The organism is Kocuria tytonis, from assembly GCF_003226895.2.
In the GTDB taxonomy this organism is placed as follows: Bacteria; Actinomycetota; Actinomycetes; order Actinomycetales; family Micrococcaceae; genus Kocuria; species Kocuria tytonis.
Map to the genome: position 1 here is coordinate 115,343 of NZ_PNJG02000004.1, position 57,343 is coordinate 172,685.

Consider the following 57,343-nt stretch of genomic DNA (forward strand, 5'->3'; position numbering starts at 1 on the left):
TCCGCGAGGAGCTCGGCTCCGTGGCGGAGTCCTCCCCCGTGGTGGGCGACCTCCGCGGCCGCGGCGCGATGATCGCCCTCGAGTTCGTGAAGCCCGGCACCACGGAGCCCCACCCGGACGCCGCCAAGCAGATCGCCGCGCGCTGCCTCGAGCAGGGCGTCGCGATCCTCACGTGCGGCACGTACGGCAACATCGTGCGCCTGCTCCCGCCGCTGGTCATCGACATGGACCTGCTGCGCGACGCCCTCGGCGTGTTCGCCGCGGCCATCCAGGAGGTCGTCGCCTGAGCCTGGGGATCTGACGCCTCGTGCACCCTGACGGGCGGCCACCGGTTCTCCGGTGGCCGCCCGTTTGTATCCCGCTCGCCTGCCCGGCACGACAACGCCGCCCCGCTGCCCTGGTCTGCCTCGTCACCCAGCATCCGGTCCGGCGCCGTCCCGCCGCACTCGGTTCCGGTCCGCGGCAACGGCGCGGATGCGCCCGCGCACCGCACAGCGCATGGCGCACGGCGCCGCCACCCGTGCCTCTTCTGTGGTAGAAATCACCTAACCGCAGCCACTGCCGCCACCCCTCCTGCGGACGAAAGGACCAGTCATGAGTACCGGCAAAGCACCACACGGCCTGGTACCGACCCGCAGCTCTGCCGCCCCCGCAGCAGGCAGTGGCTCCCCCGAGGTCATCCACAAGGCGCTGCGCTCCCGCCACGTCACGATGATCACGCTGGGCGGGATCATCGGCGCCAGCCTGTTCGTGGGCTCGGGCAACGTGATCCGCATGGTGGGTCCGGCGGCGGTGGTCTCCTACCTGCTGGGCGGGCTGCTCGTGTTCCTGGCCATGCGCATGCTCGGGGAGATGGCGGCCTCCCGGCCCGCCGTCGGCTCCTTCATGGAGTACGCCCGCGTGAGCCTGGGCGATTGGGCCGGGTACTTCGTCGGCTGGCTCTACTGGTACTTCTGGGTGGGTGTGATCGCGTTCGAGGCCGTGGTGGGCGGATCGCTGCTCGCGGGCTGGTTCCCAGCCATACCCGTGTGGCTGAGCTCCGTGCTCCTGCTGCTGATCTTCACGGGCACCAACCTGATCTCCGTGCGTTCGTTCGGGGAAGTGGAGTTCTGGCTCGCGAGCGTCAAGGTGGCGGTGATCGTCGCGTTCCTCGCCGTGGGAACCCTGTTTGCGTTCGGGCTGTGGCCCGGCGCCGACTTCTCGATCCCCAACCTGTGGCAGCACGGCGGTTTCGCACCCCAGGGTGGCTGGGCCGTGATCTCGGGCGTGGCCGTGGTGATCTTCTCCTACTTCGGCACGGAGATCGCAGTGATGGCCGCTGCGGAGTCCGAGGACCCCGCCAAGGGCATCCGCCAGGCCACCGTGGCCGTGGTGTGGCGCATCCTGATCTTCTTCGTGGGGTCGATCCTGCTGATCGTGACCATCGTGCCGTGGAACGAGCTGCCGGACCCGGACCAGCAGGCACCGTTCGCGCACGTATTCGACCGATTCGGTGTGCCCGGCGCGGAGATGATCATGAGCATCGTGATTTTCACCGCGGTGTGCTCCGTGTTGAACTCCGGACTGTATTCCGCAGCGCGTATGTTCTCCGCTCTCGCGGTCGAAGGGCTGGCCCCGCGTATCGTGGCACGGAAGTCCAAGAACGGCGTGCCCGTGGTGGCCGTGCTTGTCTCTACCCTGGGCGGCTATGCTGCGGTGTTCGTGAACTTCCTGGCCCCGGAGTCCGGGATCTTCGACTTCATCATGAACTCGGCGGGTCTCGTGGCCCTGTTCGTGTACGTGTTCGTGGCCCTCACCCAGATGAAGCTGCGCTCGCAGATGGGCCCTGAGGAACGCGCGAATCTCCAGCTCAAGATGTGGCTGCACCCCTGGCTCGGAATCTTCGTGATGCTGGCGGTCGCGGGGATCGTGGTCGTCATGCTGGTTTCGGACGACGCGAGCCGCACCCAGGTGTGGACGAGCCTCGTGGCCGTCGCCGTGCTCGCCGTGTTCTGGCCGCTCGTGCACCGCAACCTGCGACGCCGCCGGACCGCCGAAGCCTCGGCTCCCGCCACGACGCCCACGGCCTGATCCACCGTTCACCGACCGCGCGCGAGAGGATCCCGTGGAGCACTTCCCCACCCTGACCGAGACCGTGGCGGCACTGCGCCGCGGTGAGACCACGAGTGAAGCCCTGACCTCCGCGGCACTGGATCGCATTGATGCCCTGAACGAGCACATCGGGGCGTTCGTGCACGTCGCGCATGAGGCCGCTCTGGCCTCGGCGCGCGACGCGGATCGGCGGCTGCGCGGGAGCACGGGTGATTCGACCGTGCCTGCCCTGCTGGGCGTCCCCCAGTCGCTCAAGGACGGGCACGACGTCGCCGGGATGCCCACCTCGTGGGGCTCGCTGACCGCGCGCGGGGAGGACGGAAGCATCCCGCGGTCAGAACGCTCGGACGAGCTCGCCGCCACCCTGCAAAACAGCGGCGCCGTGATGCTCGGGAAGACCCAGGTGCCCGAGTTCCTGCTCAACTGCTATTCCGAGAACCGCCTGTACCCTCCGGCGCGCAACCCCTTTGCCCTGCACTGCTCGGCCGGAGGTTCCTCCGGGGGCCAGGCCGCCGCGGTGGCCGCGGGCATCCTCCCCGCGGCCATCGGCTCGGACGGCGGCGGTTCCGTGCGGATTCCCGCTGCGGCGGGCGGGCTCATCGGGCTCAAACCGAACCGGGGGCGGGTGCCCAGCAGCGATGCGCTGTCGAATGTCGGGCAGCTGGGGGTCAACGGACCCATTGCCCGTACGGCGGCGGACGCCGCCCTGCTCATGGATGTGCTGTGCGGCACCCCGGGCCACGAACGGATCGACCGGCCCGTGGTGGCCGTGCCGGAACCCTCGTTCTCGCGAGTCGTGGAACGCGCCCTGCAGGGCGACGCGCCGTGGGGTCATCGCCCCCTGCGCATCGGCGTGAGCACGGCCTCGCCCTTCGACGCCGCGTACGAGATCACGGTGTCCCCGGAGGCGCGGGCCGCGCTGGACGAGGGGATCCGCGGTCTCGAGGCGCTGGGCCACACGGTGGAGGACGCCGATCTCCACTACGATCCCGCGTACCCCGAGGCCTTCTCCCGGCTGTGGACCACCGCCATGGGCCAGCTGCCGCTCGACGGCGCCGAGCACCTGCTCACCGGGCTCGCCCGCTCGTTCCGCGAGCGCGCACTCTCCCGCAGTGCGGTGGAGCTCGCAGACGCGTTCGCCGTGCTGCGCGGCATCGAGGCGGACCTGATCGGCCAGTATTCCCGTTTCGACATGATTCTCACCCCGGCTCTCGCCATGCCCCCGCGGCCCGTGGGCTGGTACCACGAGGGCTTCGACATCGCGGATCCGGCGGGCGCGGACCAGGACTACATGCGGCAGTGCCAGTACACGCCGTGGACCTCGGTGGTGAACGTGATCGGGCTGCCCGCCATCACGGTGCCCACCACGTGGCGCACCCCCGGGTCCGGGGACTACCCCGGGCCGGTTCCCATGGGCGTGCAGCTGGTGGGGCGCGCGTCCTCGGAGGCGCAGCTGCTCGCGCTGGCCGCCCAGCTGGACCCGCCCACGACGCCGCACGCGTACCTCGTCGCCTGAGCGCCCCTCCGCGCACGGCGCCGCCCGCGCGCGGGAGGTGGCCGTGCGGCGTCGTCGTCCGCCGCGGCGGGGGCGGGGCCCGAAACCGTGCGGCACACGGCCTGACGGGAGGGGCATTCGGGACTAGGTTGGTGCCATGACCAACCGTGCGGGCACCGTTGCCCAACCCAGTGACCTCGTGGACATCGACCAGCTCCTGGCGGCCTACACCGAGCGGGTGCCGGACGCCGGGAACCCGGACCAGCGCGTGGTGTTCGGGACCTCCGGGCACCGTGGTTCCTCGCTGAAGACCTCGTTCAATGAGCACCACATCGCGGCGATCACGCAGGCGATCGTGGAGTACCGCGCCGGGCAGGGCATCACCGGACCGCTGTTCATGGGCAGGGACACCCACGCGCTGTCCGGGCCCGCACAGGACACCGCCCTGCAGGTGCTGGCCGCGAACGGCGTGCGCACCCTGCTGGACTCGCGGGACGGCTACACGCCCACCCCGGCGCTGTCCCACGCGATCCTCGCCCACAACGCCTCGCAGCCCGAGGACCGCGCGGACGGGATCGTGATCACCCCGTCCCACAACCCGCCCACGGACGGTGGCTTCAAGTACAACCCCCCGCACGGTGGCCCCGCGGACACGGACGCCACCGGGTGGATCGCGGACCGCGCCAACGAGCTCATCGAGGCGGGCCTGGAGGGCGTGCGGCGCGTGCCCCTGGAGGAGGCGAAGGCCGCCGAAACCACCGGGACGTTCGACTTCCTGGACGGCTACGTCTCGGCGCTGCCCGAGATCATCGACCTGGAGGCCATCAGGGCCGCCGGCGTGCACATCGGCGCCGACCCCATGGGCTCGGCGTCGGTGGCGTACTGGGAGGAGATCCGAGAGCGCTTCGGGCTGAACCTGGAGGTGGTGAACTCCACCGTGGACCCGCAGTGGGCCTTCATGACCCTGGACTGGGACGAGAAGATCCGCATGGACTGCTCCTCCCCCTCGGCCATGGCATCGTTGATCGGGGCCCGGGACAGGTACGACATCGCCACGGGAAACGACGCGGACAGCGACCGCCACGGCATCGTCACCCCGGACGCGGGGCTCATGAACCCCAACCACTACCTCGCGGTGGCCATCGACCACCTCTACCGCACCCGGGACAGCTGGCGCGCGGATGCCGGGGTGGGCAAGACCCTGGTGTCCTCCTCGATCATCGACCGCGTGGCCGAGTCCCTGGGCCGCCGCCTGGACGAGGTCCCCGTGGGCTTCAAGTGGTTCGTGCCCGGCCTGCTGGACGGCTCCACCGGCTTCGGCGGGGAGGAGTCCGCGGGTGCCTCGTTCCTGCGCCGGGACGGTTCGGTGTGGACCACGGACAAGGACGGCATCATCCTGGCGCTGCTCGCCGCGGAGATCCTCGCGACCACCGGCAAGACCCCGTCCCAGCGCTACCGGGAGCTCACGGAGCAGTTCGGGGATCCCGTGTACCAGCGCATCGACGCCCCGGCGAACCGCGAGCAGAAGGCGGCACTGAAGAAGCTCTCCGCCGAGCAGGTCACCGCGGACACCCTGGCCGGTGAGCCCATCACCGCCAAGCTCACGGAGGCACCCGGCAACGGTGCGGCGATCGGCGGGCTCAAGGTCACCACCGAGAACGCCTGGTTCGCGGCCCGCCCCTCCGGCACGGAGGACGTGTACAAGATCTACGCGGAGTCCTTCAAGGGCGAGGAGCACCTGAAGCAGGTGCAGCGGGAGGCCAAGGCGCTCGTGGACTCCGTGATCGGCTGAGGTGGCACCTCCTCCCGCACCGGGCGGGTGCGGGAGGAGGTGTTGACCGCTGATAAGTATGCGTATTCAATGAGGGGCGACCCTCGCGGCACCGTGGCAGACCCCTCGCCCCGGGGGCACATCACCGAAGGATGACACCCCCGCATGAGGTCCACCCCCGCCCGCCCGGATTCCACGAATCTTCTGGGCCCCTCCAGCATGTTGCAGTCCGAGCCCTGGGAGCGTTTCCAGACCGATCTGGGGCGCAGCACCCACAGGCTCCACGGGCCCGGGTGGGATGCCCTGGTGGTGGAGGAGCGATCCCGTGCCGGCAGGATCTGGTACGCGCCCTACGGTCCCGTGCTGGAGCATCCGGCGGCGCTCACGGACGCTCTCGAGGCCCTGCGGGAGGCCGCCCGCGCCGAGTCCGTGGGGTGGTTGCGGGTGGAGCCGCAGCTGCCCGCCCCGGCGCAGACGCCTTTCAGGAACGCGGTGCAGCGCCAGAACGCCACGGCGGCCTCCCTGGTGGCCCTGCTCCGGGCGCACGGCGCCCGCCCCGCTCCGCGTGACATCCAGCCCGCCCACACCCGCTGGGTGGATCTCACCCGCCCGCCCGAGGCGATCCTCAAGGCCATGACGGGCACCAACCGCAACCTCTGGCGGCGGCACCGGGACAAGGGCCTCACCCTCTCGTCCAGTTCGCACCCCAGCGCCGCGGACGCCGTGATCGAGCTGCTGCACCGCACCGCGGGGCGCAAGGGGTTCACGGCCCAGACCTCCGAGTACCTGCGCACCGCGGCCCGCTCCCTGGGGCCCTCCGGCAGCTGCACGGCGTACTTGAGCTCCGTGGACGGCACGGTGGTCAGCGCCCTGCTCACCTACGACTCCCCCACCACGCGGATCTTCGCGCACTCCGGCATGGACGCGGCGGTGCGCAAGCTGCGGCCCAACCAGCCGCTGATCGCCCAGGCGCTGCTCGACGCCGCGGCGCAGGGCCAGTCCGTCGGCGACCTCTTCGGCATCGCGCCCCTGAGCCGGCCCGATCACCCGTGGACGGGGTTCAGCGCGTTCAAGCGCTCCTTCGGGGGCGCGGACGTGGCACTGGGCGGCACGTGGGACGTGCCCGTCAGCCGCGCCCGCTACGCGGCGTACCGGGGAATGCGCCGCGCTCGGGACGGAGCGGTCCAGCTCCGCGCCCGGGCGCGCACGGCGGTGTCCGAGGCCAGGAGCTCCCGGAGCTCGGACTAGCCCACCGGGTTCTGCGCGTCCCAGGCCCGGGTGTAGAAGTCCGAGGACAGCGAGTCCAGCAGGTCCCGGTAGTCCTCCGGTGCCATGGCCTGGGCGGAGCCCTCGGGGGGTGTCGGCCGGCGCACGGACACGCCGAGGCCCGCGGCGCCGTCGCGCACGGAGAGACCGGCGGCCTCGAGGAGCGTGGGGTACATGTTCAGCTGGTCCGCGCCGGAGCGCAGGGGCTCCCGGGGCGAGCCCCCCGGGATCCACACACGGTTGAAGATGGTGCGGTGGGGGTTGTCGTCCAGCTGCTCGTGGAAGGCGTCCCCCGCGCTCATGTGCTTGAGGTGGTCGCCCATGATCACCACGGAGGTGTCCTCCAGGTAGCCCCGGGACCTCATGTGGTCCACGAATCCGGCCACCTGGGACATGGAGCACGCGAACACGGACGTGACCTGGTTCTGGGTGTCCACGTCGCAGGAGTCGTAGACGTGGACGGGTTCGTGGGTGTCCAGCGTCAGCATGGACAGGTTGAAGGGCTGCCCCGTGCGCTCGGAGTCCGCGTGCAGCCGGTCGATCTCGTCCTTGGCGTGGGACATCAGGCGCTCGTCGCTCAGGCCCCAGTCGCCGCGGAAGTTCTTCTCGGGCTCACCCGCGGCCCGCCAGTCCGCCAGCCCCTTGTCCTCGGTGTAGCCGTGGCTGCGCAGGAACGTGCCCTTGCCCGCGAAGGAGGAGTTGGCGCCGCCCAGGAACACGTTCTTGTAGCCGTGGTCCTGCAGGACATCCCCCAGGCATGTGACCCCGCCCAGGTACTGGTCCATGCCCACGCCGATGTCGGAGGCGCCCATGCCCGCGCCCGATCCCTTGAGCGGGATGCCGCACTGGGTGGACGCCATCCCGGCCATGGTCCACCCGCCGCCCTCGTACTGCTGGAAGTCGGCCACGCTGCGCCAGCCCTGGGAGGGCGGTGTCGCGTTCTCAAGTGGGGCGAACGCGTTCTTCTCGAAGAGCTGGTCGTCCGCCAGGGTGGCCTCACCGGACTCGAGGTAGATGACGACGAGGTTGAGCTTGTGCGCGTCGGCCGTGACGGTGGGGCGGACGTACTGGGCCCCGATGTCGTGGGGGGACTTCGCGGCCTGCACGTACTGCCGCAGGCCCACGGCCGAGGCGAAGCTCGCGGTGCCCGTGACGACCACCGCGGCCACCGCCAGCGCAGAGGCCGAACGCAGTGCCACCCGCGCGGAGCGGCCGCGCCGCTCCGCCCGGGAGCTGCGGCCCCACCTGTGGCGGACCACGGCGATGAGCGCGGTGACGAGAACGGGCAGGACCCCGATCACCAGCACGGCCACCCACACGATGGACCCGCCCCCGCCGTCCGTCTGCACGGACACCAGGTTCATGAGCATCTGCCCCACGGAGATGGGGCCCCAGTAGTGCCTGATCACCGCGGCGGCCGCGAGAAGCACGAGCCCCAGCCAGATCAGCGCGTAGGCGACGCCCCGCCCCGCCCACAGGCCCACGGTTCTGCTCATGCGGAGAAAACGCTCAGACATGTTCCTGACCCCGTGTTCCCGAATAGTTCTGCGTGGGCCCGCACCGCTTGTCGCTGCTGCCGCACCGCTCCCTCTGTCAATGTGGATTCAAGCGTAGGACATTCCCCGCTTGCCGTTCGTTAACCTTCGCGACATCACAGGGGCGCGGCACACCGGTCCGCGCCGAGGCCGCGCACCCGGGATGGAGTGGTCCTGCGGGGCGGTGGAGCCGGACGGCTCAGCCCGGGTGGTCCTGCAGACGCACCCACACCGCCTCGGCCACGAGGATGTCCAGGTCCACGACGTCGTCCCCCGAGGACTGCCGTGCGGCACCCGGGTCCGTGGGCACCCGCTCGGCCGTGGCACCGGTGCCCGACGGCGCCTGGGGTGCCTCCGCGCGCACGCGCACCTTCGCGGCGTCGGACGGGTCCGGGAGCACACTCACCCGCGATCCCGGGCCGATCCCCGCGCGGGACAGCCGCCGAAGGGTCCGGGGGTTCTCGTCCGAGACCCGCGTGACGCGCACCCGGGCCGGCCCGACCACGTCCGCCAGGGGGACCGCCGGCGCCGGGGTGATGACCCCGTCCCGGGTGGGAATCACGTCCCCGTGCGGGTCCGTGCCGGGATGGCCGAGCTTGGCGTCCACACGGTCGATGAATCGGTCGGTGACGGCATGCTCGAGGACCTCTGCCTCGTCGTGGATCTCGTCCCACGCGTAGCCCAGCTCGGTGGCCAGGAACATCTCCAGGATCCGGTGCCGGCGCACCATGTGCACCGCCACGTCACGTCCCTCGGCGGTCAGCTCCACGACCCCGTATGCGGGCCGGGTCACCAGGCCCTGTGCGGTGAGCTTCTTCAGCGCCTCGGACACGGTGGAGGCCGCCAGACCCATCCGCGCGGCCAGCGACGTGGTGGTCACCCGCTCCGGCTCCCACTCGCCCAGCCGCCAGATGGTCTTCAGGTAGTCCTGGGTGGCCGGGCTCAGCTCTGCGGGGTGCACGGGTTCAGGGTAGCGGGGTAGTGCAGATCCCGGAGGACTGCCGCGGGCGGATCGCAGCGGGAGGGGCCCAGAATGCTGTGCAGCGGTTGTGGTTGGGGCGCGCAACCCCGCCAAGCTGCTCGGGGCCTCAAAAACACGGAACGCAACGGAGAACAGAAGGGCACGGCCGCTCTGTTTTACCCCAGGGAACTCGTCAGCGGCGCCGGCTCTGCAGCTGCTTCAGCAGGGTGGCCATGAGGTCCTGCTCCTGCAGGCTCGGATCCTCGGCCTGTGTGTACTCCTGGCCCGTCATGCCGTCCCCCTGCCGGCGGTTCTGCGGCGGTTCGAGACCCTCAATCAGGATGGCCTCCATGGTGGCCACCACCAGGTCGGTCCCGAAGTTGGACCCTGCGGCACCGAGCACTCCTGTGCTCAGCACGGGGCGCAGCCCAAACCAGGAGAACCTGTCCCAGCGACCGGACAGCCGGTCCTTGGTGTGCTCCGCCAGGCGCGCTCCAAGTCGGGGGCTGGAGACCCGACCGGTGTAGATAGTTCGTGCTCCGTCGTGGAGCAGGTACACACCGATCTGCTGTGCGAAGTCGATTGCCTTCTCGTCCTGGGACTGCCGCCCCAGCACCCGGACAGCGGTGGAGCTGACGGACCAGTCCACCAGGTCACGGCGCCAGAACATGCCAAAAGCCGTGATGAGACCCGCGTCGTCGTGGTGCGCGTCTGGAGCGCCCGCCTGGGTCTGCTCGTCCTCCGGATCCGCACGGTTCGGGTCCGCGTCCCGCACCGGCCTCGCCTGGGCCCCCGTCTTTCGGGCGGTACCAGGGCGGGGCCTTCCGGGGGCACCTCCCGGCTCTTCGTATGCCGAGCGCAACGCGGCCAGCGGCACGGCCTCGGAGTCGCGCTGCACGTACCAGAAGGACCACCCATTAGTCGCTCCGCCCCGCCGCACCGCTTTGGCTGCAGCGGACGGCGTGCGGTAGGACGATTCGTCGTACAGGACGGATCCGTCTGCGGTGAGCGACGCTCTCGCGGGCCAGGTGGGCGACCTCGATTCAAGCTGCTCGCCCGGAAACAGCAGCTCGTGCTCGATGAGATCTTTCAGGCTGGTCATGTGTTCACTCTCCTACCGTGGGCTGAATCGTTGTCTTCACCGTGACCGTCGCGCCCGGTGCGCGGCTGCCAGCGACCGGCAACCCTGGACAGGACCGCTGGCACGGTGGTGGCCCGGTCTCACGCCGTCCCCGGCAGCCCCTTCACGATCTCCATGGTCCGCACGCTCACCGTGGTCACCCGCTTGATCAGGTCCACGATGTAGCGGGGGTTCTCGTGCTCCAGCGCCCAGTCGTTGGGATCGTTCACGATGCCCGACGCCTTGTCCGTCTTCACCCGGTACCGGTCCAGCAGCCACTCCAGCCCGGAGCGCGAGCCCAGCATGTACTCGTGGGCCGCGTCCGGGATGCCGCTGAGCGTGACGTTGCCGTTGTACACGATCACCGAGCGGTCCCTGGACCTGCCCGTGCCGCCCCAGCGCATTGTCGTCACCCGGTAGAACGCGGGGTCGGACTCGTCGCCCGTGCTGTGGGACTCGGTCAGCGGGTACGGCTCCACGGTCTCGTAGCCGATGTGCAGGTCCATGAGCTCGCGCCCCGCCCGCGCGTACGCCCGGAAGTCCTCGGCGGAGCCGGGCAGCGGAATACGCGGCAGCTGGCGCTTGAGGTCCGCCGCGTACGTCTGCCGGTAGGCCGGGTCGTGCAGCTGCGCGTACACGCTCGCGAAGATCTCGTCCTTGCTCACGCCCTCCCCGAAGGCCTCGGTGTAGCGCGCCAGAGTTTCGTCCGTCACGTTGTCGATCCGCCGGTACCCGTCCACGACGACGCCGCTCTCGCTTCCGCCCAGCCCCAGGTCCAGTTCCGTGGGGTCCTCGTTCTCGGCGGGGGTGTCCAGGGGCTCGTAGGTGTAGCGGGGGAAGAACTGGCCGCCGCTGCCCGCACCCGTGACGTAGAGGTCCGGGATCTGATCCAGCGCGAGAACAGAGAACGGAACGGCGGATCCCATACCCACCACGTAGAACCCGTAGTTCTCGTGCTTCGGGGTCGGGAACATCTTGGGCAACTGGTAACGGCGCGAATTCAATTTTTGGTCAAAGTAAAGGTTTTGGCGCAAAAACGGCCTGTATGAGCTAAGTCGAAATCCCTTGTCTTCGACTGCCATCCTGTTTTTATGAACCAGCTCGCGGAACAACTCCGTGCTCCAACTTATTTTCGTGGGATCATACTCTGCGTGACCCCGGGCCTCGATCTCCTTTCGCGCCCGAGAAGACCCCCCTGGCTGGAAAGAATCAACGGTTTCATTAAAAGCGTCCACCGTCGAATGCGTGTTTTTGATCAGTTTCGTCCTGGAATAGTTGAAGCACCAAGCGTCACGACCCGTCGCCACTCCGCGGCTATACGCAGTTAGTACTGGAGGGGGATCTGAGGTTCCATCTCTGTCTCCCAGCGGGGCGTACTCCTGGAACTCGTCCGTGGACTGGTTGAGCCACTCCCCCTTGTCGTTGGGGCGCAGAGTCTGCCAGCCCTCGTCGTTCAGCCCCGCCGTGCGGATGATCTCGAGCTTGGCCTCGCGGGAGAGGTAGTCCCCGATGTCCCGGTAGCGCAGCTCACAGTCCCCGGTGTGGGCAGGGTCCTTCACCGCCAGCAGCACCGCCACGGTGGCGCGGCTGCCGCTGCCGAACACCTTGCCGCCCTCCCGCCGTGACTGCTCACCCGCCGTGCGCTGGTTGCCCCGGAAGTTGAACACGTACAGCCGGTCGAAGTCCCGCATCAGCGACTTCCGGATGCCGTCCGCCGAGTTCCCGTCGATGTACCCGCCGTTGGTCACGTAGGCCAGAATGCCCCGGCCCCCGATCCGGTCGGAGCCCCAGCGCAGAGCGCGCACGTAGGAGTCGTAGAGGCTGTTCTTGTTCTGCCCGCTGCCGAGCGCCGCGTACGTGTCCCGGATCCGGGCGTCGAGCGTGGGGTAGGCGAGGTTCGCGTTGTTGTCGTTCGCGCTGGTCTGGCCCACCGAGTAGGGCGGGTTGCCCACCACCACCCGGATGTCCGCGTCCAGCTGCTTCTGCGCGCGGGAGTTGTTGCCGGTGAACACCTCGCTGTCGATCACGTCCCGGTCCTCGGACATCTGGAACGTGTCCCCCAGCACGATGCCCTCGAACGGGACGTACATCCCGCCCTGCACGCCGTGGTACGTGGCCTCGATGTTGATGGCCGCAATGTAGTAGGCCAGCAGCATGATCTCGGTGGCGTGCAGCTCCTCCGCGTACTTGCGGGCCAGGTCGTGGGGTTCGATGATGCCGGACTCGATGAGCCGCACCATGAACGTGCCGGTGCCCGTGAACGGGTCCAGCACGTGCACGTCCCGGTCCGTGAGCCCCACCCCGAAGTGCCGGCGGGAGAGCTCGTCCACCGAGCGCAGGATGAAGTCCACGATCTCCACCGGGGTGTACACGATCCCCATGGCGTCCGCCTGCTTGGGGAACGCCTTGGTGAAGAAGTTCTCGTACAGCTCCGTGATGATGCGCTGCTTGCCCTCGGGGTTGTCGATCCCCGTGGCGCGGCGCTGCACACTGTCGTAGAAGGACTGCAGCGTGGCCGTCTCGGACTCCAGGTTGTTCCCGGCCAGCGTGTCCACCATTCGCTGCATCACCACGGACACCGGGTTGTGCGCGGCGAAGTCGTAGCCCTCGAACAGCGCGTCGAACACCGGCCTGGTGATCAGGTGCTGGGACAGCATGGAGATCGCGTCCGTGGTGGAGATGCCGTCGTTGAGGTTGGCCCGCAGTGCCGCCACGAACGTGTCGAACTGCTCCGCGACCTCCGGGGAGGGGTCCTGGGTGACCAAGGCGGTGATCCGCTCGGTGTGCTTGGCCGCCACCTCCGCAATGGTCGCGGACCAGTTCTCCCAGTACTCGCGGTCCCCCACCTTCTGCACGATCTTGGCGTAGATGGCGTCCCGCCACTCCTGCGCGTTCTCGAACGGCAGATCCAGCACGGTCTGCTCGCCGTGCTCGTTGGTGGGGACCACCACCGTGGAGTCGTCGTCCACGGTCACCGGGATCACGTCCAGGCGGTCGTCCCGGTCCTGGTTGAGGTCGATGTGGTTGACCATCGCCTCGAAGCGGTCGTCGTGCGAGCGCAGCGCGTTGAGCACGGACCAGATGACCTTGTACTTCTTGCTGTCCTTCAGCGCGGCCTCCGGAGCCACCCCGGAGGGGATGCCCACCGGCAGGATGATGTACCCGTAGTCCTTGTCCTTGGCCCGGCGCATCACCCGTCCCACGGACTGCACCACATCCACCTGCGAGTTGCGGGGGTTGAGGAACATCACCGCGTCCAGGCTGGGCACGTCCACGCCCTCGGACAGGCACCGCGCGTTGGTGAGGATGCGGCACTCGTCCTGCTCGGGCTCGGCCTCCAGCCACCGCAGCTTTTCACCCCGCTGCGCCACGTTCATGGTGCCGTCCACGTGCTCGGCACGCAGCACCAGGTCCTGCGGGTTGTCCTGCGTGAGCTGCTCGCTCACCCGCTCCAGCGCGTCAGCAACCCGCTGCGACTCCCGGATGTTGGAGGCGAACGCCACCGCGCGCCGCATGGGAGCCGGGGCACCCGGGTGCGGTGCGGCGTCGTCGTCCCCGCGGCCCCGGCCGGAACCGCGCGTGGAGAGGCCCTTCCAGCAGCCGACCATGCGGGCGACGTCGTCAATGCTGAGCTGGCCGTCCTCGTCCGTGAGCAGCTCCTGGAACTGGCGCGTGATCGCGGCCTCGTCCACCGCGAGCACCAGGACCTTGTAGTCGCTGAGCAGACCGCCCTCCACGGCCTCACCAAAACCGAGGCGGTGGAACTCGGGACCGAACAGCGTGTCGTCGTCCATGGACGCGACCACCACGGAGTTCTCCTCCGCCTTCTTCCGGGTGCCCTCGTCGAACACGCGCGGTGTGGCCGTCATGTAGAGGCGCTTGGTGCCGCGGATGAAGGACTGGTCGTGCACGCGCACGAACGCGGAGTCCTCCTGGCCGGCCAGCGTGGCACCCGTGGTGCGGTGGGCCTCGTCGCAGACAATGAGGTCGAAGTCCGGGAAACCCATCTGCTGCGCCTCGTGCAGCACGTCGATGGACTGGTACGTGGAGAACACCACGGTGCGCCCCGCGTAGTCCGGGAAGCGGTTGAGCTGGGTGATCAGGCGCTCCGCGCTCGTGGTGGCCGGCAGCGCAAGATCCGTGGAGGAGATGTCATCCGCGGTGTTCTTGCCCACCTTCACGTCCGAGCACACCGCGAACGCGCGGAACTCCTCGGAGGCATCCCGCTTCCACTCCGTGAGCGTCTGCGAGAGCAGGGAGATGGACGGCACCAGGAACAGCACCGTGGCGTTCTCCGGGGTCTGCTCCTGCATGATCTGCAGGGAGGTGTACGTCTTGCCCGTGCCGCACGCCATGATGAGCTTGCCGCGATCATGCTCCGCGAAGCCCTCCCGCACCGCGGCCATGGCCTGCAGCTGGTGCGGGCGCGGGGACTTGCCCTCGTCCGTGCGCACCATGTGGTCCGGCTGGTCCAGGTTGAACTGGGACCAGTCGATGGGGGCATTTGCCAGCTGATCCAGCCCCACCGTGGACCACGGCTTGTCCAGGTTCTCGATGGTCTTGCGGGCGTTGCCACCCAGCTCTGTGCGGGACGTGGAGACCATCAGCCGCTCACCGAACTCAGCGGTGGCGGACGCGGAGATGAAGGAGTCGACGTCCCCCTTGGCGATCACCTTGTCCGGATCCTTGAACTTGCACTGGATCGCCACCTTCTCGCCCGTGTCGGCGCGGACACCCACCAGGTCCACGCCGATGTCCGAGCGGTTGCCGCGCTCCGGGTACTCGTTCCACAGCCACACCTTGGAGAACGAGTACGCCTGGTCCGTGAGCAGGTAGGAGCGCATCAGGCGCTCGAACTTGTCCCCGCGGTCACGGGTGTCCAGCGCCCCGTAGTAGAGCTTGTCGAGCAGTTCTCCGAAGGCGTCCTGGGTCATGCCGTTCATTATTCATGGACCTGCGGGAGCTGCCGGGGTCCCACGCCGAACCCTGTTCCCCCGAGCACCCTCCTCCGGCGCCGAATCCCGCCCCTGCAACAGCTGAGCAGATGCAGAAAACCGCTCCGGAATCTGCATCTGCTCAGCTGTTGCAACGGGTGGTGGGAGCACCGCGCGGGTGGGAGCACCGCACCGGCGGGCGCACGGCGTGAACCCGGGCGCTGGACGGCGCTCCCGTCATCACATCACTCGTAGGTGTAGAACCCCTGCCCGGAGCTGCGGCCCATGTGGCCCTTGTCGATGAACTCGCGCTTCACGCGCTCCGCCACGCGCTTGGAGTCCTCGGTCCCGGCATTCATGTTGATCTGGTAGTAGGTCTCCATGCCCACGTGGTCCAGGATCTGGAAGGGCCCCAGGGGCGAGCCGGTGGCGGTGCGCCACGTCTTGTCAATGTCCTCGGCCTGTGCGATGTCGTTGACCCACAGGTAGGACGCCGCCGTGAGGAACGGGACCAGCAGGGTGTTGAGGATGTAGCCCGCCTGCTCCTTCTGGATGTGGATGGGCACCATGCCGATCTCCTCGGCGAACTGGAGCACGGCCTGGGCCGCGGCGGGATCCGTGCCCGCGTGGCCCATGACCTCACCGGTGTTGTTGCGCCACACCTCGTTGGCGAAGTGCAGGGCCAGGAACCGCTCCGGGTGCCCGGTGGACTCCGCGATGTCGCTGGGCAGCAGCGTGGAGGAGTTGGTGCAGAGAATGGTCTTCTCCGGTGCCGCCTCACCGATCTGCGCCCAGACCTTCTTCTTGAGCTCCAGGTTCTCGGGGACGGCCTCGATCACGATGTCCGCGTCCGCCAGCGCGGCCGCCAGGTCCGTGGTCCCGCTCAGCCGGGACTTGGCCGCGTCCAGCTGCTCCGGCGTGGCCGCCATGTCCCGCGTGTACAGCAGGGCGAGCTTCTCCCACTTGCCGGGCAGCGCCCCGATGATCTCGTCGCTGATGTCGTACACGGTCACGGTCTTGCCGAAGTACGCGGACTGGAACGCGATCTGCGATCCGAGCACCCCGGAGCCGATCACGGCCACGTTGGTCAGTTCAGCCATGGTGTCTTCCCCACTTCTGTGCGAGTCACGCCCGGGGAAGGTGGCCTCCCGCGGGCCCGAGGACCACGGGCGTGGCCCCCGTCACTCACCCTACTCGCCCGTAGTCCGCCCGTCAGGGGACGCCGACGCCGCACCACCGCCACCCGCGCACCCGCCACCTCCGCGCCCCTCACGACCCCCCCCCCGCTCATCACTCGCGCACTAGAATCCTCGGGGCGGCACCCCGCGCCCGCCCATGACAAGGAGCGCCCATGAGCACGCCGGTTTCCCCCGCACGGACCCCGTCACCGGGCGGGGAGCAGCAGGATCCGCACGCCGAGAACCGGCGTGGCGGCGTCGTCGAGAAGCTGGGACTGTCCTGGCGGCTGCACGGGGACGGCAAGCACGTGGCCCCCGGGGACGTGGTGACCCCGCGGGAGCGGCTGGCGTGGCCGCGGACCATCTCGATCGGCGCGCAGCACGTGGTGGCGATGTTCGGCGCCACGTTCCTGGTGCCGCTGCTCACGGGCTTCCCGCCGGCCACCACGCTGTTCTTCTCGGGCATCGGCACGGTGCTGTTCCTGGTGGTCACCGCCGGGCGGGTGCCCAGCTACCTGGGGTCCTCGTTCGCGTTCATCGCCCCGATCACCGCATCCGTGAACCAGTACGGCCCGGGTGGGGCGCTGGGCGGCGTGATCATGGCGGGAGCCGCGCTGTTCCTGATCGGCGTGCTCGTGCAGGTGGCGGGCACGGGGTGGTTGCAGAGGCTCATGCCCCCGGCGGTCACGGGCACCATCGTGGCGCTGATCGGCTTCAACCTGGCGCCGTCCGCCAAGGAGAACTTCACGGCCGCGCCCGTCACCGCACTGGTGACCCTGGGTTCGATCATCCTGATCTCGGTGCTCTTCCGCGGCCTGCTGGGGCGGCTGTCCATCCTGCTGGGCGTGGCCATCGGCTACCTCACCGCGGTGCTGCGCGGCGAGGTGAAGTTCGACGCTATCCGGGCCGCGTGGGAGCAACAGGGACTGTTCGGGCTGCCCCAGTTCCAGAGCCCCGAGTTCCACCTCAGCATGGCCGGGCTGTTCATCCCCGTGATCCTGGTGCTCGTGGCGGAGAACATCGGCCACGTGAAGTCCGTGGCGCTGATGACCGGGGACGACCTGGACCCCTACACCGGCCGCGCCATCATGTCCGACGGCCTGGCCACCATGATCGCGGGCGCCGGTGGTGGTTCCGGCACCACCACGTATGCGGAGAACATCGGGGTCATGGCCGCCACCCGCGTGTACTCCACGGCCGCGTACTGGGTGGCCGCCCTGGTGGCCCTCCTGCTCAGCGTCACTCCCGTATTCGGCGCGGCCGTGGCGACCGTTCCACAAGGTGTGCTGGGCGGCGCGGCCACCGTGCTCTACGGCATGATCGGCATGCTCGGCGTGCGGATCTGGGTGCAGAACCGCGTGGACTTCTCCAACCCGGTGAACCTCACCACCGCGGCGATCGCCATGATCGTGGGCATCGGCAACTACACGTGGTCCGTGGCCGGGCTGGACTTCGCGGGCATCGCCCTGGGCACCGCCGCCACCCTGGTGGTCTACCACCTCATGGCGGCCATTGCCCGGGCCCGCGGCTCCGTGGGCTCGGACCCGCTCACCCCGGACACCTCCCAGACCCCGTCGCCCCTGGGCTGACACCCCGGGCACGACGACGCCGCACGGCCGGCTCCGCGCGCAACCTCACCACGCGGGCACCGGCCCCTTCCCGGCCCAGGGCCCGGGCAGTCCGGTGGCAACGCCAACACCGCCCGGTCGAGCCCGCAGGGCCGGGAACGGGCGTGCGCCGGAAGCGACGAAGAGCCGCTGCAGCGGCATGCTCCACGCAGCACGACGCCCCGTACACGTCCTCGTGCGCGGGGCGGCGGCGTCCTCAGGGGGTCTGCGGGAGTGGGGGGTCTGCTGGGTCAGACCCGAATGGGCAGCTCGGACTTCTCCTCCGCGAGCGCCCGAATGCGGTCCTCGTCCACCTCGGCGGCGGTGGCCGGCTCCCACTGCGGGTTCTTGTCCTTGTCCACCACCATGGCGCGCACCCCCTCCATGAAGTCGTGGCCCACGGCGGTGTCCTCCGCCATGCGCAGCTCGCGCTCCAGGCAGGAGACCACGTCGTCGTCCTCGGAGCCCTTGTTCAGCAGCTCGAACACGCGGGCCAGCGAGGTGGGGCTCATGCCGTCCAGGTCCGAGCCCGCGTTCTGCACGACCTCCTCAAGGGTGTCCGCGCCGTAGGTCTTCACGATCTCGTCCCACCGGGCGGGGAACTCGGACTCCGGGGCGTCCTTCGAGTACTTCTGCACGGCGGCGTCCACACCATCGGTGATCACGGTCGCCACGAACGCGTCCACGTCCGCGGAGTCGATGAACACGTCCGCCAGGCCCAGGGCGATGGCGTCCGCTCCCGTGATCCGCACACCGCCCAGCCCGAGGTACCGGGCCACGGCGAGGGATTCGCGGCGGGCGGCGTCGTCGGCAATGGCCGCCCCGGCACCGCGGGTGACCCGCGGCAGGAAGTAGCTGGCACCCACGTCCGTGAAGAAGCCGATGGCGGTCTCCGGCATGGCCAGCTGCGTGGTTTCCGTGACGATCCGGTGCGAGCCGTGGACCGAGAGCCCCATGCCGCCGCCCATCACGATGCCGTTCATGATGGCCACGTACGGCTTGGGGTAGCGGGCGATGATCGCGTTCATGGAGTACTCGGTGCCGAACGCGTCCCGGATCTCGTCCTCGTGGCCCTCCAGTGCGGCGGTGCGGACCTCCTTGATGTCACCACCGGCGCAGAACGCCCTGGGCAGCTCGGAGCGCACGACCACCTCGGTGATGGCGGGATCGTCACGCCACATCTGCAGGGCGTTGACGAGCTGGTGGTACATGCTGCGGTTCAGCGCGTTCAGGGTCTTCTCCCGGGTGAGGGTGAGCACCCCGGTGTGGCCCTGGATCTGGGGGCGGACGAGCGATTCTTCGGTAGCCTTCATGACCCCCATGCTAGCCAGCCGGAGCGCAGGGTGTCGCAGCGGTCACACCGGGCGGGGCGGCGTCGTGGGCGCCGGAAACGAGCGGACGACGCCGCCCCGGCGGTCCGCCCGGCACGTCACCCGTGCGCCGCGACCGGTGCCCGCGACGTGCCCACGGTGTGGGCCCTGACCGCCCGCACCGTGGCCACCGCGCACAGGGCCCAGTTGAACAGCAGCACCAGGCAGACGACGTCCGAGGCGATCCCGAACGCCCGGACGCCGGTGCCACCCGCCATGCCGTGCAGCCCCAGGCACACCGTGCCCACGGGGAAGGTCAGCGCCCACCAGCCCGGGGAGAAGGGCATCCCGTTGCGGAATCCGCGCAGTGTCATGACCGTGGCCCAGGCGATCAGGGGCACCCCCAGGGTGAGCATGACGGTCCCGTAGAGGTTCGCGAGCCAGGTCAGCGTGCCCGCGTCCTCGGGGAGCACGAAGTGCTGCGCCTGCACCGCGAGCGCCTGCGCCGCCGCTGTGGACTGGCCCACCACGCCCAGCGGGATCCACGCGCTGGTGGAGGCCGCGAGCGGCAGCGGGGCCACCCGCCAGTGGTGGTGGTAGGCCACCGCGAACACCACCATGCCCAGGACCAGCGCCAGGAAGAAGCACGCCACGGCCACGATCACGAGCAGCAGCTGCGCGGGGCGGGTGGCCAGGTGGGGGACGAGTGCGGCGCCGGTGGTCGCGGAGACCATGGGCGGCACGATCGGCAGCCCCCACGTGGTGGTGGGTGCGCCCACGTCACGGCCGATCAGTCGTACGGCGAACCCGAGTGCCGTGAGGATGCCCAGCACGGTGCCCACGCTCCACAGCACGCCGTCCACCGCCCACGCGGACGACGCGAGCGAGGGCCAGTGGGCGGGCACCACCGTGGCGGTCGCCGACCCCAGGGCGAGGACGCCCATGGACACCATGCCCCACGTGGCGAGCACCGGGAGGTCCCGGATGGTCTGCGCCAGCACCGCCGGGCGTCGGGCGATCCGCGCCGCGAACGCCGCGGTCAGGCCCACGAACACGAACCAGCCGGTCACGAGCAGCACCACCGCGAGCGCCCGGGCGCCGGGCAGATCCCCGCTCAGGGTCTGCGTGAGGGTCGCCGCGATGCCCGTGCCCATGAGGGAGCCGTACCACTGCGGACCCGGCAGGGGCACCACGCCGGCGGGCTTCGCGGCGCTCGTCGGCGGGCGCTGCGCGGCGGGTGCATGGACTGCGGGAGCGGGGTGCGAGGGCTGGGTCATCACTTCAGGATGCGGCGCGTCACACTCCGGCAGTAGTCCTCGGTCCGGCATCCGGGGTATAGCCTGCGGACATGTCCCACTGGCCCGACGTCGCCGCACTCGAGATCCTCGTGGCGGTCGCGGACCACGGCAGCCTGGCCGGCGCCGCGCGCGCCGTGGGCACCGCCCAACCCAGTGCCAGCCGTTCCATGGCCCGCCTGGAACGCACGCTCGGTGTTCCCCTGCTCCACCGCTCCACCCGGGGGTCCACGCTGACCCCGGCCGGTCTGCTGGTCACGGAGTGGGCGCGGGCCGTGGTCACCGCCTCCCACCAGCTGGTCGACGGCGCCGCCCTCCTCGCGCAGGACACCTCCCGCTCCCGCTCGCTGCGGGTCTCGGCCAGTCAGACCGTGGCCGAGCACCTGCTCCCCCGGTGGCTGGCCGCCCTGCGCACGGCCCACCCGGACGCCACGGTGCAGGTCACCGTGCACAACTCCCACGAGGTGGCCCGGGACGTGCTGCACGGCTCCGCGGACCTGGGATTCATCGAGAGCCCCCGACCACCCGCGGGGTTGCACCACGCGGTGGTGGCCCGGGACGAGCTCGTGCTCGTGGCGCCCCCGCAGCACCCGTGGGGCACACGCGAGGACCCGGTGACCACGGCCGAGCTCGCGGGCACCCCGCTCATCACCCGCGAGGCCGGTTCCGGCACCCGGTTGGTGCTGGATCACGCCCTCGGCCGGCCCGTGACGTCCCTGCTGGAGATGCCCAGCAACGCGGCCGTCCGGGTCAGCGTGCAGGCGGGATCCGCTCCAGCCGTGCTGAGTCGGCTGGCCGTGGACGACGCCGTGGCCGCAGGAACCCTGGTGCAGGTGCCCACGGTGCTGAACCTGCGCCGTCGGCTGCGGGCGGTGTGGAACGGCCCCCGCACCACGCAGGGCCTCACCGCAGAACTGATCGCGCTGGCACAGCGGGAGGGCTGAGCGCCAGAGTGGTCGTCAGCCCGTGCGCACCATTTGAACGCACCCGCGCCACCACTCGGCGCGGGGATCCCGGTGGAACCGCTCTCAGCCGTCGGCCAGCGCGTCCAGCAGGTCCTTGGCCCTCCGGTCCGTGTTCTCGCCGCGCATCTCGTTGGTGTGGAACGAGAAGCCGAGGCCCGCGTCCGGCCACGCCCCGTGGAGGCAGCCACCGGCGCCGGAGTGGCCGTAGGCCCGCTCCACGGGACCGTAGGTGCGCAGCTCGTCCTGGACCTCGAAGCCCAGTCCAAAGGCCACGGGGCGGTCGTTCACGGCGTCGATCCCCCGGGACCACGTGCGGGTGAAGAGGTCCCGGGTCCGCGGCGTCACGAGCTCCCCGGAGACCAGCAGGGAGTAGAAGCGCGCCATGGCATCCGCGCCGCCGATCCCCGCTCCGGAGGCCAGGCCGCTCGCGTGGTAGGCGCGGGTGTTCGCGGGCAGCTCCTCCCGCAGCAGGGCCGTGCCGTACATGCGGTCCACGAGTGCGCGGCGTCGGGGGTCCGCCAGGAACGTGCTGATGGCGTACCCGGGGGCCCGGAACACCGGGGACACCCGGTCCTCCAGCTCCGGCAGCAGCCCCAGGTGCAGGTCCAGCCCGTGCGGCTCCGCCACGAGGTCGCGGAGCAGCTCCCCCACGCGGCGGCCCGTGACGCGCAGCACGAGTTCCTCCACGAGGTAGCCGAAGGTGACCGCGTGGTAGGCCACCCTGCTGCCCGGTTCCCACAGGGGTTGCTGTGCGGCCAGCGCCGCCGCGTGGGCGGGGACGTCCAGCATTCCCGTGGCCGGTTCGGGGTCCGTGTACACGAGGCCCACCGTGTGGTCCAGCAGCTGCGCCACTCTCACGCGCTGCTTGCCGGCCGCGGCGAACTCCGGCCAGTAAGTGGCCACGGGTGCGGTCACGTCCAGCAGACCGCGGTCCACGAGCAGCGCCACCACGGTGGCCGTGAGCCCCTTGGTCCCGGAGAACATCACGGCCAGGGTGTGCTCGTCCCACGGCCGCCCGATGCGGTCCGCGGGCGATTCCCGGCGCTCGAAGGAGCCGCCGTGCAGGCGCAGCAGCGGCCGCCCGTCCCGGTACACACAGAAGGACATCCCGCCGCACGACTCACCCAGGTGGTGCGCGAACACCTCCCGCACCCGGCGCATCACCGCAGCCCTCAGCCGGCTTCCTCCAGCGTGGGGACGTGGCGCAGCAGGGACCGGGTGTACTCGTGCCGGGGGTTGCGCAGCACACTGTCCGTGGGGCCGTAGTCCACCAGTGTGCCGCGTTCCAGCACCGCCAGCCTGTGCGAGATGTGCCGGGCCAGCGCGATGTTGTGGGTCACGAACAGCATGGCCAGCCCGCGCTCGTGCTGCAGCTCCCGCAGCAGCTCGATCACGGACGCCTGCACGGACACGTCCAGCGCGGAGGTGATCTCGTCGCACACCAGCACCGATGGCGCGTTCACGAGCGCCCGCGCCACCGCCGCACGCTGCCGCTCACCGCCCGAGAGCTCCCCGGGGCGACGGTCGATGTAGCTGCGTCCCAGCCGCACCGCGTCCAGCGCGTCCGCCACCGCGGCCCGGCGCTGCTCCCGGCTCAGGTCCCCGCTCATCTGCAGCGGCACCTGCAGCGAGTCCCCGATGCTGCGCCGCGGGTTCAGGGACGAGAACGGGGACTGGAACACGTACTGGATCCTGCGGCGCTGCTCGTTGCTGCGCCGCCGCGTGCTGGGGGCGAGCACCTCCCCGTCCAGGAGCACGTCCCCGGTGTAGCCGTCGTTCAGTCCGGCCACGCTGCGGGAGAGGGTGGTCTTCCCGGACCCGGACTCCCCGAGCAGCATGGTGGTCTGCCCGGCTTCCAGGTCCAGGTTGATGCCGTCCAGGATCACCGCGGACCCGTACGCCATGCGCAGATCCCGCAACCGCACCACGGGGGCGTCCTGCCTGCCCGTGCCGACGACGCCGCCCGCGCCCCGTTCGCGCACCGCCGCACCGTTTTCGGGGTGGCCGGTTCCGGTGGTCGCCGCGGCGTCGTCCGCCGTGCCGGCGGGAGTGCCGGATGCGGACGCGGCCATCTGACCGGGCGCGGCTCTGCCGCGGTCCCACGGCGCACGCACCGCGGCCACGGGGCTCACGGCGGGCCCGCCGCCCATGTCCCGGGCGCCCTGCATGTCCGGCACCGCGTCCAGCAGCGCCCGCGTGTAAGGGTGCTCGGGGCGGCGGAGCAGCCGTTCGGCCGGGCCGTCCTCCACGATGCGGCCGTGCAGCATCACGGCCACGTCGTTGGCCACGCGGGCCACCACGGCGAGGTCGTGGGTGATGTACAGCCCGGCGACGTCGTGCTTGGTGGTCAGCTGGTAGATGGTCTTGAGCACCAGGTCCTGGGTGGCCACGTCCAGGCCGGTGGTGGGCTCGTCCAGGATGATCACCGCGGGGCGGCACGCGAACGCCATGGCGATCCCGATGCGCTGCTGCTGCCCGCCCGAGAGCTGGTGCGGGAAGCGGCGCTGGTACTCGCGGTCGCTGGGCAGCCCCACCTCGGAGAGCACCTCCGCCACGCGGTCGTCCCGCTCGTGGGCGTTGCGGCCGAACTCGTGGGCGCGCAGCACCTCCGCGATCTGCTCCCCCACGCGCAGGGACCCGTTGAGGGACAGCGCGGGATCCTGGGGGACGTACGCGATGGTCCCGCCGCGCAGCCGTCGCATCTTCGCCTCGGGCAGCGTGAGAAGGTCCACGGCGTCACGGTGGAAGCGCGATGCCCCCTCCTGCAGCTCCACCGTGCCGCCGCGCAGCTCCAGACCCGCCCGCAGGTGGTTCATGCACGCGAGCGCCGCGGTGGTCTTGCCGGAGCCGGACTCCCCCACGAGCGCGAGAATCCGGCCCGGGCGCAGCCGGAAGCTCACGTCGTCGAGGATCAGGTCCCCGCCGGTGACCCCCAGGCTCAGGTGGGACGCCGTGATGGCGGTGTCCACCGTGGCGCGGGGAACGGCGGTGCCCCGCACCCTGTCGCGGGCCTTCTGTTCGGACCTTCTCATCACAGTTCCTTCGTCGCGTTCTGCTCGGGGGCCGGGGTCTCCCCGGGGGCGGCGCCCTGCGCGGGGGCGGCACTCAGGGCGGGGTCCGGCGACGTCGCCGTCACACCGCGCGCGGCCGTCGCAGACTTCTTCCGGGCGGACCGGGTGGAGCGCACGCGGCCCGCGGAGGCGCCGGCCACGGCGTCGGCGATCAGGTTGGTGCCCACGGTGAGCACGGCGATCGCGATGACCGGCAGGATGACACCCCACGGCTGCAGGGACAGGGCGATCCGGTTCTCGTTGATCATCAGCCCCCAGTCCGGGGTGGGCGGCTGCATGCCGAGGCCCAGGAAGGACAGAGAGGCCACGGCGCCGATCGAGTACGTCAAGCGCAGCCCCACCTCCACCATGAGCGGCCCCATGATGTTGGGCACCACGTCCCGGGAGAGGATCTTCCACTGCGGCACGGCGTACATCTGGGAGGCCAGCACGTAGTCCTCGGAGACCACGCCGGAGGTGGCCGAGCGGATCACGCGGGCCACGCGCGGGGCGTGCGTGACACCGATGACCAGCACGAGCACCCAGCCCTTGGGTCCCAGCACGGTCACGGCGAGCAGCGCGAACACGAGCTGCGGGATGGCCAGCAGCACGTCCCCGAAGCGCATGATCACGGCGTCCAGCCAGCCGCGGCGGAAGGCCGCGAACATGCCCAGCACGGCGCCGAGGCCCACGCCCAGCACCGTGGCGAGCGCGGAGTACATCAGCAGCCGCCAGCCACCCTCCAGGAACCGGGACAGCACGTCCCTCCCGAGGTTGTCGGTGCCGAACACGCCGGTCCGGAAAGGCTTGCCCGCGAACGAGTTGGAGCCGTACCCGGTCCAGGCCGGCACCACGAACGGGCCCACCACGGCCACGAGCAGCACGAGCCCGGTGAGGACGAAGCCCAGCTTGGCGGCGGGCTGGTCCAGCACCCTGCGGGCGAAGGACACGGGACGGGCGTCCCCGCGGGACTCCGAGTGGCCGAAGGACTGCTGCGCCAGCTGCCCCGTGGACGGTGTCATGGGATTCTTCAGGCTCATGAGCGGGTCTCCGTCCGCAGTTTGGGATTGGCGAGGATCCCGATCACGTCGGCGATCAGGTTCACCACCACGTAGAACGCGGCGATGAGCATGGACAGCGCCTGGACCACCTGCACGTCCCGGTTGTTCACGGCGTCCACCATGGCCTGGCCGAGCCCGGGGTAGCGGAACAGGAACTCCACCACCACGATGCCGCCGGCCAGCCACGCGAGCTGCATGGCCACCACCTGCGCCACCGGCCCGATGGCGTGCGGCAGCGCGTGCTTGAAGATCACCTGGCGCTCCGGCAGCCCCTTGAGCCGGGCCATCTCCACGTACCCGGAGTCCAGGACGTCGATCATGGTGGTGCGGGTCATGCGGATCATGTACGGCACCACCACCAGGATGAGGGTGAGCGACGGCAGGATCAGCTGCAGCGGGTAGTCCCACACCCGCATCCCCGGGGCCGCCATGGTCACGGAGGGCAGCAGCTTGAACACCGTGGTGGACAGCAGGGTGGTCAGCACCACACCGATCACGAACTCCGGCAGCGCCGCGAGCACCAGGGAGAACCCGGTGAGCGTCTGGTCCGAGGCCCGGCCGCGGCGCATTGCGGACCACGTGCCCAGCAACAGTCCCACCGGGATGGCCACCACGGCGGAGATCACCAGCAGCACCATCGAGGCGGAGAGCTTGCTCGCGAGCAGCGCGTTCACGGAGCCGCCCGTGGCCGCGGAGGTGCCGAGGTTCCCCGTGAACAACCCGCCCAGCCACGTGAGGTAGCGGGTGTACCAGGGGTCGTTGAGGTGCAGCTGCTCACGCAGCGCGGCCAGCCGCTCCGGCGTGGCCTGCTGCCCCAGGATCGCCTGGGCGGGGTCCCCGGGCAGCATGAGCGTGAACACGAAGACCAGCAGGGACACGGCCAGCAGCACGAAGACCGAGACTCCCAGGCGTTTGAGGATCATGGCGCCCACGCGATCACTTCCCTTCCGGAGCGATCCACAGGGACCGCAGTTGAAAACCGCTCACGGGCATGCCGCTGCGGTGGGTGAACGCGCCGCCCACGTAGTTCTGGTAGGCGTCCGCCTGGTCGAAGAACCCCCACGCGATGTACCCACCCTTGTCGTGCAGCAGCTGCTGGGCCCGGGCCACCAGCTCGTTGCGCTTCTTCTCGTCCAGCGTGGCGCGCGCCTTCTTGTAGAGGGCGAGGAACTCCGGATCCGCCCAGTGGGTCTCGTTGAACGGCGCCTTGGGCAGGGAGCCCATGGAGCTCTGGGGCAGGAAGCTGCGGGTGTACCAGAAGTCCTGCGCGAAGGGGTACTTCAGGTACCCGTCCCCGAAGAACGTGGTGGCGTCCACGCGGCGCAGTTTCACCCTGATGCCGGCCTCGGAGGCCTGCTCCGCGAAGACCTGCGCGGCCTCCACCGCACCGGACTGGATGGGTGCGGTGACGAGCTCCACCTCGAGCCCGTCCGGGTGCCCGGCGGCCGCGAGCAGCTTCTTGGCCTTCGCGATGTCCCGGGTGCGCTGCGGCAGCTCCGGCGTGCCCGGGTCGAAGGGCGCGTACATGTCGTTGCCCACGGTGCCGTGGCCGGAGAAGACCTGTTCCACCATCTGCTCGCGGTCCACCACCAGGCGGAAGGCCTCCCGGACCCGGGGGTCGTCGAACGGCGCGGTGTCCACACGCATGGTGAACGGCAGCCAGTTGCCGGTCTGCGACACCACCGTGTGCAGGCGCGGATCCGTGTTCACCACGTCGATCATGGCCAGTGGCAGCTGCCCCACCACGTCCACCTGGGTGGAGAGCAGCGCGTTCACCAGGGCGTCCTGGTCGTTGAAGTTCAGCAGGTGCACCTCGTCCAGGTACGGCTTCCCGTCCCAGTAGTCGGGGTTGGCCTTGAGCACCGTGAGCTGTCCCGGCTCGAACTCGCCCAGCCGGAACGCGCCGGTGCCCACGGGCTTCTTGGGGTCGTAGTCCGTGGGGACGATGCCCATGGAGTTCTGCGCCGTGGAGTCCACGAACATCGCGTCCGGCTCCGCGAGCTCGAAGCGCACGGTGTGCTCGTCCACGGCTACGGTCCGCTTCAGCAGCGCCAGCCCGGCCGCACCGGTCTTCGGGTCCTTCGGATCGGTGATGCGCTTGAACGTGGACACCACCTCCTTGGACGTGAGCGGGCGCCCGTCGTGGAAGGTCACGCCCTTGCGCAGCCGGAACACCCAGGCCCGGCCGCCGTCCTGGGACGTCGCGGACTCCGCGAGGCGGGGCACCAGCTCGTACTCGGGGCTGTAGTCGTAGAGCCGGTCGTAGAGGTTCATCACGCGCCCGCCGTCCGCGGTGCCCACGGGTGCGTTGGCGTCCAGGGTGTCGGACGCGCCGCCGCCCGTCAGCCCGATCCGCAGGATCCCGCCGCGGCGCGGCTCCCCCGTGGCCTGCGCGGTCACGGCGCCGGGCTGGGCGTTGCCGCCGCACCCGGCCAGGGCCAACGACGCCGCCGCGGCGCCCAGCCCCATGAACCCCCGCCGGGACACGGCGGCGCGCAGCGCGGCGCCGCCGGCGGTCCGGGACGGGACGCGATCCGGTGCGGCGGTCCCGGACCGGTGGGGTCCGCGTCTTTCCGGCGGCACGGTGGACGGTGGCACAGGGTTCATGGTTCCTCGCAGGCGGCGTGGTCGCGGGCATGGTCGTCGCGGGATGGCGTGCGACGGAGAACGTCATGGGGAGGCTCGGCGCCCCCGGATAGGGGCACCGGCGGGGCGTGAACCCAGCTACGGGATCTTGCTCAGGCGCGCGGCCACCACGCGGTGGCCGAGCAGGGGCGCCTGCGCGGTGAGGCGGCGGCGGTAGATCGCGGACTGCGACCGGCGGGCGCCGCCGCGGCGCGGAGGTGTCCAGGCGGCACGTGGTGAGGCGGTCTCCGGCAGGACGAGGGCAGGGCTCTGGCGCATGCCGTGCACGTGGCCTCCCTGGGCTCGTCGAACCGGGCTCGGCGGCGAGCGGGTGATTCCGAGATCACCCGTGTCCCCGATCACGTCCAAGCTACCGCGCCGGGCCGCGCAATGGGGTGAAGCGGGTGGTTCACCCGACGGCGCGTCGAGCGGGCGCCGCGCCGACGGGCACGCGCGGGGGCCGTCCCGGGACGAGGGTGCGGCCGCGCACCTCGCAAGGAGACTCCGTTCCCGAGACGGGACGGCGCACCCGGCGGGGCGAACGGGTCAGCGCTGGTCGTCGGGCGGCCACTGCTCGCGGGCCACGAGGACGTCCCGGAGCAGGTCCGCGCGGTCCGTGATCAGCCCGGCCACACCCATGTCCAGGAGGCGGTGCATGTCCGCGGGGTCGTTGACGGTCCACACCTGCACGGCCAGGCCCGCCCGGCGGGCGAGGTCCAGGAACCGCGGGGACACCACGCGCACGGTGACCTTCCGACCCAGGGGCAGCTCCACGGTGTGCTGCTCGGGCAGCTGGAGGGTGTCGAACGGCGCTACCACACGGGACCACGCCACCCGGTGCGCTCGCCACAGGGCCGGGGCGATCCTCGGGGACACCCGGTCGGTCAGCGGCGCCACCGCGGACACCGCCAGGAACCCTGCGGTGCCCAGCATCCCGGCGGAGGTCCTGACCCGGCGGCCCGTGAGGCGGGAGATCCGCGCGAGCGCGCGGCGGCGTCGTGATTCGGAGAAGGAGGTGACGCGCACCCGGTCCACGGCGTCCTCCCGGGCGAGCACCTCGGGCAGGGCGACCACGGAGGCCTCGTCCTTGACGTCGATGTTCAGGCACGCCTCCGGCAGCTCACGGAGCAGCTCCTCGAGGGTGGGGATGCCGTGGGCGCCGCCGATGCGCAGCTCGCGCAGCTGCTGCCACGTGAGGTCGTTGACGTTGCCGGCCGTGCCCGTGACCCGCTCGAGGGTGGGATCGTGGAACGCCACCACCACGCCGTCCTTCGTGGTGTGCACGTCCGTCTCGAGCCACACGAAGCCCAGTTCGGCGGCGGCCCGGAAGGCGGCCATGGTGTTCTCGTGGCCGTCCGGGGAGAACCCCCGGTGCGCCAGTGCCGCGGGGTGCTTGCGGGGTGTCTCAGGCATGGTCGGCTTCCCGGGAGGGTGCGCGGTGCTCGTGGTCGAGGTAGTGCTCGATCACCTGGGCCACGCCGTCCTCGGCGAAGGCCGGTGCGGTGCGCTCCACGGCGGCCACGACCCCCGGGTGACCGTCCGCCATGGCGTAGCCGCGTCCGGCCCACGTGAGCATCTCGAGGTCGTTGGGCATGTCCCCGAAGGCCATGACCTCGTCGCGTGAGATGCCCAGACCCGCGGCGAAGCGCTCCAGGGTCCGGGCCTTGGTCAGGCCGCGCTGGCCCATCTCCACGAGCGGCGCGGCGGCCACCGAGTGGGTGACCGCGAGCCGCCCGGCCACCACGTCGCGGACGCGCTCGAAGTAGTGCTCCGGATCCGCGCCGTCGAGCTTGGCCAGCAGCTTCACCACCTCGGTGCCGGGTTCGAGGGACTCCGTCACGGGTGCCTCCACGATGTCCCGCAGCTCCATGCGGTCCGTGCGGGACCACCCGTGGTCGGTGTGCACGCGGTCCAGGGTCTCCGCGGCGAACAGCGAGTCCGGGAAGGCGCGGCGCACGTCCTCGATCACGGGCAGCGCCTCGTTCACCTCGAACACGCTCGCGCCCAGGACCTCCTCCGTGCCGGGGTCGTAGATCACCGCGCCGTTGGAGCAGATCACCACGCCCACGTCCTCGAGCTGCTCGTGCAGCGGGTCCAGCCAGCGCTTGGGGCGCCCCGTCACGAACACCACCTGGATCCCGGCGTCCCGGGCGGCGGCGATCGCCGCGAGCGTCCGGGGCCGGAACCGGAAGTCGTGGCCGATGACCGTCCCGTCCAGGTCACTGGCGATCAGGCGCACGGGACGGCCCTCGGCGCGCAGGTGTTCGGGCACCGCCGGCTACTTCACTTCGTAGACGGGCGTGAGGAACGCGCGCCCCAGGGCGTGCGAGAACACGGTGAAGTTCACCACCGCGGGACTCGAGCTCTCGTCCACCTCGAGCTCGGGCACGTCCACCGCGGTCACGCAGAGGATGTAGCGGTGCGGGCCGTGGCCCTCGGGCGGGGCCGCACCCAGGTACTCGTCCGTGCCGCCGTCGTTGCGGTGCTGCACGGCTCCCTCCGGCGGGTTCGACGCCGCCCCGGTGGCCAGTTCCGTGACGTCCGCCGGGATGTTGGACAGGCACCAGTGCCAGAACCCGCTGGGGGTGGGGGCGTCCGGGTCGAACATGGTGACCACGTAGGACTGCGTGCCTTCCGGGGCACCGCTCCACGACAGCTGCGGGGAGACGTCCTCTCCCCCGGCCCCCATGATCCCGGAGAGCTGCGGGGTCTTCATGGTCTCGCCCTCGGCCACGTCCGTGGACGTGAGCGTGAAGGTGGGCAGTTCGGGCAGGTCGGCGTAGGGATGACGGTCGTACATGGCGGTGGTCCTTTCGTCGTGACGGATGGGCGCAGCACCCCGGGCGGCCGCAGCAGCAGCGGTCACCGGGGCGGAGCGGGTGTCAGCCGGTGGTGGGGAGATCGTCGCGCGTGGGCAGCTGCGCGCCGGGGCGGGAGACGGTGACTCCCGCCGCCGCCGCGGCGTGGCGCAGCAGGTCGGTGACCTCGCCCGCGGAGAGCTGCTCGAGGGACGACGCCGCGGAGGCCCCCAGGATCTCACGGTCCGCGAGCCCCGAGAGCAGTGCCGCCATGAAGGAGTCCCCGGCTCCCACGGTGTCCGCCACGGTGACCTTCGCGGCGGGGACGGACACGCCGTCCTCCCCGGTGCCGCGGCTCACCGCCCACGGGCCCATGGCGCCGCGCGTGACCACCACGAGCCGCGCGCCGGCGGCCAGCCAGGCCCGGGCGGAGTCCTCGACGCCGCGGTGCGGGTAGAGCCACAGCAGGTCCTCGTCCGAGGCCTTGACCACGTGGGACAGGGCCACGATCTGCTCGGCCCGGGCGCGGGCGTCGGAGGAGTCCGGGATGATCGAGGGGCGGCAGTTGGGGTCGTAGGAGATCAGCGCGTGCCGGTGCGCGCGCTCCAGGGCCTGGCGCACCACGGAGGCACCCGGTTCGAGCATGGCGCCGATCGAGCCCACGTGCAGCAGCTCGGTGTCCGTCAGCAGCTCGTCGATCCGGCCCGGGGAGACGTCCAGGGACCAGTCCAGCTGGAAGTCGTAGCTGGCCGCACCGTCCTCGTCCAGGGTGGCCTGGGCCACGGAGGTGGGGCGGGTGTCCGCCTCGAACGGGAGCCGCACCCCGTTCTCCCGCAGGTGGGAGACCACCTGGTGGCCGTACTCGTCCTGGCCGTAGCGGCCCAGGAACTGGACCTCCTGCCCCAGCCGGGCCAGGCCCACGGCCACGTTCATGGGGCTGCCGCCCACGTGCGCCCGGGGTTCCGCGCCGCTGCGGGACACCACGTCCACGAGGGCCTCACCGATCACCGTCAACATGGCTCCACGGTAGCAAAGGGGCCGTCGTGCTCCGGCGGACGACGCCGCCCGGGCGCCCGTCGTCGGGCGGGGCACCGTGGCCGCGGGCCGGCGGCCCACCCGGGCACGGGGCGGCGAGCACGGCCGGGCCCGGCGGCGTCGTCATCCTGCGCCAATGCGCGGGGCGGTGCGCGCGGCCACGTAAACTCGGGTCCTGACGAGCAGCGCCGCTCACGGGGCGCGCCACCACCGCTGGTCCGCGCACCGTCGCGCGACTCCAACACGGCCCGCACGAGGACGTCCGGGCCGAGGAAGAAGGATGCTCATGAGCGCCACCTGGTCAGAACGAGAAGCCCTCGCCGAGCAGCTGGTCCCCCTGGTGGGGCAGCTGCACCGCAACAACAAGGTGGTCACCACCGTCTTCGGGCGTTCCCTGGTGCACAAGTCCGTCACGGACATCATCAAGGTCCACCGCTTCGCCCGCCGCATCATGGGCCAGGAGATGCCCCTGGACAAGACCGTGGAGATCGTCACGGCCCTGGGCCGGCTGAACCTGGGCGTGTGCAACGTGGACGTGGCCAAGCTCTACCAGGGCTTCACCGAGTCCGGCGCCACGGATCTGGACTCCTACCTGCGCGAGGCGCTGGCCCCCGCGGTGGACCAGCACGGCAGCAACGACGCCGAGACCCGCGACGTGGTGCTCTACGGCTTCGGCCGCATCGGCCGCCTGCTGGCACGCATCCTGCTCAACCGCAACGACGGCACCGGGCTCAACCTGCGCGCCGTGGTGGTGCGCAAGAAGCCCGGCAACGACCTCGTCAAGCGCGCGTCCCTGCTGCGCCGCGACTCCGTGCACGGCTCCTTCGACGGCACCATCACCGTGGATGAAGAGCGCAACGTGATCACCGCCAACGGCGTGCCCATCCAGTTCATCTACGCCAACTCCCCCGCGGAGGTCGACTACACCGAGTACGGCATCGACAACGCCCTGGTGGTGGACAACACCGGCGTGTGGCGGGACGAGGAGGGCCTCTCCCAGCACCTGCGGTCCAAGGGCGTGGGCAAGGTGCTGCTCACCGCCCCCGGCAAGGGCGAGATGAAGAACATCGTGTGCGGCGTGAACGACCAGGACATCACCCCGGAGGACACCATCATCTCCGCGGCGTCCTGCACCACCAACGCCATCACCCCCGTGATCAAGGTGCTCAACGACGAGTACGGGATCGTCCAGGGCCACGTGGAGACGGTGCACTCCTACACCAACGACCAGAACCTGATCGACAACTGGCACAAGGGCGACCGCCGCGGCCGCTCCGCCGCCCTGAACATGGTGATCACGGAGACCGGCGCCGCCAAGGCCGTGGCCAAGGCCCTGCCCGTGATGAAGGGCAAGCTCACCGGCAACGCCATCCGCGTGCCCACCCCGGACGTCTCCATGGCGATCCTCAACCTGCAGCTGGAGAACGCCCCGGAGTCCGCGGAGCAGGTGAACATGTTCCTCAAGGACATCTCGCTGAACTCCGCCATGCGCAAGCAGATCGACTACGTGGACTCCCCGGACGTGGTCTCCACGGACCTCGTGGGCTCGCGCCGCGCCGGCGTGGTGGACGGGCTCGCGACCATCGTGAACAACAACTCGCTGGTGCTCTACGTCTGGTACGACAACGAGTTCGGCTACTCCTGCCAGGTGGTGCGCGTGATGGCCCGGATGGCGGACATCTCCATGCTGCAGCTGCCGTAGCCGGTTCCGCACGCCCGGGCGCCCCGCGCCCCTGCTGACGACGCCGCCCGGTGGCCTGCTGCGCGAAGGTCACCGGGCGGCGTCGTGCGTGGGAGGGGTGCGTACACGCCTCTGCCCGCGTGCGGCGGCGCGGGCGGAGCGGCGTGCGCACGGCCTCGTGGGCCGAGCGTCGCGTGTGCGGCGGGGCGGGCGGGGCTCAGCCGCGCCAGAAGCCCCCGATGGCACGGTGCAGCGCGAACAGGTCCGCGGTGTGCACGAGCTCGCGCGCCGAGTGCATGGACAGCAGGCCCACGCCCACGTCCAGGGTGCGGATGCCCAGCCGGGTGGCCGTGATGGGCCCGATGGTGGAGCCGCACGGCACCGCGTTGTTGGACACGAACTCCTGGTAGGACACACCCGCGGTCTCGCACGCGCGGGCCCAGACCGCGGCGCCCACGGCATCGGTGGTGTAGCGCTGCTGCGCATTGATCTTCAGCAGCGGACCGCGCCCGGGTTCGGGGGTGTTCACGGGGTCGTGGTGGCCCTGGTAGTTGGGGTGCACCAGGTGCCCGGCGTCCGAGGAGAGGCACACCGACTCCGCGAGCGCACGCCGGTGCTCGTCCGTGGAGTCCCCGCGGGCCGCCCCGATGCGCACGAGCACGTCCTCCAGGAACGGCCCGGCGGCACCCGAGCGGGTGGCGGAGCCCACTTCCTCGTGGTCGAAGGCCGCGAGCACACTGACCTGCTGCGCCGCTTCGAGCTCCTCCGCGTGCCCGGTCATGGCCCGCAGCCCGGTGAACACCGAGGTGAGGTTGTCCAGCCGGCCGCTGGCCAGCAGGTTCTGCTGGGCACCGATGAGCTCGGGGGCCTGGGTGTCCGCCACGACGACGTCGTAGCCGAGGACGTCCGCGGGGTCCACGGGCTCGTCCGTGGGCACGGCGGCGGCGAGCACGGCCAGGACGTCCGCGTCCTGCGCCTCCCCCACGCCCCACACCGGCTGCGTGTGGCGCTGCCGGTCCAGGGTGAGGCCGTCGTTGGCGGAGCGGTCCAGGTGGATGGCCAGCTGCGGGATGCGCGCCACCGGGCCGGTGCTGGTGAGCACCCGGCGGGGGGAGCCGTCCGCGCCGCGCACCACGAGCTGCCCCGCGAACCGCAGATCCCGGTCCAGCCACGAGTTCAGCAGCGCGCCGCCGTAGACCTCTACGCCCGCCTGCCACCAGCGGTGCGTCACCGTGGTGGGCCGGGGCTTGAGCTTGAAGCCCGGGGAGTCCGTGTGGGCGCCCAGGACGCGGTAGCCCGTGCCCGGCGCGGAACCGGCCGGGAGCACCCAGGCGATCAGGGCGCCGTCGCGCACCGTGTAGTACCGCCCGGCGGACATGGCATCCCACGGCTCGGACTCGCTCAGCCGCGAGAAGCCCGCGGCGTCGAGCGCGGCGGCCGCGGCGGCAACCGCGTGGTACGAGCTGGGGGACGCCGTCACGAACTCCCCGAGCTCGCGGGCGAACGCGGCGTGGGCGGGGGCGTCCCCGGGGGCGGCTGCGCGTGCCGGGTCGGAGCCGCCGGCGGTCGTGTCAGTGATGTGCGTCATGTCGCTCAGTGTAGGTGGGCGTGGAGGCCACCGCGGGGGCGGGCTCGGCGGCGGGTCGGGTGTCCAGGACACCCACGTAGCGCCCCTGGCCGTCGCGCACCACGTACGGGCCGTACTGCGGCGGCAGGCTCAGGTAGCTCTGCGTGGCGGGGTCGAACGGGTAGACGGCCATCCCGGAGCGGTCCGCGGCCATGGCGGCTGGGCGCAGGGCCGGGGCGGGCAGGCGCGGCGGTGCCGGTGGCGGGGGCAGGACCACGGTGCGGGTCACCGCCACGGCCGGGCGACGGCGCACGAACCAGAACACCAGCGCGACGTAGAGCCCGTTGAGGATCACCTCGGAGATCAGGTCCGTGGGGGCGCCGCCGGTCTCGTTCATGTCCACCAGTCCCACCATGGCCAGCAGCGAGATGCTCATGTTGTTCACGGCATGCAGGGCGATCCCGGCCTCCAGACCACCGGTGCGCCACGTGACGATGCCCATGGACACCGCCATGATGCCCACCGAGAGCAGCCCCCACACGTCGTAGAGGTGCCCGAACACGAACAGCGGCACGGGCAGCAGGATGGCCCACGCGGGGTGCTTGAGCCAGCGGCCCACCGTCTGCGCGAGGTAGCCGCGGAACACCACTTCCTCCGCGGTGCACTGCAGCGGCACCACCAGCAGCAGCGAGGCCATGAGCCACCAGAAGCCCGGAACCGGCTGGACGGGCGTGGGGGTGCCGCCCGCCGCGAGGTCCAGCCCGATCCCCACGGCGTTGACCACCACGTAGACCGCGGCGGCCACCAGGAAGCACGTGAGCAGCCACCGCCACCGGATGCGCCCGGCCACGGAGAAGATCAGTCCCAGGGGTCGCGGCCCCAGCACCATCCGGGCGAGCAGCGCACAGGGGAGCATGAGCGCCACCGATGCGAACGAGAGGAAGAAGACCGCCGGGTCCATCTGGTCCAGGGCGGTGAAGTCCCCGGTGAGGGTCCCGGGGACCGCGAACGCCATGACGATCCCGAAGAGGATGGTCGTCACGACGATCAGGGCCAGGAGGATGAGTCCCTCCACGAGCGGCATCCACCAGCGGTGGTTCGGGTCCGTGAGCGCCAGCCGGTGGTAGAAGTAGCTCTTCGTGCGGGGTGCGTTCACGGCCGGCGACCCCGCGAGGCCGTTCGGCGCCGCCAGGGGTGGGCTCAGCACCGTCCCGGGCCCGTTCCCGGCCCCTGCGGGTGTGCGCGGTGGTTCCGGGACGGCGGGGGGCGCTGGGCGGGACCACGGTGCGCTGGGGTGACTCATGTCCCCCACCGTATCGGCCGCACGACGCATTGCGCTCACGTGTGCAGTGGGATCGCCGCGGGCCCGGGGCGCGAAGCCCGTGAGCCGCATCCGCGCGGGCGGGCGGCCAAGGCGGAGCCCACCCGGCAGCGCCTGTTCCCATGAGCCGCGTCCGCGCGGGCGGGCGCGGTCAGGCGTCGGCGAGCGCGGGTGTGCCAGCAGCGCGCCCGCTCGGGCCGGCCGGCGCCCCGGTGCACGGGCCGTCAGCGCGCGTAGCGCTCCACGAAGGCGCGCAGGAGCTTGGGCGCCTGGTCCACCACGGGCCCGTCCGTGATGCGCTCGATCACGGTGTCCAGCTCGTCCGGGCGGAAGTACCCCAGGTCCTTGTACACCCGGATCCGGCTCACCAGGCCGGCCACGTCCAGCTCGGGGTGGAACTGGGTGGCGTAGAGGTTGTTCTTGATCCGGTACATCTGCACCTGGCACACGGACCCCTCGGCCAGCAGCACGGCGTTGGGCGGCAGCACGCGGGTGCCCTCCTTGTGTCCCACGTACGCGCTGAACTCCCGGGGGAAGTCCGCGAGCAGCGGGTCCGCCACGCCCTCGTCCGTGAGCGTCACGGTGATGGGTCCCACCTCTTCGTGGCGCGTGCGGTCCACCACCGCGCCCTGGTGGATCCCGAGCGTTCCCACGCCGTAGCAGGCCCCCAGGAACGGGAAGTCGCGGGCCACGACCTCGTCCAGCAGCGCGCTGATCCAGGTCTCGGCCCTGCGCTGCACCGAGGACTTCTCCTCCGGGGGATCGGAGGAGTTGAACGGTGAACCGCCCACGATGATCCCGCTGTAGTCGTCCAGGTCCAGCTCCGGGAACCGGCCCTGCTCCAGGCGGATGCGCTCGAGCTGCGACTGGGCGAGACCCCCGAAACGCGCCACGGCCTCGAATTCCTCGTCGGCGAGGACATCGTCGCCGCGAGTGGCCAGGAGCACGAAGGGTTTCATGCCTTCATGCTAGTCACGCCCCGGCCACGTCCCGGACACCCGCCCGTCACCCGAAGGGGTGACACCCCGTTCTTGACGCACGCCCCTGTGATCCAGTTCACTGGCTATGAGTGGAATGGGAATTCCACATCACGAAAACCAGCAGTGCCGGCGGCGGGAGGAGTCCACGCGTGGATCTCACCGAGTTCAACACCCTCGATCCCGGGACGGCGGTCTCCGTCCTGCGCCCCGCCCTGGACGTCCCCCGCTGGATCGACGACGTCGTGGCACACCGCCCGTACGCCTCCGTCCCCGCCGCGCTGGAGACCGCGCGCGCCGCGGCCCACCCGTTCACGGACGAGGAGGTGCAGCGTGCGCTGTCGCACCACCCGATGATCGGGCAGCGCGCGCAGGGGGACTCCGCCGAGGCGAGCCTCTCGCGCGGTGAGCAGGCCGCGCTCGGTGCCGGCGACGACGTCGTCCGCGCCGAGCTCGCGCGGGCGAACCTGGACTACCAGGAGAAGTTCGGCCACGTGTTCCTGATCCGCGCGGCCGGACGCAGCCTGCCGGAGATCCTCTCCGAGGCGCGCCGCCGCACGTCCAACCCACCCGAGGATGAGCGCCGCGAAGTGGCCGAGCAGCTGCGGGAGATCGCCGTCCTGCGACTCGAAGGGATGCTCTCATGAGCTTCGTCTCCGCCCACGTCCTCGACTCCGTGCACGGCTGCCCCGCCCGCGGGGTCGACGTCACCCTCCTCACCGGTGACGGCCATGAGCTCGCCACCGCCACCACCGACGAGGACGGCCGGGTCGGCGACCTCGGCCCCGAGACCCTGGAATCCGGCCACTACCGGATCGTGTTCGCGACCGAGGCGTACTTCGCCGGCCGCGAGCTGGAGACGTTCTACCCGTTCGTCTCCGTGGACTTCACGGTGCGCCAGGAGCAGGGCCACTACCACGTGCCCCTGTTGCTGAGCCCGTTCGCGTACTCCACGTACCGCGGCAGCTGAGCCAGGAGCCGACCCGCCGGTCGACGGCCGCCGCGCCACCACCCCACCGAATCCCTGCGAAGGAGCAGACGATCATGACCGAAGTAGTCCTCGGGAAGAACCAGTACGGCAAGGCGGAGAACCACGTGGTGCGCATCCACCGCGACACCGACCGCCACGTGATCCGCGACCTCGTGGTCACGTCCCAGCTGCGGGGTGACTTCGACGCCGTGCACACCCGGGGCGACAACGGCCACTGCGTGCCCACGGACACCCAGAAGAACACCGTGTTCGCGTTCGTGCAGAAGTACGGGGTGAACTCCCCGGAGGAGCTGCTGCTCAAGCTCTCGGAGCACTTCACGTCCGAGTTCGAGTGGGTCACCGGCGGCCGTTGGGCCGCGGACGAGCACGCGTGGGACCGCATCAACGACAACGACCACTGCTTCGTGCAGAACAAGCAGGAGGTCCGCACCGCCGTGCTCGTCACGGGCGGCGGGAAGAGCACGGTGATCTCCGGCTTCCGGGACCTCACGGTGCTGAAGTCCACCGAGTCCGGGTTCCAGGGCTACCCCAAGGACCGGTACACCACCCTGCCGGAGACCACGGACCGGATCATGTCCACGGACGTGGCCACCCGCTGGCGCTACAACACCACGGACGTGGACTACGACGCCGTCTACGCGGACGTGAAGAAGATCATCCTGGACAAGTTCACGGACCACTACTCCCGCGCCCTGCAGGAGACCCTGTACCTCATGGGCAAGGCCGTGATCGAGACCCACCCGGAGATCGACGAGATCAAGTTCTCGTGCCCCAACAAGCACCACTTCGTGTACGACCTCGCGTTCTGCGACATGGCGAACGACAACGAGACCCACTACGCGGCGGACCGCCCCTTCGGCCTGATCGAGGCCACCGTGCAGCGCAAGGACGCCCAGTCGGACGAGAACGCCTGGATGGGCATCACCGGCTTCTGCTGAGCCGCAGCACCCACCACCGATCCGGGTGACCGGCCCCCGCTGCACGAGTTCCCACGGCGGGGGCCGCGCTCGCGCACTCCCAGGAAGGCCCGCCATGTCCTCATCCACCGCCGCCACCGCGGCCGCGCGCCCCGAGGACGAGTTCCTCGGGGTGGGCCCGAGCTTCGGCTACGGGTTCCAGCACGTCCTCACCATGTACGGCGGGATCATCGCCCCGCCGCTGATCGTGGGCGGCGCCGCGGGCCTGTCCCCCGACGACCAGGCGCTGCTCGTGGCGTGCTGCCTGTTCGTGGGCGGGCTGGCCACCGTGCTGCAGTCCCTCGGCGTGAAGTTCTTCGGGTCCCGGCTGCCGCTGGTGCAGGGCACCTCCTTCGCGGGTGTGGCCACCATGACGGCCATCGTCAACGGCGGCGGCGGGATCCAGGCCGTGTTCGGCGCGGTCATGGCGTCGGCGGCCATCGGCTTCCTGGTGGCCCCGTTCTTCGCGCGCATCATCCGGTTCTTCCCACCCGTGGTCACGGGCGTGGTCATCACGACCATCGGGCTGTCCCTGTTCCCCGTGGCCGCACAGTGGGCCATGGGCGGCGCGGCGGTGGCCGCCAAGGGCGACGAGCACACCATCTTCACGAACGTGTGCCTGGGCGGGGCCACCCTGCTGATCATCATGCTGCTGTCCAAGGTGCGCAGCGCCGTGGTCTCGCGGCTGTCCATCCTGCTGGGCATCGTCCTGGGAACCGTGCTGGCCGTGGTGCTGGGCATGGCGGACTTCTCCCGCGTGGGCGACGGCGCCCTGTTCGCCTTCCCGCAGCCGTTCGCCTTCGGTCCCCCCACCTTCCACCCCGCCGCGATCGTCTCCATGACCATCGTGGTGCTCGTGATCCTCACGGAGACTACCGCGGACATCATCGCGGTGGGCGAGATCGTGGACACCCCCGTGGACCGCAGGCGCATCGCGGATGGTCTGCGCGCGGACATGGGGGCGTCCTTCATCTCGCCGGTGTTCAACGGCTTCACCCAGTCCGCGTTCGCCCAGAACGTGGGACTGGTGGCCATCACGGGTGTGCGCAGCCGGTTCGTGGTGACGGCCGGCGGCGTGATCATGCTGGTCCTGGGGCTGCTGCCCGTGCTGGGCCGCGTGGTGGCCGCCGTGCCCGTGCCCGTGCTGGGAGGCGCGGGGATCGTGCTGTTCGGGACCGTGGCGGCGTCGGGCATCCGCACCCTCGGCAAGGTGAAGTACACGGGGACCCCCAACCTGATCATCGTGGCCACGAGCATCGGGATCGGCATGCTGCCCATTGCGGCGCCGAAGATCTACGCGGGTTTCCCCGCGTGGTTCGAGACCATCTTCCACTCGGGCATCAGCTCGGCCGCCGTGGCCGCGGTGCTGCTCAACATCCTGTTCAACGAGATCACGCTCGGCAATCCGCCCGAGGGCAGCGGCTCGGTGTTCACGGAGGCCCCGCCGCGCTACGTGCCGCTCGAGGCGCTGGAGCACCTGCAGAGCCACCTGCAGGAGGGGGACACCGTCAGGGACGGCAAACTCGTGGACTCCGAGGGCAACGAGGTCCCGGCCATCACGGCCGCCGGGGAGATCGTCCCGGCGGCCATCGACCCCGAGCACCCGGAGAATCCCGGCGGCGCGAAGGAGCACTGACCCCCGAACCCCGCGGTGCCCGCAGCGCAGGCATCTCCTACGCGGAGCAGGAGTCCCCGGACGGGCTCGCGCAGGCGTTCGTCCTGGGCGCCGAGCACATCGGGAGCGACAGCGTGTGCCTGGTGCTGGGCGACAACATCTTCTACGGCCCCGGGCTCGGCACGCAGCTGCGCCGCTTCCATGACCTGCAGGGGGCCGCGATCTTCGGCTACCGGGTGGCGGATCCGAGCGCGTACGGGGTGGTGGAGTTCGACGGCTCCGGCCGCGCGGTCTCCATCGAGGAGAAGCCCGAGCATCCCCGAAGCCACTACGCCGTGCCGGGGCTGTACTTCTACGACCACCGCGCCGTGGAGTTCGCCCGCACGCTCACCCCCTCCGCGCGCGGCGAGCTGGAGATCACCGATCTCAACCGCATGTACATGGACCGGGGCGAGCTCGCGGTCCACGTGCTGCCGCGCGGCACCGCGTGGCTGGACACCGGCACGTTCGACTCCCTCGCGGACGCCACCAACTTCATCCGCACCGTGCAGGCGCGCCAGGGCATGTCCATCGGCTGCCCGGAGGAGGTCGCCTGGCGCCTGGGCCTGCTCACGGACGAGCAGATGCGCGACGGCGCCCGCGCCCTGCACAAGAGCGGCTACGGCGCCTACCTGGAGGCCCTGCTCGCGGAGCACCGTTCCACCCACGCGGAACGCCGCTGAGGCGTCAGCCCGCCCGGGACAGCTGCACAGACAGCTGCTGCGCGGCCCGCTGCAGCAGCGGCACGGCGCGCTCCCCGAATTCCCAGTCCACGCGGGACGTGGGCCCCGAGACGGAGATCGCGGTGGGCGTGGGGGCCTGCGGCAGGGCCACCGAGAAGCAGCGCACGCCGATCTCCTGCTCCTCGTCGTCCACGGCGTACCCCCGCTCACGGATCCGCTCGAGGTCCGCGAGCAGCTCCTCCACCGTGCCCAGACTCTTCTCGGTGGGGGTGGGCAGGCCCATGGAGGTCACGATGGAGACCACCTGCTCCTCGGGCAGGGTGGCCAGGATGGCCTTGCCCACCCCCGTGTCGTGCATGTGGGCGCGGCGGCCCACCTCCGTGAACATCCGCATGGAGTGGGAGGACTGCGCCTGACCCACGTAGACCACCATGCGCCCGTCCAGCACGGCGAGGTTCGCGGACTCCCCCAGCTCGTCCACCAGTTCCTGCAGCACGGGCTGCGCGTGGGTCCCCAGCTGCAGCCCGGCCGCGTTGCCCAGTCGGATCAGACCCGGCCCGAGGGCGTAGCTGCGGTTGGGCAGCTGGCGCACGTAGCCCAGGGGGACCAGGGTGCGCAGCAGGCGGTGGATGGTGGGCAGCGGCAGGCCCGCCCTGGCGGCGAGCTCGCTGAGGGAGGACTCTCCCCCGGATGCGGTGATGATGCTGAGCAGATCGAACACCCGCTCCACGGACTGCACCCCGCCCGCGTTCCTGGCGTCGGCCATGGCTGCGCTCCCTCGTCCGGTGTGGCGGCCCGGCACTCCCGGGATCCGCCGGGTGAGGAGCCGCACTGTGAATCAGGTCTCGGCGAGACCTTGTCAGGCGTCACAGTCTACGCCTAGGATCGGCACAAATGGAATAACTTTTCCGCCATACGGATACAGGCGCGAGCTGCGCCGACGGTTCGCAGCGGCGCCGCACCACGGCACCTCGACCGCACGAACGCCCAACACACGGGTTCACCGCCGCAGCCCGGTCCGCACGACACCCAGGAGGCACCACATGAGCATCACCCACAACACGCCGCAGAACGTGCCCGCGGCCAACGAGATCCTCTCCGCGGACGCCCTGGCCTTCGTGGAGGCGCTGCACGAGAAGTTCGCGGACCGCCGCGAGGAGCTGCTCGGCAAGCGCGAGACCGCCCGCGCGCAGGCCGCCGAGACCGGCACCATGGACTTCCTGCCCGAGACCCGCGAGGTGCGGGAGGGGGACTGGAAGGTGGCCCCGGCTCCCAAGGCCCTGCAGGACCGGCGCGTGGAGATGACCGGACCGGCGTCGCCCGCCAAGATGGCCATCAACGCGCTGAACTCCGGCGCCAAGGTGTGGCTCGCGGACCTCGAGGACGCCGCCTCCCCCAGCTGGGCCAACCAGGTGGACGCGATCGCCAACCTGCGCGACGCCGCCCGCGGCACCCTGGGCTTCACCTCCCCGGAGGGCAAGGAGTACAAGCTCCGCGAGGACGTGCCCCTGGCCGTGGTGGTCATGCGTCCGCGCGGCTGGCACCTGCCCGAGTACAACGTGGCGATCAACGGCAGGACGGCCTCGGGCTCCCTCACGGACTTCGGTCTGCACTTCTTCCACACGGCCAAGCAGCTGATCGAGAACGGCCAGGGCCCGTACTACTACCTGCCCAAGATGGAGTCCTACCTCGAGGCTCGGCTGTGGAACGACGTGTTCACGTTCGCGGAGGAGTACCTGGGCATCGAGCACGGCACCGTCCGTGCGACCGTGCTGATCGAGACCATCCCCGCCGCGTTCCAGATGGACGAGATCCTCTACGAGCTGCGGGACCACGCCTCCGGGCTCAACGCCGGGCGCTGGGACTACCTGTTCTCCATCATCAAGTACTTCCGCGACGCCGGGGAGAAGTTCATCCTGGCGGACCGCTCCGCCGTGACCATGACCGCTCCCCTGATGCGCGCCTACACGGACCTGCTGGTGCAGACGTGCCACAAGCGCGGCGCCTTCGCGATGGGCGGCATGGCCGCGTTCATCCCCTCCCGCAAGGACGAGGAGATCAACAAGGCCGCGTTCGAGAAGGTCCGCAACGACAAGACCCGCGAGGCCGGGGACGGCTTCGACGGCTCGTGGGTGGCCCACCCGGACCTCGTGCCCGTGTGCCAGGAGGTCTTCGACGGCGTGCTCGGGGAGAACCCCAACCAGGTGGACCACCAGCGCCCGGACGTGGACGTGACCGCCGAGATGCTGCTGGACGTGCCCTCCGCGGGTGACCAGCGCACCGAGAAGGAGCTCAACGCCAACCTGTACGTGGCCATCCGCTACGTGGCCGTGTGGCTCTCGGGCAACGGCGCGGTGGCCATCCACAACCTCATGGAGGACGCCGCCACCGCGGAGATCTCCCGCTCGCAGATCTGGCAGCAGATCAAGAACGGCGTGGTCTACACGGACACCGGCAACACCGCCACGCGCGAGCTCGTCTCCGACGCCCTGGACGCGCAGCTCGAGGTGCTGCGCGGTGAGATCGACCAGGAGAACTACGAGAAGTGGTTCGTGCCCGCGGGCAAGCTCATCTCGGACATGGTCCTGAAGGAGGACTACCCGAACTTCCTCACGCTGTCCGCCTACGACCTCATGGAAGGCAGCAAGTGACACCGGCCCACCCGGACGCCGCCTCGGCCCCCGCCACTGCCGCCCCGCGCGGTGCGGCGGGGGCCGCCCCCTCTCTGCCCGAAGGCTTCGGACGCCGCGCGGACCTGCTGCTCGCGGGCACGGATGCGGATCTCGCCCGGTTCCACCCGGGGGACGCCGGCGCCCGGCAGCCCGTCCACACGTGCTACGTTCCGGCGGACCTCGTGAGCGAGCAGACCCCCGCGCAGTGGGGCGAGGCGGCGTCGTCGGCGGCCGAGGAGGCGGGCGGGCTCGCGGCCCTCGCGGAGCTCGCGGGGATCGACGCCGCGGCCGCGCCCGATCTCGTGGCGCGCGTCGGCGAGAAGCTTCGCACCGAGCCCGTCGAGGACCTGCGGCTGGACCTCGAGGACGGCTACGGCGAGCGCCCGGACGCCGAGGAGGATGCCGACGCCGTGCGCGCCGCCCGCACGGTGGCCGCGTTCGCCCGGAACCGCGCCACGGGTGCGGCTCCGGCCCCGGCGTTCGCGGGCATCCGCTTCAAGTGCTTCGAGGCCGCCACCCGTGACCGCGGGCTGCGCACCCTGGACCTGTTCCTGAGCACCCTGGTGCGCGATGGCGGGCTCCGGGAGGCAGGGATCAGCGCGGACGGGCTGCCCGAGGGACTCGTGCTCACGCTGCCCAAGGTCTCCGCGGTGGAGCAGGTGGCCGTGATGGTGGAGGCGTGCCTGGCGCTGGAGGACGCGCTCGGTCTGCCCCTCGGGAGGCTGCGCTTCGAGATCCAGATGGAGACCCCGGACATGATCCTGGGCCCGGACGGGACCTGCCCCATCCCGGCCATGCTGCGCGCCGCGGAGGGGCGGGTCTCCGCACTGCACTACGGCACGTACGACTACTCCGCCTCCCTGGGGATCTCGGGGCGGTTCCAGTCCCTGGAGCACCCCACCGCGGACCACGCCAAGAACGTGATGCAGGTGGCCGTGGCCGGCACCGGGGTGAACCTCTCAGACGGTTCCACCAACCGGTTGCCCGTGGGGGACGCCGCCCAGCGCCGCGAGACGTGGGCGCTGCACTCACGCCTGGTGCGCCGCTCCCTGGAGCGCGGCTTCTACCAAGGCTGGGACCTGCACGCCCACCAGCTGCCCACGCGCTTCCTGACCAACTACGCGTTCTACCGGGACGCGTTCGACGACGCCGCACGCCGCCTCGTGGCCTACGCCGGCCGGTCCGTGCCGGGCATCGAGACGGCGGACGTGGCGGACGAGCCCGCCACCGCCCGTGCGCTCGCGCGCTACGTGGTGCGAGGATTGCTGTGCGGTGCGGTGGGCGAGGACGAGCTGCGCGCCACCGGCCTGGACCCCGAGACGGTGCGGGCGGTGGCGAACCCGGGCGCGGCGGCGTCGTCGTCCACGGGAGACCGCTCGAGCCCCGAGACAGGAGAGACCCCATGACCGAGCGCACGTACTGGGCCACCCACGGTGGGCACCCGCCGCAGACGGACCTGCTCACGGACCGCGCGATGTTCCGGGAGGCGTACGCCGTGATTCCGCGGGGCACGCAGCGGGACATCGTGACCTCGTACCTGCCGTTCTGGGAGGACACGCGACTGTGGGTGCTCGCGCGGCCCATGACCGGTTTCGCGGAGACGTTCTCGCAGTACCTCGTGGAGGTGGCCCCCGGCGGCGGCTCCGAGAAGCCGGAGGACGATCCGAGCGCCGAGGCCGTGCTCTTCGTGATGGAGGGCTCCCTGGAGCTCACCCTGGGTGACGAGCCCGGGGACGAGGACACCCACGTGCTGGCACCGGGAGGGTACGCGTTCATCGCCCCGGGCGATACCTGGACCGCGCACAACCGCGGCTCCGAAGACACCCGGTTCATGTGGATCCGCAAGCGCTACCAGCGGGTGGCCGGAGTGCCCAAGCCGGAGTCCTTCGTGACCAACGAGCAGGACATCGAGCCCACGCCCATGCCGGGCACCGAGGGCCGGTGGGCCACCACGCGGTTCGTGGACCAGAAGGACCTGCGCCACGACATGCACGTGACCATCGTGACGTTCCTGCCCGGCGGGATCATCCCGTTCGCGGAGACCCACGTGATGGAGCACGGGCTCTACGTCCTGGAGGGTCAGGCCGTGTACCGGCTCAACGAGGACTGGGTGGAGGTCCAGGAGGGCGACTTCATGTGGCTGCGCGCCTTCTGTCCCCAGGCCTGCTACGCCGGCGGGCCCAAACCGTTCCGGTACCTGCTGTATAAGGACGTGAACCGGCACGCCCCGCTGTCCCTGGGAGGGCATGCGGGGCTGTGACGCCTCACTCTGCAGACTGTGGGACCGCCGGGCACGAGGAATCGTGTCCGGCGGTTGTCAGAAAACATGCCAGCGAAACCCACGGCGGCCAGGACCAGAACAAATATCGCACTACTCATTTCTTGAACGTGGCTGAAGATACGTGGCCCGCACGGCACCAAAAGTCACACCATGGCCGTGATGACCATGACTACCCCCTCAGTAGCGCTACGACGAGACAAGGCTTTGTGACACGAAGAGCCAAGGTGCTTTGAATCGGCATGCGAATGCACCCTGCCCATTCAACTGTTCAGGCGCACAGCACGGCGCGGAGCCAGAATCGCTTCTGGGTAAGCCGTACCGGACCACCTCCTGTTTCGCGGTGCAGAGCAAGGAGATCCTCCGCGTATGCATCGACAGTGAATCCGCTCGGGGCATCCCATGGGACCAGCTGCAGATATGCGACCAGGGCAGCGACGTCGTTGAACAGATACTTGCCCACGTGTTCTTCTGCTTCCGTGACCTCGAACCCCGCCTCCTCCAACTCCCTGGCACAATGCGCGAGGTTCACGTGCGGCAGTTCAGCGTGCTCACCGAACCACTGCCCTATCTCGTGCGCCTCGTCGCCTCCCACTTGCTGGGTTACGAACCGCCCCCGGGCGCGATGACACGTGCCAGCTCACGCGGGGAATACGACTCATGCCTGTTGAGCACGAGATCGAACCGGTCATCGGGGAAAGGCATTGGCAGTGAATCCACATCCTCGTCGGGAGCGCTGTACTCCACCACGTCCACCCCCACGGCCTGCAGGTTTCGACGCGCTGCTAGCACATTGGGCGCCCACCCCTCCGTTGCAACGGTGTCACGTGGCAGAGAATTGGCGAAGGTGAGCAGAAATTCGCCACCGCCCGTGCCCATGTCGAGGACGCTTGTCGCATCTGCCAGAGCGGTTCGATAGACGAGGTCAATATCCCAGGGCACTGGGGTCTCGGTCATGCGCGTTTCGAGGTCTGAGAAGCTCCATCCCTCCGGCTGGGGCTTCTGCTCTGAGCGCCATGACGCGAGCCACTGTTCATCGGAAAGGTCCATGGCTGAAAACGTACCGGAATGCGGGTTGCCTGCATCCCGAACATGGAATCATCGACGGAGTCGGCAAGAAGACATGCCCTCAGACTGGTTGTCGGTGCTCCTCCGCGAGCATCGCGTACCCGTAGCCGTCGTGCCACTGGCCGTCCCGGTGCAGACAGTCCCTCACGGTGTGGCTCTCACGCCGCATCCCCACCTTCTCCATGACCTTCCAGGACCCGGTGTTCTCCGCGAAGCAGCCGGCCTCCACACGGTGGACGCCCATGTCGAACGCGATGGACAGGCCTGCGCGCACGAGTTCCGTGGCGATGCCACAACCCTGGGCCCAGGGCGCCACCACCCAGCCGAGCTCCACCTGCTGCCCCCTGGCGTGTTCCGCGACGTCCGCCTGGGACCACGCGTCCTGGTGCTTGACCATGAGATAGGCCGCGAGCCGCCCGTCCCAGTGGGCCAACAGGTGGGTGGCGACCAGGGCGTCCCAGTCCGCGCGGAACTCCTCACGTGAGGCGTAGACCCTGGTGGTCCAGCGGTTCAGCTCAAGATCGCCCTTCAGCTCCCACAGCACGTCCGCATCCTCCGGGGTCAGTCGACCCACGGTGAGCCGTTCGGTACGGCGGGGCCAGATCAGGTCATCGAGGGAGCGGGGCATGCCCCCAGGGTATCGAGGGCTCGGCCCTTCGCTCGCAGACACTTGCCCCGGGGTGTGAGAACGCCCCGGGCCATCACGGCCCGGGGCGCTTCTCTCCGACTCTGCGAACTCAGATGCTCTTGGCGTCGATCACGAAGCGGTAGCGGACGTCCGAGTTCACCACGCGGTCGTAGGCGTCGTTGACGTCCTCCGCGCTGATGAGTTCGATCTCCGCCGTGACCCCGTGCTCACCGCAGAAGTCCAGCATCTCCTGGGTCTCGCGGATGCCGCCGATGTTGGACCCGGTGAGGGACTTGCGGCCGCTGATCACGGACCCGGCGCTCACTTCCAGGGGCTCGGTGGGCAGGCCCAGCAGCACCATGGCACCGTGCGGACGAAGGGTGGCCATGAACTCCTGCACATCCACGTGGGCGGAGACGGTGTTGATGATGACGTCGAACTCGCCCTTGTGGTTCTTGAGCGCCTCGGGATCCTCCTTGCGGGCGATCCAGTCGGTGGCGCCGAAGCGGCGGCCGTCCTCCTCCTTGGAGCGGGTCTGGCTGATCACGGTCACCTCTGCGCCCATGGCGGCGGCGAGCTTCACGGCCACGTGGCCCAGACCGCCCATGCCCACCACGGCCACCTTGGAGCCCTCGGTGACGCCCCAGGTGCGCAGCGGGGAGTAGGTGGTGATGCCCGCGCACAGCAGCGGCGTGGTCGCGGCCGGGTCCAGGTTCTCGGGGATGTGCAGGGCGAAGGCCTCGGACACGATGATTTCCGTGGAGTACCCGCCGTCCGTGGGGCGGCCGTCGAAGCGGTCCTTGCCGTTGTACGTGCCCACGGCCTTGGGGCAGTTGTTCTCCTCGCCCTTCAGGCACCACTCGCACTCGCGGCAGGAGTCGACGAGGCACCCCACGCCGGCACGGTCACCGGTGGCGAACTTCGTCACCTCGGAGCCGATCTCAGTGACCCGGCCGATGATCTCGTGGCCCGGGACCATGGGGAACTCGATCGGCCCCCACTCCTCACGCACGGTGTGGATGTCCGAGTGGCAGATGCCCGCGAACTCGATCTCGATGCGGATGTCGTCCGGGCGCAGGTCCCGGCGCTCGACGGTGCCCTTCTCCAGCGGGGCTCCGGAAGCGACGGCCTGGTAGGCAGCAACGTTGGTAGTCATGGCAGGTGACTCTAGACCTGCCTCGACCGGTAAGCCATTTCGGAGGAAAGTGGTTCGTTCACAGCGTGATGGGGCGTCGACCGGCCCCGTCACCTCACCGGCCGAACGGGAACCCCTTCAGGTCCTTGGGCAGCGGCGCCGCGTACGTGCAGGCCCGCAAGGTCGTGAGCCCCAGGAAAACCGCCGACGGAAAATACGCTGCCACGCGGCGTGGTGTCCCGGTTTGTACTCTCGAAAGAGATCGCCCTGTTCTCGAGGGATCCTGTGGTCCCCCAGCATCTTAGGAGAAACATGTCCTACTCCGTGAACGCCTCGATCCTGCTGACTGAGGTGCCCCTGCTCGAGCGCCCCGCGGCCGTGGCACGCCACGGCTTCACCCGCGCGGAGTTCTGGTGGCCCTTCCCCACCGCCACACCCGCGCCGGAGGAGGTCGACGCCTTCGTGCGGTCCCTCCGGGAGGCGGGCGTCCGGCTCACCGGGCTGAACCTCTTCGCGGGTGACATGCCCGGCGGGGAGCGCGGCATCCTCTCCCACCCCGGTCGCGCGGCGGAGTTCCGCGCCGGCGTGGAATCCCTCGTGCGGGTGGCGCGGGCCACCGGGTGCCGGGGTTTCAACGCCCTCTACGGCACCCGCTTTTCGGGGTGCACGCCCCGGGAGCAGGACGATGCGGCGGTCGAGAACCTCCGGTTCGCAGCGCGCGCGGTGGCGCCGTTCGGCGGCGTCGTGCTCGTGGAGCCGCTGTCCGGCGCCCCGCGGTACCCGTTGCGGACCGCGGCGGACGTGATGACCGTGATCGAGCGCGTGGACCGGGAGAACGTGAAGCTGCTGGCGGACTTCTACCACCTGGCGGTCAACGGCGAGGACGTGGACGCCCTCATCGAGCGGCACGCCGGGGACTTCGCGCACATCCAGATCGCGGACGCCCCCGGGCGCCACGAACCGGGCACGGGTGAGCTCCCCCTGCACCGGTGGGTGGCCCGGGCCCGCGAGCTCGGGTACACCGGCCCGGTGTCCCTCGAGTACGCGTCCTCACAGGACGATCCGTTTGCGTGGCTGCCCCGCGAGCAGCGCGGCTGAACGGGCAGTGCGGCGGGACCCCGGGCCGGGAGCGGGCCGGGCGACGTCGTACTGGGAGTCGTGCTGGAATGAGCGCGAGCACCGGCACCCGGAGGAGGACACCGTGCGCATCATCGTGGCACCGGACAAGTTCAAGGGCTCCGTGACCGCCCACGAGGCGGCGGAGCACCTGGCGGCGGGGATCCGCGCCGCCCTCCCGGACGCGGACGTCACCGCACTCCCCGTGGCCGACGGCGGCGAGGGCACCCTGGACGCCGCGCTCGGGGCGGGCTTCGAGCGACGGGAACTCACCGTCACCGGGCCCGTAAACCGGCCAGTGGACGCCGCATGGGCCCGGCGCGGACACGAGGCCGTGGTGGAGCTGGCGCTCGCCTCGGGTCTCGCCGCGCTCCCCCACCGGGACGGCCGGCCCGTGCTCGCGGCACGCATCGCCACGAGCCGCGGCACCGGTGAGCTGATCGCCGCGGCCCTGGACGCCGGGTGCACGCGCGTGGTCCTGGGCGTGGGCGGCAGCGCCACCACGGACGGCGGCGCGGGCATGCTCACCGCGCTGGGTCTGCGGCTGCTGGACCGGCACGGCCGCGCGCTGCCGGACGGCGGCGCGGCGCTCGCGGACCTGCACACCGTGGACGCCTCCGGGCTGCACCCGCGTGTGGCGGACACCGAGTTCGTGCTCGCCGCGGACGTGGACAATCCGCTGACCGGCCCGCGCGGCGCGGCCGCCGTGTTCGGCCCGCAGAAGGGCGCCACGGAGGAGGACGTCCGGGAGCTCGACGCCGCACTGGGCACCTTCCGCGACCGGCTCGCCGGGGCCCTCGGCGAACCCGCCCGAAAGGCCGCGTCCGCGCCGGGTGCCGGGGCCGCGGGCGGCACGGGGTACGCGGCCCTGGCCGTCCTGGGTGCCACCCGCCGACCGGGGATCGACGTGGTGCTGGACCTCGTGGACCTGGACACCGCCGTGGCGGGCGCGGACCTGCTCGTCACGGGCGAGGGCAGCCTGGACGAGCAGAGTCTCGGCGGCAAGACCCCGATCGGTGTGCTGCGGGTGGGGCGGCGCCACGGCGTCCCCGTGGTCGCCGTATGCGGCCGCACCACGCTCACCGCGGAGGTCCTGCGCGCCACGGGCTTCGCGGCCGTCCACGAGCTGCGGAGCCTCGTCCCGGACGACGACACCTCCCTGCGGGAGGCCCCGCGACTACTGCGTGAGGTGGGTCACCGCCTAGTTTGGGATCGAGAAGATCCACGCACCCCGCCCGTGCCGTGCACCGGCCACGCGCGCCCCGGCACCACCGGCGCACACCGCCACCGAAAGGACCCCACACCATGAACGCCTCACCGCAACGCGGTTCCCGCCAGAAGACCTCCGCACAGGGCCCGGCCGACGACGCCGCCCGCGACGCCTCCGCCGACCCCACCCCGGCCACCGGCGGCGCACACCAGCACCGGCACACCGACCAGGACCACGCAGCCACGAGCACCACCGGGGCCGGGACGGGAACCGAGGCGGACACCACGGACCCGGGGACCAACGAGGAACGCGCCACGGGGCGGGTGCACCGCACGGTGGCCCAGGCGGCGTCGAACCCCGAGCTGGACGAGACCCCGGAGGAGATCGCGCAGCAGAACTCCCAGCGGGCCGTGACCGACGACCGCCGGGACGAGGTGGCGGCCGCCCGTGCCGCGCAGCTCAGGCTGGCCCAGGAGGTCAACGGTGCGGACCGCGTGCGGGAGCTGATCCGTGAGTACAAGGCGGAGCACCGGCTCGCGGACGGGGACGAGTCCACGGAGGCGCGGATCACAGGGCGGCGGGACGGCGAATTCGACCTCGTGGTCCGCGGCCGCCGGGTGATGTGCGGCGACCACTTCGCCCCGCGGGAGGTGGGTGTGCGGGACGGGAAGATCGCCGCGATCGAGCCGCTCGGCGCCGGTCTGCAGGGCGCGCGGGTCGTGGAGCTCGCCGAGGACGAGACGCTGCTGCCCGGCCTCGTGGACACCCACGTGCACGTGAACGAGCCCGGACGCACCGAGTGGGAGGGCTTCGCCACCGCCACCCGTGCCGCGGCCGCAGGAGGCGTGACCACCATCGTGGACATGCCCCTGAACTCCGTGCCCGCCACCGTGAACGTGGCCGCCCTGGAGTACAAGCGGCTATTCGCGCAGCAGAACGCGTTCGTGGACATCGGCTTCTGGGGCGGAGCCATTCCCGGGAACAAGGCCGATCTGCGTCCCCTGCACGACGACGGCGTGTTCGGCTTCAAGTGCTTCCTGCTGCACTCCGGCGTGGACGAGTTCCCGCACCTGGAGGCGGACGAGATGGAGGAGGCGCTCGCCGAGATCAAGACGTTCGACTCTCTGCTGATCGTGCACGCGGAGGACTCCCGCACCATCGACAGGGCCCCGCAGCCCAACGGCAACGTGTACGAGAACTTCCTGAGGTCCCGCCCGCGCGGTGCGGAGAACATCGCCATTGCGGAGGTCATCGAGCGCACCCGCTGGACCGGGGCACGCTCGCACATCCTGCATCTGTCCTCCTCGGACGCGATCCCCATGATCCGTTCCGCCAAGAACGACGGCCTGGACATCACCGTGGAGACCTGCCCGCACTACCTCACGCTGCTCTCCGAGGAGATCCCGGACGGCGCCACCGCGTTCAAGTGCTGCCCACCGGTGCGGGAGGTCTCCAACCGGGAGAAGCTGTGGGAGGGGCTGATCGACGGCACCATCGACTACGTCGTCTCGGACCACTCCCCCTCCACCCTGGACCTCAAGGACCTGGGCAACGGGGACTTCGGGGTCGCGTGGGGCGGCGTCTCCTCGCTGCAGCTCGGCCTGTCCCTGATCTGGACCGAGGCACGACGCCGCGGGGTCGGACTCGAGCGCGTGGTGCGGTGGATGGCCACGCGCCCGGCCGAGCGGGTGGGACTGCGCCACAAGGGCAAGCTGTCTCTGGGTTACGACGCGGACATGGCCGTCTTCGCCGCGGACGAGAGCTACGTGGTGGACGCCCAGCGCCTCAACCACAAGAACCCCATCACCCCCTACCAGGGCAAGGTGCTCTCCGGGAAGGTCCGCAGGACCTTCGTGGGCGGGCGCGAGGTGGACTACGAGACGCCCACCGGCCGCCTGCTCGGCCGCGGCCAGGCCTGACGAAGCCTCGCCCCGTCCCCGGCGACGGGCGGGGCGAGGTCGTACCGCTCCCGATGGCCCGCGACGTCGGACTGCCGTCTCCCACGAGCGGCGCACCGGTCGTCCTCCGCACTTCGCAGCCCTCGCGTACCCTGCTGGGATGCGTTCTCCTCACCCCCTGCCCGCACGCCCTGACGACCACGACGACGGACCCCCGGCGGGCAGCCGGTACCAGCGCCTCGACAGTGCGGCGGTCCGCGGTTCCGCGGCCACCCTGCAGCGGCGGGTCTACGCCCGCTTCCCCCGGCGCAGCCTGTGGGAGGTGGGCGGTGAGCTGATCGCCCTCGTGGACGAGGTGGTGGAGGGCGGCGGCATCAGCAGGCGCCGGATCCGCTCCGCTCGCCTGCTCTCGCGTCTGGGTGTCCTGGCGGTGCTGCTGGTCTTCGGCACCGCCATCGCACTGGCCGCCGCGAGCATCTGGTCCAATCCGGACTCGCTCGGCCCGGTGGACTGGCTGCCGCTGCTGGAGACCGTGGTCAACGACCTCGTGTTCGCGGGCATCGCCATCTTCTTCCTCATCGCGGTGCCCCAGCGCATGGAGCGGGCGCGCGTGCTGCGCGTGCTGCACCGGCTGCGCTCCCTCGCCCACGTGATCGACATGCACCAGCTCGTCAAGGTCCCCGAGCGGCTGCCGGGTTCCGCGCCGGAAGCCGGGGGCACGACGTCGCCCGCGCACCCCCGCCACGCGGGTGCCGCCTCCGCGCGGGGCGGCGGAGCGGCGGCGTCGTCGGGGGCTGACGGCCTCGGCACGGCATCGCCGGACACGAGTGGAGGCAGGGGCGCCGCGTCGTCGGTGGGTGCGGACCTGGCCGGCACGGCGTCGCCGACCACAGCGGACGAGCGCGGCGGGGAGCTGCAGATGACCCGCTCCGAGATGACCCAGTACCTGGACTACTGCACGGAGATGCTCTCGCTCGTGGGCAAGACCGCGGCGCTGTTCGCGGAGGACACCACGGACGGGGACGTGCTGGACGCGGTGGAGGGCATCGAGACCCTCACCTCGGACATGGCCCGGAAGGTGTGGCAGAAGATCGCGATCATCCAGGAGCAGGTGCGCTGAACCGCCCCGGGAGCTGTTCCGACCGCCCGCCGTGCGCGCTATGGTCCAGGAGGAACACCCAGCCTCGAAGGAGATGCCATGTCGCACGAACTGTCCGCCGGAGATCCCGCACCCGCCCTGCAGCTGACCGCCCACGACGGCCGCACCGTGGACCTCGCGCAGCAGCGCGAGCGCGGCGCGGTGGTCTACTTCTACCCCAGGGCGTTCACCCCGGGATGCACCACGCAGGCCTGCGACTTCCGGGACAACCTGGGTGCACTGCGGGCCCGGGGCTACGACGTCTACGGCGTCTCGGGGGACGATCCCGCCGAGCTCGCCCGCTTCGTCACCGAGTACCAGCTGCCCTACACCCTGCTCTCGGACCCGGACCACGCGGCCGCCCGGGCCTGGGGTGCGTGGGGTGAGCGCACCGTCAACGGCGAGACCTCCGAGGGCCCGCTGCGCTCCACGTTCGTGATCGGCACGGACGGCACCCTCACTCGCGCCCAGTACCGGGTGGACGCCCAGGGCCACGTGGCCCGGCTGGTCGAGGAGCTCTCCGACGCTTCCTGAGCGGGCCGGCCGTGCGAGCCCCGAGGCCTGGCGGTCAGGCCGCGGCACGGGACGCCCGCCTCTTTGCTTGCCGGAGAAAGTGCTACGGTCGAAAGCGGGGACAGGGTCGCGCGATCGACCGCGCGGCCACACCACCACCACAGGAGGTTCACCATGGCCGCGCACACGCCCTCGGCCCGCATCCGGGGCATCGATCAGGAGATCTTTCCGCTGAACCTGGGCGGCAACACGTTCGGCTGGACCAGTGACGAGCAGGTGTCCTTCGACGTCCTGGACGCCTTCACCGCCGCCGGCGGCAACTTCGTGGACACCGCGGACGTGTACTCCGCGTGGGCCCCGGGCCACACGGGCGGTGAGTCGGAGACCGTGCTGGGCAACTGGCTGGCCGCGCGCGGCACCCGCGACTCGCTGGTGATCGCCACCAAGGTGGGCGCGCACCCCGAGTTCAAGGGCCTCTCCCGGGACACCGTGAACGCCGCACTGGACGCCTCCCTGGACCGGCTGCAGACCGGCTACGTGGACCTCTACTACGCACACTATGACGACGCGGACACGCCCATCGAGCAGCAAGTGGAAACCTTTCACGAGCTCGTGGACTCCGGGCGCGTGCACGCAGTAGGGCTGTCCAACTACTCGCCGCAGCGCATGCGCGAGTTCTTCACGGTGGCCCGCGAGCGCGGCATGGCGGTGCCCGCGGCCATCCAGCCGCAGTACAACCTGGTGCACCGCCGCGATTTCGAGCGGGACTACGCCGCGATCGCCCAAGAGTACGACGCTGCCGTGTTCCCCTACTTCGCCCTGGCCTCCGGCTTCCTCACGGGCAAGTACCGCACCACCGAGGACCTCGAGGGAGCGGCCCGCGAGCAGATGGCCCGGGAGTACGTCTCCCCCGAGGGTCTCGCGGTGGTGGAGGAACTGGTCTCCGTGGCGGACAGGCACCGCGCCGAGCCGACCACCGTGGCCCTCGCATGGCTGCTCGCCAAGGGCGTCACCGCCCCCATTGCTTCCGCATCCTCCGCCGCGCAGCTGTCCTCGTTGGTGGCGGCGCCCGCACTTCACCTGGGCGCGGACGACATCGCCGCACTGGACCGGGTATCGCAGCCCTTCGCGTGAGGGGACGCTGGGTGCACGCAGCAGACGCCGCGCGGCGGCGTCATGAGCGTGTCGCTGACAGCGGAACCGGCGGGGACACCCTTGCCGAGGAAAGTGCCGCGGTGCCAGAGTGGAACCATCACCCGATAGAAAGGATTCTCGACAATGGCTGAACTGTCCGGCAAGAAGATTCTCGTTCTGGTGAACAACCAGGGCGTGGAGCAGGACGAGCTGAAGGTGCCCGTGGAGAAGCTGCGCGGGGCCGGGGCGGAGGTCACCGTGGCCGCCCCCGAGTCCGGTGAGGTGAAGTCGCTCGTGGGCGACTGGGACCTCGGCGAGACCTTCCCCGTGGACCAGACCATCTCCGCGGTCAACGAGTCCGAGTACGACCTCCTGCTGCTGCCCGGCGGCACCCTCAACGCGGACACGCTGCGTCTGGACGAGGACGCGCAGAAGGTCGCCACGTCCTTCGCCTCCTCCGGCCGCCCGGTGGCGTCCATCTGCCACGGCCCGTGGTTGCTCGTGGAGACCGGCCTGGTCAAGGGCAAGACCCTGACCTCCTACCAGTCGGTCAAGACGGACATCGTCAACGCCGGCGGCACCTGGGTGGACGAGCAGGCCAAGGTCTGCCCCGCCAACGGCTGGAC

General features: G+C 70.7%; 47 protein-coding genes and 1 pseudogene (2 of these 48 cut by a window edge). 23 read left to right on the plus strand and 25 right to left on the minus strand.

Annotation, left to right across the window (positions count from 1 at the left end; translation table 11 throughout):
• The 5 genes from gabT to C1C97_RS10765 all read left to right on the plus strand — a co-directional run.
• On the plus strand, positions 1 to 287 hold the final stretch of the coding sequence (gene gabT / locus C1C97_RS10745; RefSeq protein ID WP_110919991.1) for a 4-aminobutyrate--2-oxoglutarate transaminase. The gene continues 1,057 nt to the left of window position 1, outside the view; only the last 287 of its 1,344 coding nucleotides appear in the window; its start codon lies beyond the left edge, outside the window; its stop codon occupies positions 285 to 287.
• Between the two features lie 307 nt (positions 288 to 594).
• Entirely contained in the window at positions 595 to 2,070 is a 1,476-nt protein-coding gene (locus tag C1C97_RS10750; RefSeq protein ID WP_121031789.1) for an amino acid permease, read from the plus strand.
• 34 nt (positions 2,071 to 2,104) lie between these two features.
• Positions 2,105 to 3,607, plus strand: a complete 1,503-nt coding sequence (locus C1C97_RS10755) for an amidase (protein WP_121031790.1) — start codon at positions 2,105 to 2,107, stop codon at positions 3,605 to 3,607.
• Between the two features lie 136 nt (positions 3,608 to 3,743).
• Complete coding sequence (gene pgm, locus C1C97_RS10760) at positions 3,744 to 5,378, plus strand: phosphoglucomutase (alpha-D-glucose-1,6-bisphosphate-dependent) (protein ID WP_121031792.1); 1,635 nt, start codon at positions 3,744 to 3,746, stop codon at positions 5,376 to 5,378.
• A gap of 144 nt (positions 5,379 to 5,522) precedes the next feature.
• Entirely contained in the window at positions 5,523 to 6,605 is a 1,083-nt protein-coding gene (locus C1C97_RS10765) for a lipid II:glycine glycyltransferase FemX (protein ID WP_121031794.1), read from the plus strand.
• Here the strand turns inward: C1C97_RS10765 and C1C97_RS10770 are convergent.
• The 5 genes from C1C97_RS10770 to C1C97_RS10790 all read right to left on the minus strand — a co-directional run bounded on the left by C1C97_RS10770 (position 6,602) and on the right by C1C97_RS10790 (position 16,273).
• Complete coding sequence (locus C1C97_RS10770; protein ID WP_233542892.1) at positions 6,602 to 8,119, minus strand: LTA synthase family protein; 1,518 nt, start codon at positions 8,117 to 8,119, stop codon at positions 6,602 to 6,604. The two genes, C1C97_RS10765 and C1C97_RS10770, sit on opposite strands and share 4 nt — an antisense overlap.
• A 238-nt stretch (positions 8,120 to 8,357) precedes the next feature.
• Positions 8,358 to 9,119, minus strand: coding sequence for a metal-dependent transcriptional regulator (locus C1C97_RS10775; RefSeq protein WP_121031798.1), 762 nt, complete (start codon positions 9,117 to 9,119; stop codon positions 8,358 to 8,360).
• Positions 9,120 to 9,312: 193 nt separating this feature from the next.
• Positions 9,313 to 10,221 carry a restriction system modified-DNA reader domain-containing protein gene (locus C1C97_RS12210; RefSeq protein ID WP_147406074.1) on the minus strand — a complete coding sequence of 303 codons (909 nt, stop codon included), beginning with the start codon at positions 10,219 to 10,221 and terminating at the stop codon, positions 9,313 to 9,315.
• A gap of 119 nt (positions 10,222 to 10,340) precedes the next feature.
• The gene (locus C1C97_RS10785) at positions 10,341 to 15,173 is read right to left on the minus strand and encodes a DEAD/DEAH box helicase (protein ID WP_325048981.1); all 4,833 of its coding nucleotides are present in this window, start codon (positions 15,171 to 15,173) and stop codon (positions 10,341 to 10,343) included.
• Positions 15,174 to 15,418: 245 nt separating this feature from the next.
• Positions 15,419 to 16,273 carry a 3-hydroxyacyl-CoA dehydrogenase gene (locus tag C1C97_RS10790; RefSeq protein WP_110920510.1) on the minus strand — a complete coding sequence of 285 codons (855 nt, stop codon included), beginning with the start codon at positions 16,271 to 16,273 and terminating at the stop codon, positions 15,419 to 15,421.
• 251 nt (positions 16,274 to 16,524) lie between these two features.
• Here C1C97_RS10790 and C1C97_RS10795 point away from each other — a divergent pair, with 251 nt between their 5' ends.
• Positions 16,525 to 17,940 (plus strand): uracil-xanthine permease family protein, encoded by a 1,416-nt coding sequence (locus tag C1C97_RS10795; RefSeq protein ID WP_121031803.1) that lies wholly within the window; start codon positions 16,525 to 16,527, stop codon positions 17,938 to 17,940.
• 269 nt (positions 17,941 to 18,209) lie between these two features.
• Here the strand turns inward: C1C97_RS10795 and C1C97_RS10800 are convergent, their stop codons facing one another.
• Positions 18,210 to 19,271 (minus strand): enoyl-CoA hydratase/isomerase family protein, encoded by a 1,062-nt coding sequence (locus C1C97_RS10800; protein WP_233542893.1) that lies wholly within the window; start codon positions 19,269 to 19,271, stop codon positions 18,210 to 18,212.
• Positions 19,272 to 19,387: 116 nt separating this feature from the next.
• Positions 19,388 to 20,545: a TDT family transporter gene (locus C1C97_RS10805; RefSeq protein ID WP_233542894.1), complete on the minus strand. Its 1,158-nt coding sequence runs from the start codon at positions 20,543 to 20,545 to the stop codon at positions 19,388 to 19,390.
• 71 nt (positions 20,546 to 20,616) lie between these two features.
• Between C1C97_RS10805 and C1C97_RS10810 the strand changes: the two genes are divergently transcribed.
• Entirely contained in the window at positions 20,617 to 21,507 is an 891-nt protein-coding gene (locus C1C97_RS10810) for a LysR family transcriptional regulator (RefSeq protein WP_121031809.1), read from the plus strand.
• Between the two features lie 84 nt (positions 21,508 to 21,591).
• Here the strand turns inward: C1C97_RS10810 and C1C97_RS10815 are convergent, their stop codons facing one another.
• The 10 genes from C1C97_RS10815 to C1C97_RS10860 form a co-directional block, all read right to left on the minus strand.
• Positions 21,592 to 22,689 carry a serine hydrolase domain-containing protein gene (locus C1C97_RS10815; protein WP_121031811.1) on the minus strand — a complete coding sequence of 366 codons (1,098 nt, stop codon included), beginning with the start codon at positions 22,687 to 22,689 and terminating at the stop codon, positions 21,592 to 21,594.
• 11 nt (positions 22,690 to 22,700) lie between these two features.
• A complete protein-coding gene (locus C1C97_RS10820; protein ID WP_233542896.1) occupies positions 22,701 to 24,560 on the minus strand; it encodes an ABC transporter ATP-binding protein in 1,860 nt (619 codons plus the stop codon).
• A complete protein-coding gene (locus tag C1C97_RS10825; protein ID WP_233542897.1) occupies positions 24,560 to 25,618 on the minus strand; it encodes an ABC transporter permease in 1,059 nt (352 codons plus the stop codon). Before C1C97_RS10825 ends, C1C97_RS10820 begins: the two co-directional genes overlap by 1 nt.
• A complete protein-coding gene (locus C1C97_RS10830) occupies positions 25,615 to 26,562 on the minus strand; it encodes an ABC transporter permease (protein WP_407657281.1) in 948 nt (315 codons plus the stop codon). The genes C1C97_RS10825 and C1C97_RS10830 overlap by 4 nt, the downstream gene beginning before the upstream one ends.
• Before the next feature lie 13 nt (positions 26,563 to 26,575).
• The gene (locus C1C97_RS10835) at positions 26,576 to 28,246 is read right to left on the minus strand and encodes an ABC transporter substrate-binding protein (protein ID WP_233542898.1); all 1,671 of its coding nucleotides are present in this window, start codon (positions 28,244 to 28,246) and stop codon (positions 26,576 to 26,578) included.
• A gap of 117 nt (positions 28,247 to 28,363) precedes the next feature.
• Positions 28,364 to 28,543 (minus strand): hypothetical protein, encoded by a 180-nt coding sequence (locus C1C97_RS10840; RefSeq protein ID WP_147406075.1) that lies wholly within the window; start codon positions 28,541 to 28,543, stop codon positions 28,364 to 28,366.
• A 267-nt stretch (positions 28,544 to 28,810) separates the two neighbouring features.
• On the minus strand, positions 28,811 to 29,677 hold the full coding sequence (locus tag C1C97_RS10845) for a glycerophosphodiester phosphodiesterase family protein (protein ID WP_121031813.1): 867 nt from the start codon (positions 29,675 to 29,677) through the stop codon (positions 28,811 to 28,813).
• Complete coding sequence (locus C1C97_RS10850; protein ID WP_121031815.1) at positions 29,670 to 30,536, minus strand: HAD-IIB family hydrolase; 867 nt, start codon at positions 30,534 to 30,536, stop codon at positions 29,670 to 29,672. Before C1C97_RS10850 ends, C1C97_RS10845 begins: the two co-directional genes overlap by 8 nt.
• A 6-nt stretch (positions 30,537 to 30,542) precedes the next feature.
• Entirely contained in the window at positions 30,543 to 31,064 is a 522-nt protein-coding gene (locus C1C97_RS10855) for a YbhB/YbcL family Raf kinase inhibitor-like protein (RefSeq protein ID WP_121031817.1), read from the minus strand.
• An 82-nt stretch (positions 31,065 to 31,146) separates the two neighbouring features.
• Complete coding sequence (locus C1C97_RS10860; RefSeq protein ID WP_121031819.1) at positions 31,147 to 32,079, minus strand: carbohydrate kinase family protein; 933 nt, start codon at positions 32,077 to 32,079, stop codon at positions 31,147 to 31,149.
• 304 nt (positions 32,080 to 32,383) lie between these two features.
• Here C1C97_RS10860 and C1C97_RS10865 point away from each other — a divergent pair, with 304 nt between their 5' ends.
• On the plus strand, positions 32,384 to 33,799 hold the full coding sequence (locus C1C97_RS10865; protein WP_233542899.1) for a glyceraldehyde-3-phosphate dehydrogenase: 1,416 nt from the start codon (positions 32,384 to 32,386) through the stop codon (positions 33,797 to 33,799).
• Positions 33,800 to 33,995: 196 nt separating this feature from the next.
• Here C1C97_RS10865 and C1C97_RS10870 read toward each other — a convergent pair whose 3' ends face one another.
• From C1C97_RS10870 to C1C97_RS10880, 3 genes are all read right to left on the minus strand, one after another.
• Positions 33,996 to 35,366, minus strand: coding sequence for a M18 family aminopeptidase (locus C1C97_RS10870; protein WP_121031821.1), 1,371 nt, complete (start codon positions 35,364 to 35,366; stop codon positions 33,996 to 33,998).
• The gene (locus C1C97_RS10875) at positions 35,350 to 36,501 is read right to left on the minus strand and encodes a CPBP family intramembrane glutamic endopeptidase (RefSeq protein WP_233542900.1); all 1,152 of its coding nucleotides are present in this window, start codon (positions 36,499 to 36,501) and stop codon (positions 35,350 to 35,352) included. The genes C1C97_RS10870 and C1C97_RS10875 overlap by 17 nt, the downstream gene beginning before the upstream one ends.
• A gap of 389 nt (positions 36,502 to 36,890) precedes the next feature.
• The gene (locus tag C1C97_RS10880; RefSeq protein WP_121031825.1) at positions 36,891 to 37,625 is read right to left on the minus strand and encodes a glutamine amidotransferase; all 735 of its coding nucleotides are present in this window, start codon (positions 37,623 to 37,625) and stop codon (positions 36,891 to 36,893) included.
• A gap of 170 nt (positions 37,626 to 37,795) precedes the next feature.
• On the opposite strand from C1C97_RS10880, the gene uraD reads away from it, so the two are divergent.
• From uraD to C1C97_RS10905, 5 genes and pseudogenes are all read left to right on the plus strand, one after another.
• Complete coding sequence (uraD, locus tag C1C97_RS10885; protein ID WP_110919932.1) at positions 37,796 to 38,290, plus strand: 2-oxo-4-hydroxy-4-carboxy-5-ureidoimidazoline decarboxylase; 495 nt, start codon at positions 37,796 to 37,798, stop codon at positions 38,288 to 38,290.
• A complete protein-coding gene (uraH, locus tag C1C97_RS10890) occupies positions 38,287 to 38,613 on the plus strand; it encodes a hydroxyisourate hydrolase (RefSeq protein ID WP_110919931.1) in 327 nt (108 codons plus the stop codon). Before uraD ends, uraH begins: the two co-directional genes overlap by 4 nt.
• Before the next feature lie 74 nt (positions 38,614 to 38,687).
• A complete protein-coding gene (gene pucL / locus C1C97_RS10895) occupies positions 38,688 to 39,572 on the plus strand; it encodes a factor-independent urate hydroxylase (RefSeq protein WP_110919930.1) in 885 nt (294 codons plus the stop codon).
• Between the two features lie 94 nt (positions 39,573 to 39,666).
• Positions 39,667 to 41,226 (plus strand): nucleobase:cation symporter-2 family protein, encoded by a 1,560-nt coding sequence (locus C1C97_RS10900; RefSeq protein ID WP_110919929.1) that lies wholly within the window; start codon positions 39,667 to 39,669, stop codon positions 41,224 to 41,226.
• 32 nt (positions 41,227 to 41,258) lie between these two features.
• Positions 41,259 to 41,927 (plus strand): annotated as a pseudogene (locus C1C97_RS10905) (sugar nucleotidyltransferase); the annotation flags it as partial.
• Positions 41,928 to 41,931: 4 nt separating this feature from the next.
• On the opposite strand, the gene C1C97_RS10910 reads toward C1C97_RS10905, so the two are convergent.
• A complete protein-coding gene (locus C1C97_RS10910) occupies positions 41,932 to 42,693 on the minus strand; it encodes an IclR family transcriptional regulator (RefSeq protein ID WP_121031827.1) in 762 nt (253 codons plus the stop codon).
• Positions 42,694 to 42,970: 277 nt separating this feature from the next.
• On the opposite strand from C1C97_RS10910, the gene aceB reads away from it, so the two are divergent.
• From aceB to C1C97_RS10925, 3 genes are read left to right on the plus strand one after another with little or no spacing between them, the layout of a single operon-like run.
• Positions 42,971 to 44,578 carry a malate synthase A gene (gene aceB / locus C1C97_RS10915; RefSeq protein WP_121031829.1) on the plus strand — a complete coding sequence of 536 codons (1,608 nt, stop codon included), beginning with the start codon at positions 42,971 to 42,973 and terminating at the stop codon, positions 44,576 to 44,578.
• On the plus strand, positions 44,575 to 46,005 hold the full coding sequence (locus C1C97_RS10920) for a DUF6986 family protein (RefSeq protein ID WP_121031831.1): 1,431 nt from the start codon (positions 44,575 to 44,577) through the stop codon (positions 46,003 to 46,005). The genes aceB and C1C97_RS10920 overlap by 4 nt, the downstream gene beginning before the upstream one ends.
• Positions 46,002 to 46,859: a bifunctional allantoicase/(S)-ureidoglycine aminohydrolase gene (locus C1C97_RS10925; protein ID WP_110919925.1), complete on the plus strand. Its 858-nt coding sequence runs from the start codon at positions 46,002 to 46,004 to the stop codon at positions 46,857 to 46,859. The genes C1C97_RS10920 and C1C97_RS10925 overlap by 4 nt, the downstream gene beginning before the upstream one ends.
• Before the next feature lie 289 nt (positions 46,860 to 47,148).
• On the opposite strand, the gene C1C97_RS12630 is transcribed toward C1C97_RS10925, so the two are convergent.
• From C1C97_RS12630 to C1C97_RS10940, 4 genes are all read right to left on the minus strand, one after another.
• Positions 47,149 to 47,409, minus strand: coding sequence for a hypothetical protein (locus C1C97_RS12630; RefSeq protein ID WP_233542901.1), 261 nt, complete (start codon positions 47,407 to 47,409; stop codon positions 47,149 to 47,151).
• A gap of 71 nt (positions 47,410 to 47,480) precedes the next feature.
• Positions 47,481 to 47,927 carry a methyltransferase domain-containing protein gene (locus C1C97_RS12635; RefSeq protein WP_233542902.1) on the minus strand — a complete coding sequence of 149 codons (447 nt, stop codon included), beginning with the start codon at positions 47,925 to 47,927 and terminating at the stop codon, positions 47,481 to 47,483.
• Positions 47,928 to 48,006: 79 nt separating this feature from the next.
• Positions 48,007 to 48,573 carry a GNAT family N-acetyltransferase gene (locus C1C97_RS10935; protein WP_035964819.1) on the minus strand — a complete coding sequence of 189 codons (567 nt, stop codon included), beginning with the start codon at positions 48,571 to 48,573 and terminating at the stop codon, positions 48,007 to 48,009.
• A 109-nt stretch (positions 48,574 to 48,682) separates the two neighbouring features.
• Positions 48,683 to 49,729, minus strand: coding sequence for an NAD(P)-dependent alcohol dehydrogenase (locus tag C1C97_RS10940; RefSeq protein ID WP_055083007.1), 1,047 nt, complete (start codon positions 49,727 to 49,729; stop codon positions 48,683 to 48,685).
• A gap of 291 nt (positions 49,730 to 50,020) precedes the next feature.
• Between C1C97_RS10940 and C1C97_RS10945 the strand changes: the two genes are divergently transcribed.
• From C1C97_RS10945 to C1C97_RS10980, 7 genes are all read left to right on the plus strand, one after another.
• Entirely contained in the window at positions 50,021 to 50,806 is a 786-nt protein-coding gene (locus C1C97_RS10945) for a hydroxypyruvate isomerase family protein (protein WP_110919923.1), read from the plus strand.
• Positions 50,807 to 50,909: 103 nt separating this feature from the next.
• Positions 50,910 to 52,133 (plus strand): glycerate kinase, encoded by a 1,224-nt coding sequence (locus C1C97_RS10950; RefSeq protein ID WP_121031904.1) that lies wholly within the window; start codon positions 50,910 to 50,912, stop codon positions 52,131 to 52,133.
• Between the two features lie 467 nt (positions 52,134 to 52,600).
• Complete coding sequence (gene allB / locus C1C97_RS10955) at positions 52,601 to 53,953, plus strand: allantoinase AllB (RefSeq protein ID WP_267897598.1); 1,353 nt, start codon at positions 52,601 to 52,603, stop codon at positions 53,951 to 53,953.
• Between the two features lie 139 nt (positions 53,954 to 54,092).
• Complete coding sequence (locus tag C1C97_RS12445; protein WP_199712250.1) at positions 54,093 to 55,052, plus strand: hypothetical protein; 960 nt, start codon at positions 54,093 to 54,095, stop codon at positions 55,050 to 55,052.
• A gap of 78 nt (positions 55,053 to 55,130) precedes the next feature.
• On the plus strand, positions 55,131 to 55,604 hold the full coding sequence (locus C1C97_RS10970; protein ID WP_110919921.1) for a peroxiredoxin: 474 nt from the start codon (positions 55,131 to 55,133) through the stop codon (positions 55,602 to 55,604).
• A 153-nt stretch (positions 55,605 to 55,757) separates the two neighbouring features.
• Positions 55,758 to 56,717: an aldo/keto reductase gene (locus tag C1C97_RS10975; protein WP_121031833.1), complete on the plus strand. Its 960-nt coding sequence runs from the start codon at positions 55,758 to 55,760 to the stop codon at positions 56,715 to 56,717.
• Positions 56,718 to 56,861: 144 nt separating this feature from the next.
• On the plus strand, positions 56,862 to 57,343 hold the 5' portion of the coding sequence (locus C1C97_RS10980; protein ID WP_121031835.1) for a type 1 glutamine amidotransferase domain-containing protein. 73 nt of this gene lie beyond the right edge of the window; only the first 482 of its 555 coding nucleotides appear in the window; its start codon is at positions 56,862 to 56,864; the stop codon falls past the right edge of the window.

What these genes read in the sequence shown, in the direction of transcription:
- C1C97_RS10935 (WP_035964819.1), bottom strand. Translation starts at nt 48,573, where the DNA reads ATGCCCCGCTCCCTCGATGACCTGATCTGGCCCCGCCGTACCGAACGG.
- C1C97_RS10750 (WP_121031789.1), top strand. Translation starts at nt 595, where the DNA reads ATGAGTACCGGCAAAGCACCACACGGCCTGGTACCGACCCGCAGCTCT.
- C1C97_RS10785 (WP_325048981.1), bottom strand. Translation starts at nt 15,173, where the DNA reads ATGACCCAGGACGCCTTCGGAGAACTGCTCGACAAGCTCTACTACGGG.
- C1C97_RS10820 (WP_233542896.1), bottom strand. Translation starts at nt 24,560, where the DNA reads ATGAGAAGGTCCGAACAGAAGGCCCGCGACAGGGTGCGGGGCACCGCC.
- C1C97_RS10855 (WP_121031817.1), bottom strand. Translation starts at nt 31,064, where the DNA reads ATGTACGACCGTCATCCCTACGCCGACCTGCCCGAACTGCCCACCTTC.
- C1C97_RS10865 (WP_233542899.1), top strand. Translation starts at nt 32,384, where the DNA reads ATGAGCGCCACCTGGTCAGAACGAGAAGCCCTCGCCGAGCAGCTGGTC.
- pucL (WP_110919930.1), top strand. Translation starts at nt 38,688, where the DNA reads ATGACCGAAGTAGTCCTCGGGAAGAACCAGTACGGCAAGGCGGAGAAC.
- C1C97_RS10805 (WP_233542894.1), bottom strand. Translation starts at nt 20,545, where the DNA reads ATGACCCAGCCCTCGCACCCCGCTCCCGCAGTCCATGCACCCGCCGCG.
- C1C97_RS10810 (WP_121031809.1), top strand. Translation starts at nt 20,617, where the DNA reads ATGTCCCACTGGCCCGACGTCGCCGCACTCGAGATCCTCGTGGCGGTC.
- C1C97_RS10870 (WP_121031821.1), bottom strand. Translation starts at nt 35,366, where the DNA reads ATGACGCACATCACTGACACGACCGCCGGCGGCTCCGACCCGGCACGC.
- C1C97_RS10815 (WP_121031811.1), bottom strand. Translation starts at nt 22,689, where the DNA reads ATGCGCCGGGTGCGGGAGGTGTTCGCGCACCACCTGGGTGAGTCGTGC.
- C1C97_RS12210 (WP_147406074.1), bottom strand. Translation starts at nt 10,221, where the DNA reads ATGACCAGCCTGAAAGATCTCATCGAGCACGAGCTGCTGTTTCCGGGC.
- C1C97_RS10770 (WP_233542892.1), bottom strand. Translation starts at nt 8,119, where the DNA reads ATGAGCAGAACCGTGGGCCTGTGGGCGGGGCGGGGCGTCGCCTACGCG.
- aceB (WP_121031829.1), top strand. Translation starts at nt 42,971, where the DNA reads ATGAGCATCACCCACAACACGCCGCAGAACGTGCCCGCGGCCAACGAG.
- uraH (WP_110919931.1), top strand. Translation starts at nt 38,287, where the DNA reads ATGAGCTTCGTCTCCGCCCACGTCCTCGACTCCGTGCACGGCTGCCCC.
- C1C97_RS12635 (WP_233542902.1), bottom strand. Translation starts at nt 47,927, where the DNA reads ATGGACCTTTCCGATGAACAGTGGCTCGCGTCATGGCGCTCAGAGCAG.
- pgm (WP_121031792.1), top strand. Translation starts at nt 3,744, where the DNA reads ATGACCAACCGTGCGGGCACCGTTGCCCAACCCAGTGACCTCGTGGAC.
- C1C97_RS10945 (WP_110919923.1), top strand. Translation starts at nt 50,021, where the DNA reads ATGTCCTACTCCGTGAACGCCTCGATCCTGCTGACTGAGGTGCCCCTG.
- C1C97_RS10830 (WP_407657281.1), bottom strand. Translation starts at nt 26,562, where the DNA reads ATGATCCTCAAACGCCTGGGAGTCTCGGTCTTCGTGCTGCTGGCCGTG.
- C1C97_RS10925 (WP_110919925.1), top strand. Translation starts at nt 46,002, where the DNA reads ATGACCGAGCGCACGTACTGGGCCACCCACGGTGGGCACCCGCCGCAG.
- C1C97_RS10940 (WP_055083007.1), bottom strand. Translation starts at nt 49,729, where the DNA reads ATGACTACCAACGTTGCTGCCTACCAGGCCGTCGCTTCCGGAGCCCCG.
- C1C97_RS10835 (WP_233542898.1), bottom strand. Translation starts at nt 28,246, where the DNA reads ATGAACCCTGTGCCACCGTCCACCGTGCCGCCGGAAAGACGCGGACCC.
- C1C97_RS10860 (WP_121031819.1), bottom strand. Translation starts at nt 32,079, where the DNA reads ATGTTGACGGTGATCGGTGAGGCCCTCGTGGACGTGGTGTCCCGCAGC.
- C1C97_RS10800 (WP_233542893.1), bottom strand. Translation starts at nt 19,271, where the DNA reads ATGAAGGCTACCGAAGAATCGCTCGTCCGCCCCCAGATCCAGGGCCAC.
- C1C97_RS10975 (WP_121031833.1), top strand. Translation starts at nt 55,758, where the DNA reads ATGGCCGCGCACACGCCCTCGGCCCGCATCCGGGGCATCGATCAGGAG.
- C1C97_RS10970 (WP_110919921.1), top strand. Translation starts at nt 55,131, where the DNA reads ATGTCGCACGAACTGTCCGCCGGAGATCCCGCACCCGCCCTGCAGCTG.
- C1C97_RS10765 (WP_121031794.1), top strand. Translation starts at nt 5,523, where the DNA reads ATGAGGTCCACCCCCGCCCGCCCGGATTCCACGAATCTTCTGGGCCCC.
- C1C97_RS10910 (WP_121031827.1), bottom strand. Translation starts at nt 42,693, where the DNA reads ATGGCCGACGCCAGGAACGCGGGCGGGGTGCAGTCCGTGGAGCGGGTG.
- C1C97_RS12445 (WP_199712250.1), top strand. Translation starts at nt 54,093, where the DNA reads ATGCGTTCTCCTCACCCCCTGCCCGCACGCCCTGACGACCACGACGAC.
- C1C97_RS10840 (WP_147406075.1), bottom strand. Translation starts at nt 28,543, where the DNA reads ATGCGCCAGAGCCCTGCCCTCGTCCTGCCGGAGACCGCCTCACCACGT.
- C1C97_RS10825 (WP_233542897.1), bottom strand. Translation starts at nt 25,618, where the DNA reads ATGAGCCTGAAGAATCCCATGACACCGTCCACGGGGCAGCTGGCGCAG.
- C1C97_RS10880 (WP_121031825.1), bottom strand. Translation starts at nt 37,625, where the DNA reads ATGAAACCCTTCGTGCTCCTGGCCACTCGCGGCGACGATGTCCTCGCC.
- C1C97_RS10845 (WP_121031813.1), bottom strand. Translation starts at nt 29,677, where the DNA reads ATGCCTGAGACACCCCGCAAGCACCCCGCGGCACTGGCGCACCGGGGG.
- C1C97_RS10900 (WP_110919929.1), top strand. Translation starts at nt 39,667, where the DNA reads ATGTCCTCATCCACCGCCGCCACCGCGGCCGCGCGCCCCGAGGACGAG.
- C1C97_RS10790 (WP_110920510.1), bottom strand. Translation starts at nt 16,273, where the DNA reads ATGGCTGAACTGACCAACGTGGCCGTGATCGGCTCCGGGGTGCTCGGA.
- C1C97_RS10795 (WP_121031803.1), top strand. Translation starts at nt 16,525, where the DNA reads ATGAGCACGCCGGTTTCCCCCGCACGGACCCCGTCACCGGGCGGGGAG.